This window comes from Muriventricola aceti, assembly GCF_025567565.1.
GTDB lineage: Bacteria > Bacillota > Clostridia > Oscillospirales > Oscillospiraceae > Lawsonibacter > Lawsonibacter aceti.
This window is the reverse complement of sequence record NZ_JAOQKF010000011.1, coordinates 1-55,694: the sequence shown is the minus strand read 5'-3', so window position 1 is coordinate 55,694 and position 55,694 is coordinate 1. Positions and strand designations below refer to the sequence as shown.

Below are 55,694 nucleotides of genomic sequence, written 5' to 3'. Positions count from 1 at the left end.
AAGAGGAAGGGGGCCAGAAAGGCGCCGGCCAGGGCGCCCCAGCTGACGCCCATGAGCTGGGCGATGAAGGTGACGTTGGATCTGTATTGAATGATGGCCAGCACCACGGAGATGGCGATAAACACCACGATGAGGCAGCGCATGACAAAGACCTGGCGCCTCTGGTCCATGTCCTTCCAGACGTGGTCTTTCAGCAGATCCAGAGTCAGCGTAGAGCTGGAGGTGAGCACTAGGGAGGACAGGGTAGACATGGAGGCGGACAGCACCAGGACCACCACCACCGCCAGCAGAACGTCTGGCAGGCCGGACAGCATAGTGGGGATGACGGAGTCATAGCCGTTGGCGGCGATATCGATCTGGCCGCTGAACAGCCGTCCGAAGCCCCCCAGGAAGTAGCAGCCCCCGGCAACGATGACGGCAAAGAGGGTGGAGATGACCGTGCCGGTGTCGATGGCCTTCTCGCTCTTGATGGCGTAGAATTTCTGGACCATCTGGGGCAGTCCCCAGGTGCCGAGGGAGGTGAGGACCACCACGCCCAGCAGGTTCAGGGGGTCGGGGCCGAAGAAGGAGGCAAAGATGCCGGGGGCGGCGGACACCTCCGGGTCGCTCACCTGGGCCAGCCCCTCCAGGGCAGCCAGAAAGCCCCCCTGGCTGTTCAGGACGGCGGCAATCACCGCCACGATGCCGAAGATCATGATGATGCCCTGGATAAAGTCGTTGATGGCGGTAGCCATATAGCCCCCGGCGATGACATACACTCCAGTGAGCACTGCCATGACTACCACACACACGGAGTAGTCGATGTCAAAGGCCATGCCGAACAGCCTGGACAGGCCGTTGTACAGACTGGCGGTGTAGGGGATAAGGAAGATGAAGATAATGACTGAGGCGGCGACCTTCAGGGACCTGGAGCCAAACCGCTTGCCAAAAAATTCGGGCATGGTGGCGGAGTCCAGGTGCTGGGTCATGATGCGAGTCCGGCGGCCCAGCACGACCCAGGCTAACAGAGAGCCCAGGATAGCGTTGCCGATGCCCGCCCAGGTGGCGGCAATACCGTACTTCCACCCAAACTGCCCGGCGTATCCCACAAAGACTACGGCGGAGAAGTAGGAGGTGCCGTAGGCGAAGGCGGTGAGCCATGGTCCGACAGACCGCCCACCCAGCACAAAGCCGCTGACATCGGTGGCGTGTTTCCGGCAATACAGACCGATGCCCACCATGACGGCGAAGAACACCAGCAGCATACCCAGCTTGATACCCATTTTGAACCAGTCCTCTCATCAAACACATTTGGTTTATCAGTTTGGTGCGTTAAAGTTTAACGCACAAAAGCGATAAAGTCAAGAGAGAATTTGATTGTTTGGGCAAAAAGTTTTTCCAAGCTGGGATGCTCCCGATCAGAAGGGGCCGGGAAACAGAGCGATGAAGGGGGCTGCGGGGACTGGGTGGGAAGGCGGCAGATTTGCAAGTGGATGATTGAAGGGACGCTCCCGATACTGGGAACGTCCCTTTGTCACAAGGCCAGGAGGAGATAGCCACTCAGCAGTATTGTCAGAAAAACCAAATTGGCCGCGGTGAACCACAACAGGTATTTTCCCTTTTTGTAGGGAGAGCGGCGGACCACCTGCTTATAGGAAATCAAACTGGCCATAGAGGCGATCAGCGTACCCAGTCCCCCCAGATTAGTGCCAACCAGTAGTGCGGTCCCGTTGTCTGTAAAACCAGACAGCAGCAGGGCGGCGGGCACATTACTGAGCGCCTGGCTAGCCAGGACGGCGCATACCGCCTCATGGTGAGCGAGGACGGCCTGGAAAAAGTCATGGCAGGCGGGCAGGCGGCTTAGGTTGCCCACAAAGAGAAAGAAGCCTACAAAGGTGGCCAGCAGGGACCAGTCCACCCGGACCAGCACACGGCGGTCTACCAGGGCAGTGAGCAGGGCCACCAGTACGCATAACAGCGCCACAGGCAGGGCTTTCGCCACCGCGGCCAGACAGAGGACAAAGAGGATGAGGTAAAAGCCCAGACGCCTGCCTTCGGAAATCGCGGGAGGTGTCAGCTTGGGTAGGGACAAGGGGGTGGAGCGGCGGCACAGAAGGAACAGTAGAATCAGCAGACCGGAGGCGGCGGTGAGGGGGAGCATGGACCGGAAAAACTCCCCAAGGCTCATCTGATAGTGGGAGTAGAGGTACAGGTTTTGGGGATTGCCGATGGGGGTAGCCATACTGCCTAGATTGGCGGCGATGGTCTGCATGGCCACCACAGGGATCAGGCGCTCCTCCTCTCCGGCTAGCTCTAGTACCTCCATTGCGAAGGGAACAAAGGTGATAAGGGCCACATCGTTGGTCACTGCCATGCTGAAAAAGAAGGGCAGGAAGATGAGCGCACCCTCCAACTGTCTGGTCGTGGCCGTCCGCTCCAGCAGATGCTCACCCAGACGGCGGAACAGACCCAGCCCCTGGAACCCTGCCATCACCGCCATCAAAGAAAAGAGCAGCCCCAGGGTGCCGCCGTCGATATAATCCAGATAGGCCCGGTCCGGGGGGACCAGAAAGGCTGTGGCAGCCGCCAGCAGCCAGGCGATGGACAGCACCGTTTCCCGCCGTAAAAATACTATGAGCTTTTGCAACACACATCTCTCCATTCGGGAGGATATGTTAGCACAGACAGGGGGAAAAATCAAAGAAAATATTTTTGTGGGGGAGAGGCTGGAGGATATCGAATTACCATATGTCAGCACTTTGGAGGATAGAGAAATAGGAAAGCCCCCAAGCCAAAATGGCTTGGAGGCTTGTTAAGCCGTCCGGGACAGAAGCTTTTCCTGCCGGAGGACACGGAGAAGAAAGAGAAGGGAGAGAATGGCGGTGAGTACTCCGGTAGAGGTGGAGATGAGCCACACCCCATCCAGCCCCAGGGCGCCGGGCAGTACAAGCAGGGACAGGAGGGGGAAGACAAGAGTCCGGCTGAACGCCAGGACCAGGGAAAGCCCCGGTCGATTCAGGGCGGTAAAGAAGGAGCTGAGGCAGGTGCTCACCCACCCAAGGAGATAGGACAAGGAGAAGAGCTCCATGGCCCGCAGGGTCATGTCCAGCAGAGCTGAGTCCTCCTCCTTGAGGAACAGGGGGATGACCTGTTCGCCTCCGAGCTGCATCCAGACCAGCACAGCCAGGGAGATAGCCGCCGCCGCCGTCAGGACTCGCTTCTCCAGGGCGAACATACGGGTACGGCTGCCGGCACCATAGTTATAGCTGATGGCGGGCTGCATGGAGTCGGCCATGCCGAAAAGGAGGGCGCCGACGATGCTGTCCACATACATCACGATGGAAAAGGCGCTTACCGCCGGGGTGCCGGCCAGATGGAGCAGTACACTGTTGAGGATGACCATGAGCACCGAGCCGGCGATGCTGGAGAAGAATTCTGAGCTGCCATTTGCCAGCAGGGCAGCCAGCTGATGGAGAGGTACCCGGCCCCGGACAAAGCGTAGGGGCAGTTTTTTTCGTAGGAAGGGGAGCAGGCCAAGGACTGTGCCCAGGGCCATCCCAATGCAGGAAGCCAGGGCCGCCCCGGCCACTCCCCAACGGAAGACAATAAGGAATAGAGCGTCCAGTACAATGTTCACAAGGGAGGTGAACACATTGATTCCCATGCTGTACCGGACCCGGCCGCAGATGCGCAGATAGTTGTCCAATGCGAAAAAGAGCATGATAAAGGGGGCCAGCAGAGCATAGACCCGCAGGTAATCCACTGCCATAGCGGTGACCTGACGCTCCGCGCCCATGAGTGCCACTGCGGGCCCGGCCAAGAAGAAACCCGCCGCTCCGATTAGAAGAGAGAGCAGAAGGATGAGCTTGGAGCAGAAGCTGAAAATACGGCTGGCCTCCTCGGACTTCTGCTCCCCCAGGCGGATCGCGATCTGGACCGAAGAGCCCACGGCTACCAGATCGATCAGGGCAAAGCTGATTAAAAGCAGGGGCATGACTAGGTTAACGGCGGCCAGGGCGTCGGCCCCAACATAGCGGCCCACAAAGATGCCGTCCACTACTGTATAGAGCGAGGTGACCGCCATGCTGACCATACTGGGCAGAGCACATCGGAAAAAGAGCCGGGTAGGGGAAAGGGTGATAAAAATACGTTCTTGCTGTGTCATATTAAAGATCCTTTTGATACTCCTTGCTGAATATGTCTAAAATCGCGCAGAACAGGTCAATTTCATCCTGGGAGTAGGCGGCCTCCACCTGACGAGCCGCACGCTCCAGCGGACGGTCATAGGCTTTTAGCGCCAAGGCGGCCGGCCCGGTAACTGACAAGTAGCTGACACGCCGATCCTCCTCGCTCCGGGTTTTGGTTACCAGGCCCAGTTTGACCAGTTCCCCGACTTTGATGGTGGCTGCCGCGCGAGAGATGTGCAGGGTGTCTGCCAAGGTGGTGACAGTGCACACGCCCAGGGCCTGCTGATAGGAGATGACATCCAAATACATGATGCTGTTATAGGACAACTCACCTCCTCCAGTCTTGTTTACTTGGCGCAGGTCACTGACGGTAGAGTCATAATAAAATCTGCACAGACTGTCACGCAGGTCCATAAAACAGGCACCTCCTAAATAGTTAACCAAATTTAATTAAATTTGCTTAATCAATATAACAGAAGATTATAATGTTGTCAAGTAGGAGAAAGAAGGATGCTAAGAAGTAAAAAATCCGTCCAAGCACAGCTTGGACGGATCAGATGTACGAAAGGGAAAGGAAAGATATGCTCAGAGATCCTCCCCGCTGATGACTTGGGCTTTAATCAGGTTGGTGGAGCCGCTCTTGCCCAGGGGGACCCCAGCGGTAATCACGACCGTGTCCCCAGCCTGGACCAGCCGTTCCTTCAGAGCCACCTCGGCGGACAGAGAGAAGATGCGGTCGGTGGAGTTGACCTCTCCGGTGAGGAAGGGGATGACACCCCAGCAGATGTTCAGCTGGCGGCGCACCTTCTCATGCATGGTCAGGGCGGCCACGGGGCAGGAGGGGCGGAACCGACAGATCATCCGGGCGGTACGGCCGGAGTTAGTGGCCGCCAGGATGGCCTTGGCGTCCAAGTCCTTGGCGGTCAAACAGCAGGTGTGAGTGATGGCGTCGTTAATGTTGCTGGCCGGGACCACCCTCTGCTTTTGGAAGTGGCGCCAGTAGTCAATGGAGGCCTCCGCCTCCTCCACAATGCCTGTCATAGCTGTGAGGGCCTCCACCGGATATTTGCCCCCAGCAGTCTCGCCGGACAGCATGACGCAGCTTGTGCCGTCAAATACGGCGTTGGCCACGTCGGACACCTCTGCCCGGGTGGGCCGGGGGTTGCGCATCATGGAATCCAGCATCTGGGTGGCGGTGATGACAGGCTTGCCTGCCTGAAGGCCCTTGCGGATGATTTTCTTCTGAAGGATGGGTACCTTGGCGGCGGGGATCTCTACGCCCAGATCGCCCCGGGCCACCATAATGCCGTCGGCGGCGGCCAGGATCTCGTCGATGTTGTCTACGCCCTCCTGGTTCTCGATCTTGGCGATGATCTTCACACTTTCCCCGCCACAGTCCTGAAGGACCTGGCGGACCGCCTCAACATCGCTGGCCTGACGGACAAAGGAGGCAGCGATAAAGTCAAAGTCATTCTCCACCCCGAATCGGATGTCTGCCACATCCTTCTCGGTCAGGGCGGGCAGATGGATATGGACGCCGGGGATATTGATGGACTTATTGGCGGATAAAGTACCACCGTTCTCCACTGTGCAGACGATGTCCTCACCCCGGATCTCATCCACCCGGATGGCCACTAGGCCGTCGTCAATGAGGATCTCCTGGCCGGGGGCCACCTCCTGGTGGAGCTTGGGATAGCTGACAGAAACATGCGTCTGGTCCCCCACCTCCTCCCGTGTGGTCAGAGTGAAGGTATCCCCCGCCTCCAGGGAAATGGACTTGGTGTCGAAGTTGCGGATGCGGATCTCCGGCCCTTTGGTGTCCAAAATTGTGGCCACCGGGCGGCCCATAGCGTCACGGACAGCCTTGAGCAGACTAAGCCGCTCCAGGTGCTCCGGGTGGCTGCCGTGGGAGAAGTTGAACCGGGCCGCGTCCATTCCGGAGCGGATCAGGGTGCGAATCATATCCTCGCTGTCCACCGCGGGGCCCAGGGTGCAGATGATCTTTGTTTTTCTCATATTGATTTCCTCCTGTGGGAATCAAACTGTTCAGACTTCGTACATCCCTATCATACAGGAAAAGAGGGGCTTTGAACAGGGGGCAATTCCATGAAATTATGTCCTCTCCAAGACCAAAAATCCGACAAATGGGAGGGGGCTATCCGAATGGTGAACGGACACAGAAGGTATGAAAAGACCCCCTCCCGCTTAGGCGGAAGGGGGCAGTCATTTTATAGGTAGGAGTCAGCCAGAGCCTTGAATTTCGGCAGGGCCCGCTGGATCATCTCGGTCTGGACACAGTAGGCGATGCGCACATGGCCGGGGGCGCCAAAGCCGGAGCCGGGGACCAGCAGCAGGTCGAACTTCTTGGCCCGCTCGCTGAAAGCCAGATCATCGGGCTCCAGGGACCGGGGGAAGAGGTAGAAAGCGCCGCCGGGCTGGGCTACATGGTACCCCATCTCCCGCAGGGAGGAGGTGAGCAGCCGGCAGTTCTCCTCGTACACCTTCAAATCAGAGGTCATATCGCAGCACAGAGAGGTCACCTGCTGGAACAGGCTGGGAGCGTTCACATAGCCTAGGGAGCGGCCCGCCCCTGCCACGGCGGCATAAACATCGGCAGAGTCGGTGATGTCACCGGGGACCAGCACATAGCCCAACCGTTCGCCGGGGAGGGACAGGGACTTGGAGAAGGAGTAGCACACGATGGTGTCCCGGTAGATGTGAGGGACCCAGGGGACCTCGAAGCCCTGGAATACAATTTCACGATAGGGCTCGTCAGAGATGAGGTAGATGGGGTGTCCGTACTCCTGACTCTTGGCGGTGAGGACGGAGGCCAGCCGCTCCAGGGTGTCCTTGGAGTAGACTACGCCGGAGGGATTGTTGGGGGTGTTGACCACCACGCCCTTGGTGTGGGGGCCGACAGCCTTTTCAAAGGCCTCAAAGTCAATCTGGAAGTGGTCGATCTCCGGGGGAATGAGTACCATTTTGGCCCCCGCGCCTTCAATGAATACCTTATATTCGGGGAAATAGGGGGCAAATACGATGAACTCGTCCTCGGGGCAGGTCAGTCCGCCGAAGACACAGCAGAGAGAGGCGGCCGCCCCTACGGTGATATAGAGCTGGTCGGCGGTGTAGCTGGCCCCAAAACGGCGGTTCAGGGAGTCGGCGAATCGCTGGCGGGCCTGTGCGTCGCCCTGGGCGCTGGTGTAGCAGTGGATCAGTTCGGGCTGTTCCCGCAGAATGCGGATGGCGGTCTCGTTGACCGCGTCGGGGGCGGGAACGCTGGGATTGCCCAGCGAGAAATCAAAGACGTTTTCAGGGCCGACAACAGCGGCCCGCTGCTTGCCGTACTCAAACAGCTCACGGATCACAGACCGGGCGGTGCCCAGTCCAAGCATACGTTCAGAAACCACGGGGATGACCTCCTTATGAAAAATCGGGAAAAAAGAACAGGAACGGACCTGCTTGTCCATTATACCACGGCAATTTATCAGCGTAAAGCGGCAATTTTGAGTCAGAGGGAAGAAAAAGGGGGGAAGTTCGATGACAAGAGGGGCAAAATCAGCCACGCCTCGCCTTTACAAACGGAGAATGGGGGGCTATAATCAAAGAAATACCAGTGGAGAACGGGGAGGTGAGGGTATGCTGGAGTTGGCTGGAAGATCCATCGCGGAGCAGATCGCTATTGGACAGCTGCACTTTTACCGGCGTGAGCCCCCTGTGTTAGCCCCCCGCTCTCAACGCGGCCCCCAAGAGGAGCTGGAGCGATTCCAACAAGGACAGAGGCAGGCCGTACTGCAGTTGGCTGCCCTCTACGACCGTGCCTTTGCCGAGGTGGGGGAGGAAACAGCCTCTATTTTTGCCATCCACGCTATGCTGCTGGAGGATGAGGACCTTGTCCGAACCATCACGGACATGATACAAAGGGAGGGGGCCACGGCAGAATATGCTGTCAAGGCGGCGGGGGATGCTCTGGCCGCCGCCTTTGGAGCGATGGACAGCCCCTATATGCGGGCCAGATCGGTGGATATGCGGGACATCTCCCGCAGAATGCTCCGGGCGCTGCTGGGTCGCCGGCCAAAGGCACCCTTGACCCGGCCGGGGACCATCCTGGTCTGTGAGGAGTTTTTCCCCAGCGAGGTGATGGAGTTGGACCGCCGCTGGCTGGTGGGACTGGCGGCTATGCGGGGCAATGTGGACAGCCATACCGCCCACCTGCTGCGGGCCTATCACATCCCAGGCATGATTGAGCTGGACCTGTCCCCGGACCTGGAGTGGGAGGGACAGATCGGCCTGATGGACGGATTTGACAACAAGCTGTATTTGGACCCGGACCGGGAATTGATGGAGAAACTCCGCCTGAGGTATCAGGAGCGGGGCTGCCCCGTGGGCTGCGGGACATAGAAAGAAAAGAAAGGGGAGCGTACACATGGAGCGGGAGAAGAAGCGGAGGTTGAGCTGTACGGACTGCGGCCTGTACAACTGTCGAAACCGGGGGGAACAGTACCCGGAATTCTGTTTGACCACCGGATGTGTGGAGGCGGGGGAAACCGCTGAGTTGGACCAGATTTATGGCGGCGACACCATAGACGGGAAAATGGCTCGGGCTGCCGCCCAAATCGAGGGGCGGTATTACTGTACCAAGACCCGTGTAGAAGAAACCGTCCTGTTTATCAAGGAGATCGGGGCCAAAAAGGTGGGGATCGCCACTTGTTTTGGACTGATTAACGAAGCTAAGATCTTTGCCAAAATCTTGCAGAAAAACGGAATTGAATATGTCAGTGTGGTGTGTAAGGTAGGGGGAGAGGACAAGGCGAATATGGGGCTAGCCCCTGAGGACACCATCTGCAAGGGGGCCCATCCGGAGACCATGTGCAACCCCATCCTCCAGGCACGGGTGCTCAACCGGGAAAAAACGGATCTGAATATCGCTATCGGCTTGTGTGTAGGCCATGACGCCCTGTTCAGCAAGTATTCTGACGCGCCGGTGACTACCCTCATCGCTAAGGACAGGGTGCTGGGCCATAACCCGGTGGCCGCTCTGTACAGCGGGTACTATAAAAAACTTTATGAGTGAATCGATCCAGGGATGCCGTGGGATGATTTGAGGAACCAGACTTGAAGGTGCTATTTGAAAGAATAAACGGTGGCGCGGACTGCCTGGATAGACGTTTGGAGCAAGTACAGTTCCTGACAGGAAATTCCTTGAAAATGATCGCTGTTATGGCGATGGTTATTGACCACACCTGCAAAATCGTCCTTCAGTGGCTCTTATCAAATTACTGGGGCGTAATGGTGGATACCGGGAAACTATCCTGGGAGCAGTTTGAGAAAATTGATTATTTCATTCGATTTGATCTGCAGAGCATAGGTACAATTGCGTTTCCGCTGTTTTGCTTTTTGCTGGCAGAGGGTTTCCAACATACTAGAAACAAGAAGCGATATATCGGGTTAATGCTTGTATTTGCGCTAATCTCCGAAATACCTTTTGATATAGGATTTTTTAGCAGATATTCGCTTATGGAGGGTACATTTCCGTTTTATTTAAAATATCAAAATGTATTTTTCACTTTGTTTTTAGGCTTATTGACATTGGCGTGTCTCGAAAGATGCTCGTGCAAATCACAGGTGCGCACTGATAAAATTAAGTCAGTGGTTTTGCAAGTTGTCAGTGTGGCGCTTTTTTCTGTAATTGCTGAACTGATACGCTGTGATTACGGGATACAGGGGATCCTGTTCATATCCGCGTTCTACGTCTGCCGCAGCCATCGGGTCTATCAAGTGCTGCTGTTCCTTCTGGCATATATGGGGGCGACTGGAAATCAGCCGACTATGTGCATCCTTTTTACCTGTCTGCTCATTTTACTCTATAACGGCAGGCGGGGGAAACTGAAATTGAAGCGCTTTTTTTACGTATTCTATCCGCTGCACATTACGATTTTGTACCTATTCCGATTGCTCTTGGAAAAGTCGATGATAACCTGATCGCGCGATTTTGATTTGTCGGGGCACTGGCCCCCTGAAAAAACCTGTGCTGCGCATAACAAAGTCCTCCGTATGAATTCGATCATGCGGGGGACTCAGTTTGTTAAGCGATAATTCTGTAAGAGCGCAGACTATTGTTATTGAATCGGCATAGGGCAGACGGGGCAGAAAGTATGCACCTGTTCCTGGCCGTTGAGGATACGCAGAGCGCCCAGGGCCAGGGCCTCCATCTCGTTTTCTCCGGGGATGACCACCACCCGACACAGGTTGTGGAGATAATCGATGACCATGCTGGTGAGCTTTTTGGAGTTGGCCAGCCCCCCGGTGAGGATGACCGCGTCGATCAGCTCATGGAAGCAGCCCAGCATGATTCCAACGCCCTTGGCGATCTGGAGGGCTTGGGCCTGGTAGACCAGGGCCGCCCACTCATCCCCGTCCTCGATACGGCGCTCCACCTCCCGGCAGTCATGGGTGCCCAGCAGGGCGGACATCCCACCCTCCCCCCGAAGCTTTTTCAGCATCTGGGCCTTGGTGTACTTGCCCGAGTAGCACAGATCCACCACATACAGCATATTCAAACTGCCCGCCCGGTCCGGGGAAAAGGGGCCGGCGTCGTCGGACACAGAGTCGATGATGCGCCCGTGGCTGTGTGCGGAAATGGAAATTCCACCCCCCAAATGGGCCACGACCAAATTCATATCCTCGTATTTCCGGCCCATGGCCTGGGCGTACTTGTGGCTGGTGGCTCTGGCGTTGAGGACGTGGCAGAAGCTGGTGCGGGTGACCTCCTTAAAGCCAGTGACACGGGCCTCCGGGGGCAGCTCATCACTGGTGACCGCGTCGTAGATATAGGCGGGGATGCGCAGCGGTTCAGCAAATTCCCGGGCCATCAATCCACCCAGGTTGGAGGCGTGGTCAAACACTGTGTGGTGGAGCAGGCAGTCGGTCAAGTTGTCATCCACCACATAGCCGCCGGCCACGATATTAGGAATGATGCCGCCCCGCCCTACCACAGCGGAAAGCTGCGTCAGGTCAAAGCCCTCCTGGGCCAGCCAGCTTCGGACCAGGGCCACCCGGTAGTCTAACTGGTCGTTGAGGGCAGGATAGGGGGACAGGTCCTGGTTGGTGTGCCCGATGCTTTTGAGCATCAACGGGTGCTCATCCTCGTAGACAGCGGCCTTGGTGCTGGTGGAGCCTGGGTTGAGGACTAAGATCTTGTGGGACATGTCAGCTTCCTCCTAATCCATGGCGGCGCAGAGCAGGATAGAGTAATATTTCTCCTCCGGCGTGGCCCCACGGGAATTGATGGTGATAGGGACCGCCGCTCCCAGCACGACTCCGGCCATCTGGCCGCCGGCCAAGCCATATAGGGCTTTGCCCAGTACGTTGCCCACGGCGATAGCGGGGACCAGCAGAATGTCCGCGTCCCCGGCCACCGGGCTGTGGTAGCCCTTCACCAGAGCCGCCTCGCGGTCAGTGGCCAGGTCCAGAGAGATGGGCCCTTCCACGATACAGGGACCGAATTCCCCCCGCTCTCCCGCTTCTTTTAGTGACAGGGCGTCCCCGGTTTCAGGCATAGCGGGATTCACCGTTTCCACAGCGCACAAGGCGGCGGCCTTGGGCCGTTCATAGCCCAGGAAGCGGCAGAAGTCCACCGCGTTTTTCAGGATATGGCCTTTCTGCTCCAGATTGGGGGCTACTACCATACCGCCGTCGGTGATGAATAGCAGCTTGTGGTAGCGGGGCACATCCAAAATAGCCACATGGGACATGACCTGGCTGGCCCGAATGCCTGTTTCCCGGTGGACCACCGCCTTGAGCAGAGTGCCGGTCTGAAGCATCCCCTTGATGAGGATATCCCCCTTTCCCTCCCGGATAAGAGCGACAGAGCGGGCAGCGCACTCCAGATCATCCTGGGCGTCTACGATCTGTTCTGGAGAGAGCTCCTCCCCCAGACTGCGGGCAATGGATCGGATCTCGTTCCGTCGGCCCACCAAGATGGGGCGGATCAGCCCGTCTCGGCGGGCGGCAAAGACTGCCTGTAAGGTGTGTTCGTCATGGGCCGCGGCTACCACCGCCTCCCTGGGGGAGAGATGTTGCAGCCGGCTCTTCAGAGCTGAAAAACTCGAGATGACCATGGGCGTCCTCTTTTCTGTCAGTTTGTCGCACCTATTCTAACATTCCAGAGAAAAAAAGTATAGGGCAAATTTGCTGTCCTTCCCCTTGACGGATGGGACCGGAATCGGTATAATATCATTTGTTATCCGCTAGTGTGGCTCAGGGGTAGAGCAGCTCACTCGTAATGAGCAGGCCGTGGGTTCGATTCCCACCACTAGCTCCACGTCGGAGCAAAGTCCGTTTTGCTCCGACGTCTTTTTATGCCTGGGGCAAAAAAGACGTCATCCGCCCGCTTCCCTGCTCCTCCTTTTCAACTGCGGCCCGCTCCGCTGGGCACACAGTTGGTGGGCCGCCCTGTGGGCGGCATTTTTCGCCATGAAGAAATATCGATTTTGACCGTCCCTGCCAGCTCGTCGCAAGCGATATGTCGCTTGCGACGAGCTTTTTCATTGTAAAGAAAGACACGACTTACGTCGTGCCTTTCTGAAAAAATAGGAAGTTTTCGATCATCAGCCCATGCACTCAGCACATCTTGGCGCCAGCGGGGATCTTGTCGTCCAGCATAAGCAGATTCAGGACCTCAGCGCCCTTCTCAGTGTGGACGGCGGAGATGAGCATACCGTTGGACTCCAGGCCCATCATTTTCCGGGGCGGCAGGTTGACGATAGCCATGAGGGTCTTGCCTACCAGGTCCTCCGGCTTGTACCATTTGGCGATGCCGGACAGGATCTGACGGTCGGTACCGGTGCCGTCGTCCAGGGTGAATTTCAGCAGCTTCTCGCTCTTCTTCACATTCTCACAGGCCTTGACCTTGACTGCTCGGAAGTCAGACTTACAGAAGGTGTCAAAGTCCACCTTGGCCTCCAGCTGGGGCTCTATTTCCAGGTCCGGGAGGGCGGACTTCCGGGCGGCTTCAGCCGCCGCCTCCAACTGGGCCAGGGCCTTCTCTGTGTCTACACGGGGGAACAGGTTTTCCCCCCGCTGGACGGTGACATCCCTCCGCAGGGAGCCGTAGACGGCGGCGCTGTCCCAGGTGCGGCACTCCTGGCAGGCGCCGATTTGGTCCAGTACCTTTCCGGCGGAGCCGGGGATAAAGGGGGTCAGCAGGATGCCGGATACCCGCAGTACCTCCAGCAGGTTATACATGACCCGTGCCAGACGGGGACCGTTGGCCTCCATGTCCTTGGCCAGCACCCAGGGGGCGTTCTCGTCGATATACTTGTTGGCCCGGCCGATGACCTTAAAGATTTCCGCCAGGGCGTTCTGGAAGGCGTAGTGCTCCATCTGCTCCTCATACCTGGCGCGCAGGGAGGAGATGAGCTCCACCATCTCCCTGTCCATCTCCCCGTTTTCCGACTGATCTTCGGGCAGGGTGCCACCGAAATACTTGCCTACCATGGACACGGTTCGGGAGAGGAGGTTGCCCAGGTCGTTGGCCAGGTCCACATTGATAGTCTGAATCAGCGCTTCGTTGGAGAAGTTGCCGTCAGAGCCGAAGGGGAAGGTGCGCAGCAGGAAGAACCGCAGGGCGTCCACCCCGAACATCTCAGCCAGGATATAGGGGTCCACCACGTTACCCTTGCTCTTGGACATCTTGCCGCCGTCCAGCAGCAGCCAGCCGTGGCCAAAGACTTTCTTGGGCAGAGGCATCTCCATACTCATAAGCATGGCAGGCCAAATGATGGAGTGGAAGCGGACGATCTCCTTACCAACAAAGTGAACGTCGGCGGGCCAGAACTTTTCATAGTCGTGGTACTTGTCGTTGAACAGGCCCAGAGCGGTGGTGTAGTTGAACAGGGCGTCCACCCACACATAGACCACGTGACCGGGGTCGAAGTCCACGGGCACGCCCCAGGTAAAGGAGGTCCGGGATACGCACAGGTCCTCCAGACCGGGCTTTATAAAGTTGTTCACCATCTCGTTGACCCGGCTGCGGGGCTCCAGAAAATCGGTGTCCTCCAGCAGATGCTGGATGCGGTCGGCGTACTTGGAGAGTTTGAAAAAGTAGGCTTCCTCCTCCGCGTCCTGGACGTCTCGCCCGCAGTCGGGGCACTTGCCATCTACCAGTTGGGATTCGGTCCAGAAGGACTCACAAGGCTTACAGTACTTGCCCACATACTTGCCCTTGTAGATGTCGCCCTTCTCATACATCTTTTTAAAGATCTTTTGAATGGCGGATACGTGATAATCGTCGGTGGTGCGGATGAAACGGTCGTTGCTGATGTTCATCAGCTTCCACAGATCCTTGACTCCCTTGGGACCCTCCACGATGCCGTCTACGAACTCCTTGGGAGTAACGCCGGCCTCCTTGGCCTTGTCCTCGATTTTCTGGCCGTGTTCATCTGTACCTGTGAGGAACAGGACCTCATAGCCGGTCAGCCGCTTATAGCGGGCCATGGCGTCGGTGGCTACGGTGCAGTAGGTGTGGCCGATGTGCAGCTTATCGCTGGGATAGTAGATGGGTGTGGTGATATAAAAACGCTTTTTATCCATAGTAAAGCAGCCTCCAATTTATCATGTTATTCCTCGTCCGGAATGGAGCTCTCCTCGCGTTCAGCCCCAGAGGGCATTCGCTCTCCGGCGGGGAAGGAATTGTTGGACAGTAGCGCATATCCATAGCCCAGCAGAGAGAGGAGAAAGGCAGCGGTTAGAGCTAGCTGGAACCAGCTGGGGCCGTCAGCCAGAGAGATTATCCCCAATGAGATGCCCAGCGAAGCGCAGAAGGTAAGCAGCTGAGGGTGGGAGCGGCCAAAGAAGAAACCAGCGGCGAAGTAGTGGCACAGCATCATCAGAATGGTAGCTGCCAGGGAGAAGCCGTACCGCATGGCGACGGGGTCAGTGCCGTGGAGCAGGTGGGTGGCAAACAGCCAGCACAGCCCGGTATAGCCTGGAAGGACAGAGAGCAGGGAGGTCAGCCGGTCCAGCTGGCCCCGATAGGCGGCCCGTCCGACCAGCAGCAGGGCGGCTCCGGAGCCAAAGGTGAGCAGGACCGTCAACAGCAGGACGGGCAGCAGGGCGGCGGGATAGGCGGACAGGTAGGCGTCCCGGCTGATGCGGAAGAGTTGGAACTGGTCCATCCACTCCAGCAGGCCCAGCAGGCCGGCCCCTAAAAAACAGAAGCCGGAGGCGGTCATCAGTCCCATAAAACCGGGAGAGGGACAGAAAAAGGCGTCCAGGAATCCCTCCGGCCTCCTTTTTCCACGGCAGAGGACAAGAAAGGCCAGGACCAAGAGAGCCGTCAGGGCGAGCAGGGCAAAGGTGGCCGGCGCCCCGTGGAGATAGAGTTGAGTCTGGGCGTCATAGGCGGACAGCCACTGCCAGCGGCGCAGTCCAAAGCCCGCCAGGCCGCCCCCCAGGGCCAGACCCGGCAGGATGATTTCTTTTCGCATTGTATTGTGTGCCTCCTTAAACGGAGAAAGAAGTCGTGCCCACTATCATATACCAGTTTCCTCCAAAAAGCAACAGATATACCAGAGGGCTGCGGGCCTGGAAAAAGAGGGCCTATTTGCCGCCATTCCAGCGGTCCTGGCCTTTCCCGCCGAACTGGAACCACAGGGCCAGAATCAGCAAGATGACACCGATGATTGTGCAGGCGCCGCTGAACAGGGGGGAGATGAGCCCGTTCCGCTCGAGCAGCACGGTAATGGACAGAAAAACCAGATTGCCAAAGAGCAGGGTGCGGGCAGTGGGGTCCATCCGCTTCCTGGCGCGGTCCTTCTCGTCGGCCAGCTTGGCCTGGTTGGCCTGGCGTTTGGCATTGATGGTGGACTGGGAGTGGCGCTTTTTATACTTCTTGTGGCTCATGGGTCAGGGAGCTCCTTTCGTATCTGTGAGGAATCAGGGGGTAATGGTGGCCCCACCTACCACCGTGTCACCGTCATACAGGACCACGGCTTGGCCGGGAGTGATGGCCCGTTGAGGCTGGTCAAAAGCGAGGTGGATGGTGTCCGGCCCGGTCTGCTCCACAGTGCAGGGCTGCTCCGCCATGCGGTAGCGGACCTTGGCCCGCAGGCGGACAGGAGCAGAAAGGTGGTCACAGGCGATGAGGTTCAGATTCGCCGCCGTGAGGGTGGAGCCATACAGGCTGTCATTGCAGGAGAGTACCACGGAGTTATCCTGGGGCCGGACCTCCTTGACATAGAGGCGCCCACGGGTGGAGGATACCCCCAGCCCCCGCCGCTGGCCCAGGGTGTAGTCGATGATGCCGGTGTGGGCCCCCAGGACCGCTCCGCCCTCATCTAAAAAGGGGCCGGAGGGATAGCTCTTTCCAGTATACTGGCGGATAAAGGAGCCGTAGTCCCCGTCGGGGATGAAGCAGATGTCCTGGCTGTCCCCCTTCTTGGCGTTGATGAGGTCAGCTTGGGCGGCAATGGAGCGGACCTCCTCCTTGGACAGAGCGCCCAGGGGAAACAGGGAGCGGGAGAGCTGCTCCTGGTTTAGACCAGCCAGTACATAGCTCTGGTCCTTCTCTGGATGGGCCGCCTTCTTCAGCAGCCAGCGGCCGCTCCCCCGGTCCAGCTCCAGCCGGGCGTAATGGCCGGTGGCCACCTTATCCCGGCCTGACTCCAAGGCCTGCTGGAGTAAAAAGCCGAATTTGACATACCGGTTGCAGACCACGCAGGGATTAGGGGTAAGCCCCCGCTCATAGGCGGAGGTAAAGGTGTCCAGAACATGGGAGCGGAAGGGGGCGCGGGCGTCAAGCACATAGAAGGGAATACCCAGCTTCCCAGCCACGGCCCGGGCGTCCTCCACGCCATCTGGAGGTCTGTCATCCTCCCGGCTCCCGTTGACCAGCGAGCCATCAAACATCTTCAGCATAACGCCCACTAGGTCGTGTCCCTCCTGCTGAAGCAGCCAGGCGGCGGTGGAGCTGTCCACACCACCGCTCATGGCCACAGCGATTCGATTTTGCATATGGGGACACCTCCTGCCGGGACAAATAAGGGTCAATCCGGCGATTTGCCGAAATTCGTTACAAAGTATATCACACTTTGGCCCTTGTATCAACCAAAAAGGCCAGAAAGAGGAAAGAAAGTTCCCGTTTTCTCTCGTTTCTTCAAAAAATATATGTTGTATCCGTTGGTAAAAAATAAGAGGCGACATACAAGATGTAGTGGACAAAACAAAAAGGACATGGTATACTTCTCCCCTGACAGTGTCTGGCGGCCATGCCGCCGGTTAGATAGTATACCATAAAGATACGGGAGAGGGAGACCAGCTATGAAAGTGATCAAGCGCGATGGGACCATCGTGGATTATGACCGAAGCAAGATCGTTACCGCCATCGAAAAGGCCAACGCCGAGGTGCCGCCGGAGGAACAGCTTGACCGGGCGCGCATCGACGCCATCATCGACCACATCGAGGGACTCAAGCGCCAGCGGATGCTGGTGGAGGACATCCAGGACCTGGTGGAGCAGGGGCTGGTGGAGGAAAACAAGTTCCACCTGGCCAAGACCTACATCATTTACCGCTATAACCGGGCCCTGGTACGCAAGGCTAACACCACCGACGAGTCTATCCTCTCTCTGCTGCGCAACGAGAACCAGGAGCTGGCAGAGGAGAACTCCAACAAGAACACCATGATCGCAGCCACCCAGCGGGACTATATCGCCGGGGAGGTGAGCCGGGATCTGACCCGGCGCATCCTGCTGCCCGAGCATATCTCCAAGGCCCACGACGAGGGGACCATCCACTTCCACGATGCAGACTACTTTGTCCAGCCCATTTTTAACTGCTGCCTCATCAACATTGGGGATATGCTGGACAACGGCACTGTGATGAACGGCAAGCTCATCGAGAGCCCCAAGAGCTTCCAGGTGGCCTGTACCGTCACCACCCAGATCATCGCCTGCGTGGCCTCCAACCAGTACGGAGGGCAGAGCGTGGATATGAGCCATCTGGGCAAGTATCTCCGCCGCAGCCGGGAGAAATTCAAAAAGCACATCGCCTATGAATGTGCCGGACAGGTGGACGAGGCTACCCTGGAGCGGCTGGTGGCCGACCGTCTGCGGGATGAGCTGAAATCCGGTGTCCAGACTATCCAGTATCAAATCAATACCCTGATGACGACCAACGGACAGTCCCCCTTTGTCACTCTGTTCCTCAACCTCCAGGAAGATGACCCCTATCTGGAAGAGAACGCTATGATCGTGGAGGAGGTGCTGCGCCAGCGGCTGGAGGGTATCAAGAACGAGAAGGGGGTTTACATCACCCCCGCCTTCCCCAAGCTGGTGTATGTGCTGGACGAGCACAACTGCCTCAAAGGGGGCAAATATGACTACATCACGGAACTGGCCGTCAAGTGCTCCGCCAAGCGGATGTACCCCGACTATATCTCCGCCAAGAAGATGCGGGAGAACTATGAGGGCAACGTGTTCTCGCCCATGGGCTGCCGCTCCTTCCTGGCCCCCTGGAAGGATGAGAATGGGAATTATAAGTTCGAGGGCCGCTTCAACCAGGGAGTGGTCTCCCTCAACCTGCCCCAGATCGGCATTCTGGCCAGGGGGGATGAGGAGAAGTTCTGGACGCTGCTGGAGGAGCGGCTGGACCTGTGCTTCGAGGCCATTATGTGCCGGCACAACGCGCTGAAAAACGTGAAGTCCGACTCCTCACCCATCCATTGGCAGTACGGGGCAATCGCCCGCCTGCCCAAGGGGGCTCCCATTGAGCCACTGCTGTACGGCGGGTACTCCTCCATCTCTCTGGGTTATATCGGGCTGTACGAGGTGACTAAGCTGATGAAGGGCTGCTCCCACACCCAGCCGGGCGGCACAGAGTTCGCCCTCAGGCTGATGAACCGGCTGCGCCGGGCCTGTGACGACTGGAAGAAGGAGACGAATATCGGCTTTGCCCTCTATGGCACACCCGCCGAATCTCTGTGTTACCGCTTCGCACGCATTGATAAGGAGCGGTTTGGCACGATACCTGACGTAACTGACAAGGGGTATTATACAAATAGTTATCATGTGGACGTGCGGGAACACATCGACGCCTTTGAAAAGTTCACCTTTGAGAGCCAGTTCCAGAAGATTTCCACCGGCGGGTGCATCTCCTATGTGGAGATCCCCAATATGCGCCACAATCTGGAGGCCATGAAGGAGGTTGTCCGCTTCATCTATGACAATATCCAATACGCCGAGTTCAATACCAAAAGCGACTACTGCCAGGTGTGCGGCTTCGACGGGGAGATCGTCATCAACGACGACAACCAGTGGGAGTGCCCCTGCTGCCACAACAAGGATCGGTCCAAGATGAACGTCACCCGCCGTACCTGCGGCTATCTGGGAGAGAACTACTGGAACGTGGGCAAAACCAAGGAGATCAAGTCCAGAGTGTTGCACCTTTAAGTGAATTAGAAATTGAGGAGGTCGGCTGTGATGGGTCCGTTGCCCCTGTGTTCCCATTTCTAACTCCTTATTCCTCATTCCGGAAAGTTTGGAGGTTTTGCCATGAACTATGCCGACATTCGCCCCATCGACGTGGCCAATGGGCCGGGAGTACGGACTTCCATCTTTGTGTCTGGCTGTACCCACCACTGCAAAGAGTGCTTTAACCCGGAGACTTGGGACTTCGCATACGGTCAGCCCTTCGGCGGGGAGCAGATACAGGAGATACTGGATTGCCTGTCCAAACCCTACATTCGTGGTTTGTCCCTGCTGGGGGGCGAGCCCTTCGAGCCTCAGAACCAGCGGGCGGTGCTGGAACTGGTCCGGGCGGTCCGAGCCCGGTTTCCAGAAAAGGACATCTGGTGCTACTCCGGCTATCTGTTTGAAAGCCTTCGGGACAGCCAGGTGGGAGAATACAGCCAGGAGCTGTTAAAGGAACTGGATGTACTGGTGGACGGGCCCTTTGTCCTGGAAAAGAAGGATTTGTCCCTCCGGTTCCGGGGATCGTCCAACCAGCGGTTGATTGATGTGCCCGCTTCACTGAGAGCGGGGGCGGCAGTGCTGTGGGACGGTGCGGAATAAAATAGAGAACGGGAGCCCCGGCGGTACCGCCGGGGCTCCCGTTTCATTTAGAGGACGCACAGGGGAGGGCCATCCAGAGGGATAACCCGGTCCGCCATGGACAGGATATCCTCCTCGTGACTGGACAGCAGGATAGGCAGGCCCAGTGCCCTCATCCTGTCCATGATACGCCCGGCCCGCTCCCGGTCCACCCCGGCAAAGGGCTCATCCAGCAGATAGAGCCGGGCGGGGAGGGACAGGCACCGGGCCAGAGCCAGCCGTCTGCCCATGCCGCCGGACAGGGCGGGGGGATAGACGGATGCTTCGCCGCCCAGCTCCACCAACTCCAGCAGTTGGGACACGTCCTTCCAGCGATCCTTGGGCAGTACGTCAGTGAGGTGCTGTCCCACCGACCGCCAGGGGAGAAGGCGGTTTTCTTGAAACAGGATAGCGATCTCCCTGGGACTGATGCCGGAGACCGTGCCGCTCTGGGGCCGCTCCAGACCGGCCAACACCCGCAGCAGGGTGGTCTTGCCGCAGCCGGAGGGACCCCGCAGGGCGGTGATGCCGGCGTCGGGGAGGGAGAGGGAAAAGCGGTCCAGCACCTTTTTCTCTCCAAAGGAGACGCTGAGTAATCGACAGGAGATCACAACTGAGTCCCCCCCTTCTGCTCCAGCATCAGCCGGAGTCCACGCTCCAGCGCCAGGCTGAGGGCCACCACCACAGCGGTCCAGGCAAAGAGATCCGGGATTTCCAGAGAGAGCTTAGAACTGTAAATCTGAGTGCCCATGGCCAAAGAGGGGGTACATAGCACCTCGGCGGCCACACCGGATTTCCAGGCCAGACCCACAGAGGTGATGAGGGCGGAGAGAAAGTATGGCCGGAGAGAGGGGAGATAGATCAGCCGTATGGCCTTGCTCCGCGAGAAGCGGTAGGCGCGGGCCAGCTCCAGAAGCTGGGCGTCAGTGGCCTCGATGCCGTGGACCAGGTTCTCCCACGTAACCGGCAGAACCATAAGGGCGGAGATGATGGCAGGTACCTGGTCCCGCTGCGTCCATAGCAGGACCAGCAGGATAAAGGAGACCACTGGGGTAGCCCGGATGATTCGGATGGGCGGGCACAGGAGCCGGGCGGACCAGGAGCTGGCGCAGGTAAGACCGGCCAGCAGTCCGCCCAGCACCACTCCGGCGAACAGGCCCGCTGCCACCCGGAGAAAGGTGGCCCCCACGGAGGCCCAGAAGGAAACCTGTCCTACCAGAGCGGCCAGGGCGGCCAACACGGTGAGGGGGTAGGGAAGGAGCAGCTCGTTCCCCCGGCCCTCCACATGAAGCTCTACCAACCAGGCGGCAAGCTGCCAAGCCCCCAGCCAGAAGGCCGGGGGCAGCAAGGCGCGGATGAAATTGGGCCGCCCTTTACTCCCCGCCATAGTAGAAGGCGTCGTAGGGCATCCCGCCGCCGATGGAAGCGGGGTCAGTACGGAATAGAACGGCGTAGTAGCCCTCCAGAGCGGCGCGCATCTCCTGGCCCGTGAGGAAGGTCAGATTGCACTGGGGAATGGACGCCTGGGCCACCTGCTCATTGGGAGCGATGCCGTATTTCGCCACCAGGGCGGCTCCGTCAGCAGCGTTGCCCTCCTCCGTCATGAAGGTGATGGAGTCGCCGTACAGGTCTAGCAGAGCGTCGATCAGCATGGGATTTTCCTGGATGAATTCGGTTCGGGCTACCACGCAGCCCATGGGCAGGACCCCTTGATCCAGTTTCTCCCACTCGTCAGACAGGGACAGGGCCTGACGCACGCCGGTGTCCTGTACCATCAGGGCGGTGGCGGCGGGGACAGGGAGCATACAGATGGCCTGTTCCGAGGAGACCATTTTAGCCGAAACCTCCTGGGCGGTCATCCACTGGATGTCTAAGGTAGAGGGGTCCACCCCGTTTGCCGTGAGGAGATGGTCCAATACATACTCCGGGTTTGCTCCCTGGCCAGTGGCGTAAATTGTCTTGCCCCGCAGGTCAGCCATAGAGTGGACGCTGTCCCCTTTCTCCAGAATATAGAGCACCCCCAGAGTGTTGACCGCCAACACCTGAATGGCCCCATCGCTTTTGGTGTACAGATTGGCAGCCACGTTGGTAGCGATGGCGGCCACATCGGCGGAGCCATTGACCAGGGCATCGGTGACCTGATTGTTGTCCGCCACAACAGTAGTGTTCAAAGTAAATGGGGCGTCTGTGGGGGCGCTGCCGGCAGCGTAGCTGTCCACCAAATAAGCGGCCCCGACGCCGGTAGGACCGCTGAGGACCATAAAGTTGATCTCCGGAATATCAGACGGGCCGGGAATCTCCTGGGACGAGTCGCCTGACGAGGAACCGCCGGAGGAGATGTCCCCGGAGGCAGAGCTGGAGGAGTCGTTCTCACTGGCGCTTGGTTTACAGCCGGCTAGGCTGGCCAGCACCAGGGCGGCGCACAGCAAGAGAGAGAGTTTTCGTTTCATGTGGATCATCCTTTCTGATAGAGCGGTGGGGACAGAAGCTCACAGGAACCCTTCCAGACCGGCTGGGTCGGAGATGGAGATGGTCTTTCCGTGGCGGGAGATGAGGCCGCTCTCCTCCAGGGACTGGAAAGCCCGATAGAGGGAGGCACGGCTCAAGCCCAGCCGCCGGGCCAGGTCGGTGGCGGCACAGGTGAGCTGCCCCTCCCGGACATTGGCCAGCAGGTACCGAGCCAGTTTTCCCTCGGCTCCGGACTGGACCAGGGATTGCAGCCTGCCGGACAGAAAGCGGATTCGGCCGGTGAGGTAGCACAGGTAGTTTTCCCGGAGCGGCCCGTCCTGAGCCAGTAAGCGGTCCATGCTGTTCTGAGGCAGCATCAGGCAGCGGCTGCTCCGCCGAGCGGTAATGGTGGTAACAAATTCCGGAGCCTCGGTGTACAGGGCGGCGGCTCCAAACAGATCCCCAGGCTCCAGATAGCTGACGGTCAAAGTCCCCTTGGTGACCTGAAGCCTGCCGGCTAGCAGAATGCCCAGGCAGCGGCAAAAATGGCTTGGACTATACACCATGGCCCCGGTGGGAAAGAACTCCAGCCGGCCCTCCTGTGTGATTTGGTCCAACAGGGCGGGGGAGCAGTGCCGAAGGAGCGGGCAGCCCTCCAGAATCTCCCAATCTTCTTGGTTCAGCGGCAGAACAGGCACCTCCAAACTGTCTTATTTGATACAGAATGATTGTATGACAGGGGAGAGGAAAAGTCAACCCCGGCTCTGGGTTCCAGAACCGGGGCCAGGGAGTCGATCCTTCCCTGGAGCGTACAGCTCCGGACGGAAGATCCCATCCACCCTCCGACTCAGCTTCTGGAGGTGGGCAGGCTGCTCTGTGATAGCGGCAGGGCCGCCTTCCGCTGCGCTGTCGTCCTTTATCGGCTGGCCAGATAGGCCGCCGGGCCGCTCTCATACAGATCCCCGCCGTGGGCGTCCAGGATAACGGTAAGGGGGAAGTCCTCCACCTCCAGGCGGCGCACGGCCTCACAGCCCAGATCTTCCCAGCAGAGGACCTCCAGCGCCTTCACGCTGGACGCCATCAAGGCCCCCGCGCCCCCCAGGGCGGCCAGGTAGACGGCCCCATTCCGGACCACGGCGTCCTTGACTGTTTGGCTGCGTTTGCCCTTGCCGATCATGACGGCTTGGCCCAGGTCCAGCAGGCGGGGGGAGTAGGCGTCCATCCGGCCGCTGGTGGTAGGGCCGGCGGAGCCGATGACCTGTCCGGGGCGCTCTGGGGTGGGGCCCACATAGTACAGGGCGGAGCCCTCCACAGGGAAGGGCAGGGGCTCCCCCCGGTCAAGCAGCTCCATCATGCGCTGATGGGCGGCGTCCCGGGCGGTGTAGACCGGCCCGGACAGCAGAACGGTGTCTCCCGCCCGGAGGGGGGCTAAGTCATCCTTTGACACCGGGGTGGTCAGACGATACTGCATGAAAACAGCCTCCTTAACTGATTGGATGGGTATACAGGGTTACAGGTGGTCCGACAGAAAGCGGTGGATCGTATCCGCGAGCTCTTGTGGGCGGCAGCGGTACAGATCGTGGGGAAGGTCTAACAGATGGAGAGAGGAGACGGAAAAAGCGGAGAGATACGTTCTTGCGCACATCCGCCATTCCTCCTGGGGGAGAGGGGTGCCCTTGCCGTTGGAAACCAGGAACAGCGCGGGGACAGAGGCTGGCGGCCCCTCCTGCTGTACCTGACGGATGGAGCGGGGCAGGTCCCTTGCCTCATTGACCCATACGACACTGACGAAGTTCCGGCGGGCGGCAGGGGCCAGTTCCCTCCGTTCCGAGGCGGGGAAGCGCCTCAGCAGGGCGCGGGAGGTAAGGCGGAAGAGCAGCCCGCGCTTCCAACTGGAGCGATGGAGGTCCTCCAGCCGGCGATGGACAGTCTCCAGCTCCATGTGCTGATAGACCTGCGGTACAGCGGGGTCCAGCCCAACCAGAGCGGAGACCTCCTCCGGATATTTGCGGGCCCAGTGAAGGGCCTCCAGAAAGCCCATGCTGTGGGCGGCCAGCACCACTGGAAGAGGGCGCTCCAAGGCGGCCAGCACGCCGCGGTATTCCTCTACCACAGTGTCTACATCTCTGGGGGCATCTGTCAGGCCGCTGTGTCCATAGCCGAATTTGGAGGGGATGAGGACCGAGTACCATGGGCTCAGAGCGTCCGCCAGAGGGGCATACTCTAGTCCGGGGAACAGAATGTTGGAACCGGACAGAATGAGAAGGGTGACCGGTCCGACGCCCGTGCAGGATACCTGGAGGCTCCGGCCGTCTATGGCAATCATTTTTTCGTCCATGGCGGGCACCTCCCGATGAGCGCTCACAGTTCAGTCGAGGCCCGGCGGGTGACGTGACAGCTGACATTCACCGCCACGGGCAGCCCCGCCACATGGGTGGGGGCGGTCTCTACGGCCAGCCCCAGGCAGGTGGTCCGGCCGCCGAAGCCCTGGGGCCCAATGCCCAGGCCGTTGATTTCTTCCAGCAGCTCCGCCTCCAGGGCGGCGTAGAAGGGGTCCGGATTGGGCTGGTCAATGGGACGGAGGAGAGCGTGCTTGGCCATGGCGGCCACTTTGTCAAAGGAGCCGCCGATGCCCACACCCAACACCACAGGGGGACAGGGGTTGGAGCCGGCCTGCTTTACGGTGTCCACCACAAAGCGCCGGACGCCCTCCACCCCGTCGGCGGGCTTGAGCATGGCTAGCCGGCTCATGTTCTCCGAGCCGAAGCCCTTGGGAGCCACGGTGATGGTGCATCTGTTCCCCGGCACCAGCCGCAGGGTGATGGCGGCGGGGGTGTTGTCCCCGGTGTTTACCCGCCGCAGGGGGTCGGCCACAATGGATTTGCGGAGATAGCCCTCCCCGTAGCCCCGCTGGACTCCTGTGTGGATGGCCTGCTCAAAGTCCCCCTGAATATGGACCTCTTGGCCCAGCTCCACAAACACACAGACCATTCCTGTGTCCTGACAGATGGGGAGCTCCTTCTCCCCGGCCAGCTCCAGATTGTCCCACAGCAGGCCCAATGTCTCCTGAGCCAGGGGCCAAGGTTCCTCACGGCGGCTCCGGGCCAAGGCGGCCACGACGTCGGGGGGGAGCTGGGTGTTGGCCCGGACACACAACCGGGCCACTGCGTCGGTGACGGCGGCGGAAGAAATGGTCCTCATATTGGTTACCTCCCGGAATGGATAATCGTTTGATTGGGATGATTGTAACATAGCCCAGTGTGAAATTCAATTTTCTGCTGTTAGTTCCAGGAAAACAGCCGGACCGGGCAAAAGCCGGTCCGGCTGTTCATACCAGGGCGGTGTATAGCGCCCCCACCACCAGCGCGGGGAGCAGGTTGGCGACCTTAAACTTGTTGCCGAAGGCAAGATTGACGCCTACACAGAAGATGAGGATAGAGCCCAGAAAGGACAGATTGTCCACCACAGCGGGGCTGAACACCGGAGCCAGAAGTCCGGCGCACAGAGTGACTGTGCCCTGGAGCGCACCTACGGGCAGAGCTGAAAAGACAGCCCCCTTGCCGTAGGTGGAGGAGAAGATCATGACGATGATCAGGTCGAGGACGGATTTGGTGAACAGGGTGGAGGGGTCTCCGGTCATGCCGTCCTGGATGGAGCCTACGATGGCCATAGCCCCGACACAGACCGTGAGAGAAGCGGTGACGAAGCCCTGGATGAACTGACTATCCTCCCCACGGGAGGCCTTCTCCTTCAGCCAGCCCCCCAGCCGCTCCATCCGGCCATCCAGATCCAGCCACTCACCCAGCAGAGAGCCGGCGGCGAGGGCCAGTATCATGCCCAGAGTGCCCCTGGTGTCCAGCCCAGTGAGTACCCCGTCCCGGACCGACAGCATCCCGTTCAGGGCGCCAGCTCCACCGATGAAAATGATGCACAGGCCCATGGCCTGGATCACAGCCTGCTGATAGCGGGCCTTGAGTCCTCCCTTCAGGACCAGGCCGGCACAGCCTCCCGCCAGAATGGCCAGAACATTGACCACAGTACCGATCCCCGCCAAAGACGATCCCTCCCAGCCGGGGCCGATGTGGCCCCGCGCGACTGGATTTATTATAGTGCTTCGACGGAAAATGTCAAAGGAAAAGAATTTGCATTAGGTAGGATGATATGATACAATTAATAAAAATTCGGCCCAGGGCCAAGAGGAGGAATATTTTATGAAAATCGTAGTATTGGACGGCTATACGGAAAACCCCGGCGATCTGAGCTGGGACGAGCTGGGAAAGCTGGGCGAGCTCACTGTCTATGACCGTAGCAGCCTCACTGATGAGGACGAGGCTATCGCCCGCATCGGCGACGCCGAGGTGGTCTTTACCAATAAGACTCCCATTACCAAAAAGGTTATCGACGCCTGCCCCAACATGAAGATGATCAGTATGCTGGCCACCGGCTACAATGTGGTGGACTATGTTTATGCCAGGGAAAAGGGCATTCCCGTCACCAACGTGCCCACCTACGGTACCGCCTCCGTCAGCCAGTTCTCCATCGCCCTGCTGCTGGAGATCTGCCACCACATCGGCCACCATGACGCCTCCGTCCATGCCGGCAACTGGGCCAACTGTGTAGACTGGTGCTACTGGGACTATCCCCTGATCGAACTGGAGGGCAAGACCATCGGTATCATCGGCTTTGGCCGCATCGGCCAGGCTGAGGGCCGGATCGCCAAGGCCCTTGGTATGAACGTGGTGGCTTATGACCTGTATCCCAACGACTCCGGCCGGGCCATCGCCGAGTATGTGGACCTGGATACCCTGTATGCCAGGGCCGATGTCATTTCCCTGCACTGCAACCTGACGTCCGAGAACACCGGCATGATCAACAAGGACTCCATCGCCAAGATGAAGGACGGCGTCATTCTGATTAACAATGCCCGTGGCCAGCTCATCCACGAGCAGGATGTGGCCGACGCCCTGAACTCCGGCAAGATGGGAGCCGCCGGCCTGGACGTGGTGTACACCGAGCCCATCCGTGCCGACAACCCTCTCCTGAAGGCCAAGAACTGCATCATCACCCCCCACATCTCCTGGGCCCCCAAGGAGAGCCGCCAGCGCATCATGGATACCGCGGTGGAGAACGTCAAGGCCTATCTGGCCGGCGCCCCCATCAACGTGGTCAACCGCTGAAAAACTGGAAAACAGCAGCAGAGCCGCCCATGGAAACATGGGCGGCTCTTTTGCGTTCAGGGCACGTTTTCCCTCCATACTGAAGCGGCCGACCGGGCCAGCTGAATCAACCCCTCGGCCAGCGTCCGGCGGGTCCCGTCCCGGTCGTCCGCCAGAGAGCGCAGGGCGGCCTGGAGGTTCCTGGGCTGAAGCAGGTCGGCGGTGGTGCTGGCCTCTCCGGCGGACAGCAGCTGAAAGAGGGAGTCCACGAACTGACTCCGCTCCTGGGGGGACAGACCGGCCAGCCAGCCCTTAATAGCCTGGTCGGCCATCCGGCTGCCGGGAGTGATCTCTTCCGCCTGGACGAAGGAGCCCCCCTCCACCTCCCAGGAGTAAGGGTCGTGCTGGAGCAGGCCGATTTGGCGGCTCCGCACCACGGTATGGGGCTCGTCGTGTTCCAACAGCAGTCCCACCACTGAGGACTGGGGAATGAAGGTGTGCAGCCGGGTCAGCAGCTCCTGGTAGCCCGGACTGTCCAGCACCAACCGGGTGAAGCCGGGGCCGTCGTTGTTGTAGATGGCCAGGATCCGGTCCCGTACTTTGATCCGGGCCAGGGCGCCGGCAAAGACAGCCAGATTGCCTCCCTTGGAGTGGCCGCCCAGCCGGAGGGAGCCAGGAAAGAGAGAGGCAAACCGCTCCACATAGTCCAGGGCCGCCTGTTGGGCGGGGACAGCGTCCAGGAAGCTCATGCTGAAGTCCTCCTTCCAGCCCACTAGGGTGGCGTCGGTGCCCCGGAAGGAAAGAAAGGCGGAGCCATCATCCAACAGAACGGCGATGGCGGCGAACTGCATCTCCTCCTCCGGAACAAAGCGGTCCTGAGCGAAGGCCAATCCCAGGGGAGAAAAGCGGCGGCATCGGGCCAGAGCGGCCAGCAGCTTTCGGTCCAAAGGGCATCGGACACGGCCTCGCCGCCCCTCTGGCAGGGCCAGATAGGTTTCCGCCGCCTTTCCAAGAGAGATAGGACCGCGCAGGTCTGGAGGGACCAGGTTGTCGAAGTGGACATAGGACAGGATGGACAGAATCAGGCCGTCCACCGGGTTGAAGGGGGCCTGGCTCATGGGGATATCTCCCCGCCAGGCCAGGTAGTCGAACAGATCGGACAAAGGTTTCAGGCTCCTTTCCGGGGAAAACGGCGTCCTCCAGCCCCCTTTCCCGCATATCCCCGCCCACCACCGCATAGGATGGACCAACAAGAGGCGGGGAGTGTTGTTTTTGAAAGGAAACATGGAGGAGCGGGCCCAGCGCCTAGCTCTTTACATCATAGAGAACCGGGCCACGGTCCGTACCGCCGCACAGAAGTTTGGAATCAGCAAGAGCACCGTACATAAGGACCTGGCCGAGCGGCTGCCTGTATTCAACAGGACACTCTACCTCCAGGTCAAGGGAGTCCTGGAGGAGAACAAGGCCGAGCGGCACATTCGGGGAGGGATCGCCACCCGGAAGAAATACAAAGGGGCCTGAGAACGGACAGTGGATCGGGGACGCCACCGGGCGGCCCCGATTGCTTTTTGCTTCCTCCTATGATATCATATGCCTGAATGTGAATCTTGAAGGGGGACAAGGCCCATGAGCTACGCAGACCAGATATTCATCCAGAATTGCAGGGAGATCCTATCCCATGGGGTGTGGGATACGGACCGGGAGGTGCGCCCCCGATGGCAGGACGGCACGCCCGCCCACACCGTCAAGCTGTTCGGCGTGGTCAACCGTTACGACTTACGGAAGGAATTTCCCATTCTGACGGTCCGGAAGCAGTTCCTGAAGTCAGCGGTGGATGAGCTGCTGTGGATCTGGCAGAAGAAATCAAACAACATCCATGAGCTGAACAGCCATGTGTGGGACGCATGGGCAGACGAAAATGGCTCAATCGGCAAGGCATACGGCTATCAGCTGGGGGTGAAGCACCACTACCCCCAGGGGGATATGGACCAGGTGGACAAGGTGCTGTGGGACCTAAAGCACGATCCCGCCTCCCGCCGCATCATGACCAACCTGTATAACCACCACGACCTTTCCGAGATGGCCCTCTACCCCTGCGCTTACTCTATGACCTTCAATGTGTCGGGCCGCACCCTCAATGGGATCTTGAATCAGCGCAGCCAGGATATGCTCACCGCCAACGGCTGGAACGTGATGCAGTATGCCGTTCTCCTGCACATGCTGGCCCAGGTATCCGGACTGGAGGCGGGGGAACTGATCCACGTCATCGCGGACGCCCACATCTATGACCGTCATGTGTCCGTAGTGGAGGAGCTGCTGGAGCGGGAGCCCTATGAGGCCCCCCGGTTTATCCTGGAGCCCTCCGTCACAGACTTTTACAGCTTTACCCCCTCCAGTGTGAGGCTGGAGGGATATCAGGCCCATGCCCTGGATCAAAAGATCCCGGTAGCCGTATAGAGGTGGATCTGCTATGGAACTGATCGTGGCGGTGGACCAGAACTGGGCCATTGGGCGGGGAGGGGATCAGCTGATCTACATCTCCCAGGACCTCAAGCGATTCAAAACGTTGACCACTGGGCACCCGGTAATCTTGGGCCGAAAGACCCTGGACACCTTTCCCGGCGGCCGCCCCCTAAAGGGACGCAGGAACCTGATTCTGTCCCGCAGCCCCGGCTTCGCCCCGGAGGGGGCGGAGGTGTATCCCGACATGGACGCCCTGCTGGCCGCGGCGCCGGAGGATAGCTTTGTAATCGGCGGCGCTTCGGTGTACCGGGCCCTCCTGGACCAATGTTCCACCGCCTATGTGACGAAAATAGAAGCTGCCTTCCCGGCGGCTGACTGCTGGTTCCCCGACCTGGATAGCCGTCCGGAGTGGAGGATATCAGAGGAGAGCGAATCCCAGGAGGAAGATGGAGTCAAGTTCCGGTATGTGACTTATCGAAAGGAGGAATGACGACCATGAAAAAACTGATTGCGGCCGGGCTGGCCTGTGCTCTGACACTGACTGTGGGGGGCACTGTGTTTGCGCACCATCAAGGCCGGACGGAAATATCCGTCCCCTGGATCCACTGTGATGGGGACGGCGACGGCCTATACGGTCGCTGTGCTGGCCGGCGGGATATGAACTTCACAGATGAGGATGGGGATGGTGTCTGTGACAACTGGATAGGCTGTCAGACGCCCGGCCGGGGCGAACACCACGTCAGCGGCCGTCATCACCATGGGTAAGTAAAAAGATTCCGGTACCAGCGGTACCGGAATCTTTTTACAGTCCTAGTGTCATACCCTCCTGGCCGGACAGTCCGTCTTTGGCCAGCATCCGCTCCAGCACCTCTACATCGGCGGTGATGTCCATGGCGTCCCCCTGGAAGAGGAGATCCAGCTGCTTTTCAAAGCCATCCACCACCTTATCCATCATACCCTCTATGCGTTCCATGGCGGCAGCGATGTTCTCTCCGGATACCTCCTGGTCCTCCAGCTGTCCATAGGCCCGGAGGATCTTCAGGGTGGTGGGCAGGTAATAGCTCAAAAAGCTATGGAGTTGGGGAGAACTCTCCGGATGGGATTTCTGATAGTCCAGGATTTTGGCGGTGATGACCCCGATCCGGTCGATCTGGGCAGACAGCTTCTCGTTGTCCACGGCCTCGTTGACTGCCCGTATCTCTGTCAGAATGGCGTTCTCCTCCTGGTGGAGGGGCTGGGAGGGAGCCTCCTCCTTGGGCTGGGAATCGGACAGCCCATCAGCACTGAGGACCAGCCGGTCCCCACCATAATCCAAAAAGCCTTGGGGCAGGATCCCCTCCCCCAGCATATCGGCCAGATCGTCCCGGACCCGGCGGGGAGGCAGCCCGGAAGCGGAAGCCAGGGTGGATATGGCGATGGACTGCCGGGTCCCAATGACAGCCAAGTAATTGCGGTAGCGTCGAGCCTCCCTGCTCTTTCGCAGACCGACCCACAGAAGACCCAGACCCACCGAGGTGAAGCACAGCAGGGGGACGATCTCTTGCAGATACCATAGCAAGTCGGGCAACATCCATAGGTTTTCTACCGCCGAGATGATGGTGACGCAGCCAAAGGCGGCGGACAGAGCGCCGCCTACCTGTGTCAATCCCTTGCCGTCCTTGACCAGTTTAGACAGCGGGTCCTGCTGGGCCTTGGATTTTTTTCTTCCCTTTCCCTTGGATGTGGACGGCTCCTCTTGGAACGTGGTCGTTCTAGCCCCCACAGGGGCGGCCTGGTCTCGCTGGGTGTAATAGGGGTGCCGGCCGCGCTTTCCCCTGCCCATCAGCTTGAGTACGATCATTAGAATTGCCACGGGAGCGGCGACTCCAGTGAACAGCAGTACGGCGGCAATCGCCCAATAGGCCATATCCCCCGATCTCTCATTTCCCTTGTTGGTGTTTGCCACAGTCAGTCCCCCCAGCGGATGCTTATATCTTTATCATAGCAGGTCTTTCCCAAAATGGAATTTAAATTTTCTTAAAAATCAATGAATGGGTCCAGCGCTACTATCATACAGCAGCGGCGCATAAAAGTAAATGGCAGACGCTTTTTTTCCTAACAAGGGAAAAAGGTGCAGAAAAAGGCATCAGGTTGTAACTGTTCTGTAATTGTATCAGGCAAGTTTGGGTGATATAATAAGCGCAGTTGGCTTTTTGCCCAGATAGAAAATAGAGGGAGGCCCTGTCACAATAAGGGCTTCCTTGGAGGGATAGCATGGAAGGCGAGCGCGTGATGAAGGCGCCGGAGAATGGAAAAAAGAAAACGTGGCTTATCGTGACAGGCGTAGTTCTGGGTGCGTTGCTGATGGCATATCTGGGGCTGTGCGCCTGGGTGGGAACGATGGACCGGATCTTTCCCAACACGACCATCGCCGGTCTGGATGTGTCCGGCATGACCGTGGAGCAGGCTCGGAAGGCGCTGGATCAGGCCATGGCGGAGCATGGAGATGAGATTGCCGGGACTATCACCTACGGGGAGTGGCGGGGCACCATCACCGCCTCCCAGATGAACTATGACTGGTCCGCCTCGGCGCAGGCGGCCTATACAGACGGCAGAGATCACTTTCTGACCCAGGGAGGGCAGTACGCCGCCAGACTTTTGGGCAAACAGTGGTCGGTGGAAACCAGAAGTATGGAAACAACAGAACTGGAGCGCCTGCTGGACCAGATGGAACAGGATCTGGACGGTGATGTGACCAGAGCCGCCTGGCGTCTGGAGGGGGACCGTTTGGTGATGACCAAGGGCCGCACCGGGGTGAGCTTGGACCGGGAGTCTGCCCGGGAGGGAGCTTTTTCCGCGCTGGAGGAGGCGATGGAGCAGAAGCTGGGTGGCGGCCAAGAGGGGAACGCGGAGGTGGAGCGGCAGCTTTACCCCGAGGAGATACCTCCCCAAGAACCCGACTTTGATGAGATTTATACTCAGTTCCATACCGAGCCGGTCAGTGCCCAGATGGACCCGGATACCTTTCAGATCACCGACCATGTGGTGGGGGTGGACTTTGACGTGGATGCCCTGAAGGCCGCCTATGAGGGGGCTGCGGAGGGGGAGACCTTCTCTATCCCCGTTACCTTGACCCAACCCAAGGAGACTAAGGCGAGCCTGGAAGAAAAGCTGTTTCAGGACCTGCTGGGGGAGGGAACCACCAGGGTGACTGGCTCGGCCAACCGCAAGTTCAACGTCAAGCTGTCCGCCGAAGCCTGCAATAACGTGATCCTCCTACCTGGACAGGAGTTCTCCTACAACAATACCACCGGCAGCCGCACGCCGGAAAAGGGCTATAAAAACGCCCCCACCTACCAGGCCGGAAAGTCGGTGGACGACATCGGCGGAGGCATCTGCCAGACCTCCTCCACCATTTACTATGCCGTTCTTCATACCCCGCTGGAGGTCGTGGAGCGGCACGACCATCAGTTCAATACTGGTTATGTGGATCTGGGCATGGACGCCACGGTATATTTTGGTTCTCTGGACTTCCGGTTCAAAAACAATACCGAGTACCCCGTCAAGATCGTGACCAGCAGCTATGACTCCAACGGGAGCCGGTATTTGAATGTGAAGATCTATGGTACCAACCCCGATGGCATCTACGCCATCCCCAAGAGCAGCGTCTTTGACAAAGTGGCGCCCACCACCAAGTATGAGCCAGACCCCAGTGTTCCCCAGGGTACCCTGGTGCTGGATAAGGAGCAGTACGCTTACACCGGCTGGAGCGCCCACACTTATCGGTATATTTACGACAAGGACGGCAATCTGTTGGAGAAGCAGGATATGGGGAGCAGCAAATACAGTATGCGCCCCAACCTGTATCACTATAACCCGGCCGACGGCGACCCCAGCACCTGGCCAGACGGCAAGCCGCCGCAGCCCGGCACTGACCCTGGGACAGAGGTTCCTGTGGATCCCAGTACGGAGACCGGAGGGACAGCAGGCCCCGGCACAGAGGGCGGAGCCGTCCCCGGTACCGGAGAAGGGGAGGCTGGGACGGACCAGCCCGCACAGGACCAGCCGGCATCTGAGCAGACGGACGCCGGCGAGAGCGACCAAACCCAGACGGAGGGAGTGAGTGGTGGAGAGCGGCCCTCCGACCAGTCCGGCCAGGAGCAGGAAGAACCCTCCGGCCAGGGTGAGGAGGCATCCTCTGGCCAGAATACGGAGGCGGCGACCTGACAGACAGAGAGGAAGAGGACGATGTTCCAAGGATTTTCCCAGGGTGCCATCGATTTTCTGTGGGGCATCCGTTTCAACAACGAGCGAGGTTGGTTTTTAGCCCACAAGGAGGAATTCCTGACTCTGGTGGACGCCCCCATGCGGGAGCTGGCCGCTCAGGTGAGTCAGGCCATGACGGAAGAATTCCCCAAGCTTGGACTGGAGCTGAAGGTGAGCCGTATCTACCGGGATGCCCGGCGGCTCTTTGGCCGCGGGCCCTATAAGGACCACCTTTGGTTTTCCCTCCGCCGCCGGAACGAGAACGAGGGGGCGGAGCCCAGCTTCTACTTTGAGATCGCCCCGGAGTATTACAGCTATGGCATGGGAGCCTGGGATTTGCCTCCGGTAACCATGGCCAAGCTCCGGGCCCGCATCGACCGGGACCCAAAACCTCTGGAGAAGCTGGCCCGAAGGCTGGAGAGGCAGGGGGAATTTGCGCTGGAGGGCCGGCAGTATAAGCGGCCCAAGGGGGACCCGGGAAAGCTTCTGTTTCCTTGGTATAACAGTCGTCAGCTGGTCATCTCCAGCGACCACAACTGTGAGGGCCCCCTGTTCGGCCCTGAACTGGCGGACCAGGTGCTGGAGGGGTTTCGATTTCTGGTGCCCTATTACCAGTATCTCCAGACATTGGCCGGGGACGCGCCTCCGCCTGAGATCTGAATACAGAGAAAAAGCGCTCCGGCCTCGGCTTGGGGCGCTTTTTGCAGGATGGGGGTTTAAGACTTGTGCTGTAGAGCTGACGGCACAGAAAATTTTGAAAATTTCTCACAAATACTATTGACAATAGAGTGGAGATGTGGTACATTATAGCCAGAAAGGATGAGTCCAATGTATTAAGAAAGTCCCCGCACCTGATGCTGTGATGCAAGGCCGAGAAGCATAAAAATCAGAAAGAGGAGAACAAGAAGAACATTTGAGGAAAGTCCCATATGCCAATGACATCGGACAGAAAGAATCTTCTCGGAGCGGAAACACCAGCACAGGGACATACCACAGAGCAAGGTCAGGTATATGTTCCGCCGCAAGATGCCTCACATATGAGGAAGAGCCGCAGAAGCGGCCACAATGATTTGGGAGAGATACAAGGACCGGGACCGGCGAGATGTGGTATGGCGATTCTGTAGAAAGAGAGGTAAACAATTGATGTTAGATAACAAGAACCACCAGAAATGACCCTTGGCTGCAACGGATTACGAAACGGGCAGTCAAGGGTCATTTCTTTTTCAAAGAGCACCGTGGACAGGCGGGGAGCTGGAGGTGTGGAGCCAAAGGGCTCTTTTTTTATGCCCATTTTGAAAAAGAGAAAGCCCGCCGTTTTCAGGCGGGCTTTCTTTCTGGAGAGATCAGCGGTTTTTGAAGGAGGTGAGCTTCTCCTTATTGACGAAGGCGCGCATGGCGTCCTTCTGGTCCTCGGTGGCAAAGCAGAGGCCGAAAGCCTCGCTCTCATAGGCGGCGCCGGTGTAAATATCGGTCTGGAGCCCCCGGCGGATGGCGGCCTTGGACTGGCGGACGGCTACCTGGGCGTTGGATGCAATGGCGTTGGCCAGCTCCAGAGCCTTGTCCATCAGCTCATCGGGGGGATAGACATGGCTCACCAGGCCCAACTCCTTGGCCTCGGCGGCGCCGATGGTCCTGGCGGTGAGGATCAGCTCCATAGCGTTGGAGATGCCCACGATTCGGGCCAGACGCTGGGTTCCCCCAAAGCCAGGGGTGATCCCAAGACCTACCTCCGGCTGGCCAAACTTGGCCTTTTCACTGGCGAGGCGGATGTCGCAGGCCATGGACAGCTCACACCCGCCTCCAAGAGCAAAGCCGTTGACGGCCGCAATGGTGGGCTTGGTCAGAGTTTCCAGCTTTAGAAAGACCCCATTGCCGTAAGCGCCGAATTTCTTGGCCTCCACGGAAGTGAGGGTGGACATCTGGCCGATGTCCGCGCCGGCTACGAAGGAGCGGCCGGCTCCGGTGACGATGGCCACCAGAATATCCTCACGCTCCTCTACCTGGTCCAGGACGGCGTCCAGATCCCGAAGTACCTGCTCATTCAGCGCATTGAGGGCATCGGGCCGGTTCATGGTGATGATGCCCACGGGGCCCTTCTGCTCAAGGGTGACAAAAGACATAGCTTGTTTCCTCCTTGTTTTTGTTCCGTGTTAAGGATCATTTTGCCTGTTTTCTTGTATTATAGCCTATCCTGAACAGAACAGCAAGGGAAAAGTGGCGTCATGACCGGACTGCCGCGTGAAGCAGGGACCAGAAGGACCAGATCACACCTACTACAGTCAGCGCCACCCAGAAAACTACCATAATCTGGCTCATATCGCCGATGAAATAGGCGTTTCTACCCACCAGCTGGGGGCCAAAACAGGCCGCCATCCAGATACCCCAGATGATCCAGCCACCCTTGGCGCCGTAGCGTTGCATGATTGCGCCGATAATGAGGCCGCAGGATAGAGCAAAGACCAGAATGGCGGGCCACCACCACCAGTTCAGGGTGAAGTCCTCGATAAATAGAGTGCTCTCCCAGGCGGGGTCCACGGGAGCGCCTAGACTGGGCTCGGGCATAGGGGGGATGCCCTCCAGGGACAGCCCCGGCAGGCCGGTCAGTTTCAGCCACAGTACCGGGGACACCATATGCTCCAGTGCGGTGAGCAGAGCGGCCATGCCCATGGAGCAGACACCCATGAATAGGCTCCTCCCCAGCTCCATCCCCAGGGCTCGGCGGCGGGTCTGGCCAAAGCGGATGGCCTGTTCAAAGCTCACCCCCATAGCCGCTACCGTTACAACCAGAGCCATAATACCCGCCACGATGGGAAGTACGGTCCCGGAGATCATGATGCCGCTGTTCTCAGCGGAGAGGAGCAGGACCGCGGCTATCACGCCCTGGATCAACACAAATAGTCCGGTTACCACGCCCAGACACAGAAACAGGTCGTCCAGGTTGAGCCGTATCACTTTTTTCAGCATCCCGATCACCTCACTGCAAAACGGAAAATCTGCCGCCATATAACGACTTCACCAATGGCCAGCGTCGCTAACATTCCGATGGTCAGAATGGCGGGCAGGCTGCCCCACATACCACTCCAGGCGCTGCCCATCAGAAAGGACCAGGCGTCCAGATCGGCCATGAGGGCCAGGAGGAGGGAGCCTATGAGCAGGGCGATGACGGACACGGAGAGGATGACGGCGCCCCAGACCTTGGACTTGGCGGACACCAGCCCGCCCAGACAGCCCAGCACCAATATGGTCAAACATACTAGAGGGAACACCCACAGCGTTCCTCCGTAAAAGGCCCGAATCAAAGTCCAACGGCCCTCCTCAATCCAGCCACCCAACTGGGGCAGAGCAGCCAGCAGGACTTGCGCGGCCCAGCAGAACCCAGTGTACACGACCAGCACTCCCTGCACGGCCCAGAAGAAGTCCCGCCGCCGGGCCCCAAAGGACAGCCCCAGATTCAGGTTGCTGGTGCACAGGGAAAAGGCGAAAAGGAATAGGACGAACAGGGTGACCAGGGGAAAGGCACCATAGTAGGTAGCGAACAGATTGCTCGCCCCACCGGGCACCCCGGTGGCGTAGCAGCCCACTACTACAAGGACGGCGAAGCCCAGCAGGCAGGCCAGATTGATCCAGGCGAACTGGAAGAGAAAGCGAAAGGATTTCAACATTGGTGTCCCTCCTCACTGGGTGTCCCCATGTCCGCACAGGGCCACAAACACGTTCTGAAGGTTCATGGGGGACACATCTACATCGGCCTTGAGGGCGTCCTGGAGCTTAACTCCGCTCCCCCGGACGGCTGCGGTCTTGTGCCGGCCCATCTGATGGGTGGACAGCACCTCCAACCCGGCGCATACCTGATCTACCACATCCTCATGGCCGGAGATGTAGCGGAACTGGCCCACCAGCTCCTCGGTGGGGCAGTTTTCCAGGATACGGCCCTCATCCAGGATGATGACCCGCTCAAAGACGGAGGCGGCCTCCTCGATGATGTGAGTGGACACCAGGAAGGTCCGTCCGGTCTGGGCGAAATCGTCCAGCAGAAGCTGGTAAAACCGCTCCCGCATCACCACATCCAGTCCCGCCGCCGGCTCATCCAGGATGGTGATGGGAGACCGGCTGGCCAGGGCGATGAGGATGGTCACCATGGACATCTGTCCCTTGGAGAGCTGACAGATCTTCTTTTTCTCGTCCAGTTTAAATTCCTCTAATAGCCGCTGGGCGTATTCCCTATCCCAACCGGGGTAGTAGATGGCCGCAGAGCGGAGATAGTGGCGGATTTTCAGATTGTTCTGCCCGGAGAACAGGGTGGGCTGCAGCTCGCGGGAGAAGCAGATGTTGTCCAGTGCCGCCTGGTTTTCCCAGACGGGCTGTCCGTCGTAGGTCACCTCGCCCCGGTCCTTGGTGTTTTGGGCGGTGAGGATGCCCAGCAGAGTGGTCTTGCCCGCCCCGTTCCGGCCGATCAGGCCATAGATCTTGCCTGGTTCTATTGTCAGGTCCAGATTATGGAGTACCTCTTTGTCCTTATAGGATTTATACAGACCCTGAGCCTTTAAAATTCCGGTCAGCATGATTGCTCTCCCTCCTTGATTGCACGGTCCACCATAGACAGCAGCTCCTCTCCGGTCAGAGAGATAGCGGTTCCCTCTTTGACCAGCGGTTTCACAAATCCGTCGTAAAAGGCGGCCTTCCTTTTTTGTTTCACAGTATCACCTGCTCCTGGGGATACGAACATACCGATCCCTCTTTTTTTGTATAAGATCCCATCGGCCACCAGCATATTGATACCCTTGGCCGCCGTGGCTGGATTGATGTTATAGCCCCGTGCCAGCTCATTGGTGGAGGGCACCTGCTCCTCCTCCTGGTAGATCCCCCGTAAGATGTCGTCCTCCAGCATCCGGGCGATCTGTAGATAGATCAGGGACTGATCGTTCAGGATTCCATGCACATGATCACCTCCATAATTGTTTCCTCCGCGCGGCGGAGAGCATCCAGGAGCCGTTACAGCAAAATGCTATAGACCGCAACGATGAAATAGCGCAACAGGCGATACCGCCCCTCTACTTTTTGTGCTCTTTTATCCAGACGTTGATTTTTCCATGAGATAGTGCCCCTCTTCTGGAGCTTAGGCTCCCATACGCTTTCTGTTCGTTGGTTAATTACTTGTGTAATTAACCATATCACCGATGAGGAGAAAAGTCAAGACCTTTTTGTACCGGAAAAAGAGACAGGGGAGGGGGGCAGCTTCCTCACCCTTTGGGCCGCCGCGGCATAGTCTGGGGTACAGATTCGTTGATACGGAGGGTCGGTCATGACTTCTTTGCCTAAAATCCAATATTTTTTGGGGGCCAATTCCCCCACTGGTTTTTACTCTCTTTACCCTGAACTCATCCAGCCTGAACGGGCTCGGACTATCTATATCCTAAAGGGCGGTCCGGGCTGTGGAAAATCCACCCTGATGCGCCGGGTAGGGGCCCGGATGGAGGAGGAAGGTCTGGATACCGAGTACATCCTATGCTCCGGAGATCCGGATTCGCTGGACGCGCTGCTGCTCCCCCAGCTAGGGGTAGCCCTGGTGGACGGGACCGCTCCCCATGTGGTGGAGCCCAAGTATCCCGGCGTAGTGGACCGGTATGTAAACATGGGGGACTGCTATGACAAGGAGGGGTTGGCGGTCCGACGCCAGGAGATCATGTCCTGTATGACGGGCTATAAGGGCTGCTACCAGCGGGCCTATCGATGCCTGGGGGCGTCGGCGGAGATCTTCGAGGATGTGCGGTCCACTCTACTTACTGACGTTCTGGGGGAGAAGCTGGCCAAACGAGCCCATGGTATCCTGTCCCGGGAGTTCAAAAAGCGTAAAGGCGTCCAGAGCGGACAGGTAAAGCAGAGATTCCTGGGCGCGGTGACACACAAGGGAGCGATGACGCTGTTTGATACAGCGACCGCCCAGTGTGACCGGATCTATGAGCTGGTGGACAGCTACGGCTTGGCCCATGAGCTGCTGGTCCATATCCTGGCCGGAGGGGCCGCCGGGGGCTATGACATAGTGGCCTGCCCCGATCCCATGGCCCCTGACCGGCTGGCCCACCTGCTGGTGCCGGAGCTGGGGCTTGCCTTCCTGACCTCTACCTCCGTCCTGCCCTTCCCAGGGAGCCCATACCGCCGGATCCGGCTGGACGCGGCCGCGGATCGGGAGATCCTCCGGCACAGCCGGCCCAGACTTCGCTTCGCCAAAAAGGTGTCCGCCGCTCTGGCGGAGGAGGCGGTGGAGTCTCTGGCCCAGGCCAAGGCCATGCACGACGACCTGGAGGCCCTCTACAACCCCTTTGTGGATTTCCAACTGGTAGACCAGATGGCACAGTCTGTAGGGGACGAGATCCTGAAAATATAAAGAGAGTCCCCGGTATCCTGTCTGGACACCGGGGACTTCTGTATATCAAGGTATTTGTGCCATTACCGGCGGATCAGGGCTATGGCCACGTCGTTGACATTAGTGCCCGTAGCCCCGGTGACGATCAGCCCGTCACAGGCGGCCAGGGCGTTGTAAGCGTCGTTGTCCTGGAGGACCTGGAAGATGGACACACCCTTCTCCTCCAACTGGCCACGGGTCTCCCCAGTGACAAAGCCGCCGGCGGCATCCGTGGGGCCGTCCGTCCCGTCAGAGCCCACGGAGAAGACAGCGGTGTCCCTCAGGCCGGCGATCCCCTCGGCCGCGGCAAGGGCAATCTCCTGGTTCCGGCCGCCCTTGCCGGCCCCAGTGAGCTTCACTACCGTTTCCCCACCGGCCAGGAAGGCCAGGGACCGCCCGCTGTCCTGGTGATACCGGGCGATAGAGGCCAGGAAGGAGCCCGCCTCCCTGGCTTGGCAGGTCAGGCTGTCGGTAAGGACTACGGGCTCATATCCCAGCTGACGGCACACGTCGGCAGCGGCCCGGCACAGCTCCCGGACACTGCCGGTAATCTGAGTCTCCACGTTGTCCAGGGCCTTGGGCGTCTCCTGAGCCAGGGCGGCGGCGGCCTCCGCGGAGAGCCTGATGCCGTATTGGGACACAATGGCCTCCGCCTGGGCGCTGGTGGAGCTGTCGGGGTAGGCGGGACCAGATGCGATCATATCCAGCGGGTCGCCGATGATGTCGGACAGCACCACCGCGAAGACCTGGGCCGGGGCACAGTGGAGGGCAAAACGGCCCCCCTTGACAGTGGAGAGATGCTTGCGGATGGTATTCATTTCGGTGATATCCGCTCCACAGGCCAGGAGCTGCCTGGTGATGTCCTGCAGCTCCTCCGTGGAGATGATGGGTTTTTCAAACAGGGCAGAGCCGCCGCCGGACAGCAGGAACAGAACACGGTCCTCCGGCTTGAGATCCTGGGTCAGTTCCAGGGCCCGACTGGTGGCGGCAAAGGTGCCGTCGTCGGGGACCGGATGGCCCGCTTCCCAGACCTCCAGGTTTCCGATGGGACCCTCGCTGTGGCCGTGCTTGGTGATGACGATGCCCCCATCCGGTTTGCGGTCCAGACTTTCCCAGGCCGCGTGGGCCATGGACCAGGCCGCCTTACCCACCGCTACAAGGATGAGCTTTCCCGCTCCGAACTCTTTTCCGGCCAGAGCCCGAGCCACTGCCGCGTCCGGCCGGACCTGGGCGATGGCCTCCCGGACAATGGTGTTACAGTCATTTCTCAGCCGCATTGTCGCCGCCTCCCAAAATAAATTTATTCTTCCGGTTCCTCCGGCAGGGCAGTCGGGCGCAGGTCCAGGTTCCAGTCCACCTCTCCCTGGATGCCAGCTACCGTGCCGGTGTGGGTGTACTGCCAAAAATCAAAGTGATAATAAAAGCCTGGGATCTGGTCGTATTCCGCCAGCCAGAAGGGCCACTGGTCCAACTGGGTCAGGTCGTAGGTGAGATAGCCCTGGTCCTGGTTGAAGTAGACCATGGGCTGATACCCACCCTCCTGGATGGTCCGGCAGAAGGAGACGGCGCACTGGGTCAGAGTCTGACCGTCCAGCCCGTCGGTGCGGGCACCATTGCCGGGAGTGATGGGCTCCCAGTCAAAGACCACGGGGTAGGTGATGTCGTAGTCAGCCAGGGCGTCCAGCACGAACTGGGCCTCCTCCATCCCCTCCTGGGGGGTGATGGCCTGGGAGAAGAAGTAGACGCCCACCTCCAGTCCGGCCTCCAGGGCCCCCTGGATGTTGGCCTCGTAGGAGGAATCCAGGAACAGCCCTCCCTCGGTGTAGCCGCGGTAGCCTAGACGAATGAGGGCGAAGTCCACGCCGTCCGCCGCTACGGCCTGCCAATCGATCTCCCCCTGGTAAAAGGACACATCAATACCCGCCTTGGCCAAAAGGCCATCCCGCTCATAGGACACCCGGCCCAGTGGATCGGTGGAGAAGCCTTCGGTCCCGTAGCGGTTCACAGCCAGACCATCTATCGCGGTCAATATCTGGTCCCGGTAGGAAAAGGTGACAGGAGGCGGGGGCTGCTTGCCGCCCAGGAACAGGGTGAGCAGCATGGCGCCGCCTCCCAGAGCAAGGGCGGTCAGGCCGCAGACCAGCGCCAGACGCTTTCCCCATCCGGAGGAGCGGGGCGCCGCCCTTCGTCCTGGGGGACGAGGCGCCTCTGGTATTTTGTTCTGGTCCATGATCTCACCTCATTGTCTGGCCCTGTGTGGGGAAGCAGGTCGCATTTTGCACTATTATAGCAGACCACGGACCAAAGCACAATGAGAAAGAGAAGGGGTCAGCCGATTACCCGCTTGGCCACGTCCACGCTTTCTTTGGCGTCCCTGGCGTAGAAGTCGGCGCCGATCTGCACGGCATACTCCGGGGTCAGGACGGCGCCGCCGACCACGATCTTACAGGACAATTCCTGGCTATGGAGAAGGGCAATGGTGTCCTCCATGCTTTTCAGCGTGGTGGTCATCAGGGCCGAGAGCCCCACCAGAGGGGCCTGATGCTTTCGTACCGCCTGCGCCACGTCGCCGGGGTCTACATCCTTGCCCAGATCGATGACCGTGTAGCCGTAATTTTCCAATAGGACCTTGACGATGTTTTTCCCGATATCATGGATGTCTCCCTTGACGGTGGCCAGCACGATGGGGCCTTTGCCTGACGTCTGGTCAGATGGGCCGGACATCTCCTGCCGGATGACCTCAAAAGCGGCTTGGGCAGCCCCGGCGGACTGGATGAGCTGGGGCAGGAAGACCTTGCCCGCCTCAAAATTAGCTCCCACCCGGTCCAGAGCGGGGATGAGGATGTGGTCCACGATATCCATGGAGGAGGTGGTCTCCAACAGGCGGCGGGTGGCCTCACCCGCCTCACCCTTTAGTCCGGCCTCCACGATCTGGGCCAGAGAGCGGCCCTCCGTTGGTACAGGAGTCTGGCCTCCAGCCCCGCCGGAGGTAATGGAGGTCTTGATCTCGGCGTTTCCGTAGGCGGCAATAAACGCACGGGCCTCCCGATCCACATTCATCAGCAGGTGGTAGCCCCGGACAGCGGCCATCATAGCGTCCGTGTTGGGGTTGAGGATGGGCAGGTCCAGGCCGCAGGTCATGGCCATGGTGAGAAACGTCTGGTTGACCAGGGGTCGGGCGGGCAGACCGAAGGAGATGTTGGATACGCCCAGCACCGTCTTCAGCCCAAGCTCGTCCTTGACACGGCGGAGGGCGTCCAGCGTCTGGGAGGCACCCTCCTGTTCCGCCGAGGCGGTGAGGGTCAGGCAGTCGATATATACGTCCTCCCGGCGGATGCCGTAGGACAGGGCCGCCTCCAGGATGCGGCGGGCGATGTCCACCCGCTGCTGGGCGGTCTTGGGGATGCCGTCCTTGTCAAGCGTCAGTCCCACCACGGCGGCCCCGTACTTCTTGACCAGGGGGAGAATGGCCTCCATGGTTTCCCGGTCCCCATTCACCGAATTAACGATGGCCTTGCCGCAGTAGACCCGGAGGGCCCGCTCCAGCACCTTGGGGTCAGTGGAGTCCAGTTGAAGGGGGGCATCGCATACCCCCTGGATGGCCTTCACCGCCCGGACCATCATCTCCTCCTCGTCCACCTCAGGCAGACCTACGTTTACATCTAAAATATCAGCCCCCGCCTCCACCTGGGTCAGAGCCTGGTTCAGGATATAGTCCACATCCCCCCGGCGCAGGGCTTCCTTCATCAGCTTCTTTCCCGTGGGGTTGATACGCTCGCCGATGACACGGACCCGGTCGATGGGTACGGCTAGTGTGGGGCCGCACACGGCGGCGGGCACCTGGCGGGAGGGCTCCCGGATGGCCTGCCCCATCAGGGCCCGCTTCAGCAGGGCGATGTACTCCGGGGTGGTACCGCAGCAGCCCCCGAACAGCTTGACCCCCATGGGGGCCAGGTCGGCCATAGCGGCGGCGAACTCCTCCGCGGTGATATCATAGCCGGCTCCGCCAGGGTCGGGGAGGCCGGCGTTGGGTTTGATGGCGATGGGCAGAGTGGACCACCGGGTCAGCTCCTCCACCAGAGGGGGCATCTCGCGAGGACCGAGAGAGCAGTTGACTCCGATAGCGTCTGCCCCCATCCCCTCCAGTACCAGAGCGGCGCAGGCGGGGGAGTGGCCCAGAAAGGTCCTGCCCCGGTCCTCGTAGGTCATGGTGACCATCACCGGCAGGGAGCAGCACTCCTTGACAGCCAGCAGGGCGGCCCGGCACTCCTGGAGGTCGGTCATGGTTTCGATCAGGACCAGGTCCGCCCCGGCCTGAACCCCGGCGAGGACCACCTCCTTGAAGATGTTTACCGCCTCCTCAAACCGCAGGGAGCCCGTGGGCTCCAGAAGCTGGCCGATGGGGCCGATATCTAGGGCCACCAGGGCATTCCCCGCGGCGCCCTCACGGGCGGCGTCAATGGAGGGGGGGACCACCTCGGTCACAGTTTTTCCGGTGCGCCGCAGCTTTTCCCGGTTGGCGCCAAAGGTATTGGCGCACAGGATCTGACTGCCGGCCTGGGCGTACTGGCGGTGAATATCCACCACCCAGTCCCGATGCTCAAGAGCGGCCAGCTCCGGATGCTCCCCAAGGCCCAGCCCCCTGGCCTGGAGCATGGTGCCCATGCCGCCATCCAGGATCACAGGGCCGGGGCCCTTCAACAGCTCATAAAAGTCCACAGTGTCCACCTGCCTTTCGGTATTGGCAGCCGCCCTGGGCGGGACAGCCCAGGCAGCTTCGTTTGTTTCTAGCGATCTCTCGGTCGGATACCCCCAGGATGGCAGTCACCGATTTCCGGGGGATGAGGATGTGGCTGGCGCTGGCCGTCAGCCCCACCCTGCGGGGAGCGTCCAGCAGGGAGAGAAGCTCCCCTTGGACGGTCAGGGGCAGATCCCCATAGCCAGGGCTGTACCGGAAGGGGAAGGAGCAGCCGGGAAACATGGCCTGGAGCTCCAACTCGATCTGGTCGCACCCCTGTTCCACCGCCGTGTCCGCGGCGCAGTCCAGGGCCAGCCCCTGGAGCATATCTCCGCTCTGGGTCTTCCGGATAAGCACGTCCACCGCTGCCCCCAGAGTCATACAGAACACTACCGCCCTTACACAGCCCTCCAGATGGGCCTTCAGGTCCCGGCCGGGGAGGAGCAGGCCGCAGGACAGACGCACGCCGTTCTCCTCCTGAAGTATATCGTAACAGCGCCAGGCCCAGCGGAGCCGGGCCGTCTGGCATATGTGCCGGCCACAGAGCTGGGCCTGGTTTCGCAGGTCCGCTCCGGCCTGGTCCGGGGGACAGCCCATGTAACGTAAGATCTCGTCTGTATCTAGCTGCTTCAATTCAATGGACATGGGCCGGGGGCCTCCTCTCTGTATGGGGCCTGGCATATCGGGTGGTATGCATCTTGTCCCCTTTACAATACGATCAGGTCCTTGGGGGAGCGGGTGATGTCCTCACATCCGCCGTCCTTCAGGACCAGCACGTCCTCAATGCGGACGCCGAATCTACCGGGAATGTACACGCCGGGCTCGGCAGAGATGACCGCCCCCACTGGGAGAACGCGGTCCTCGCTTGGGCTGGCATTAGGGGACTCATGGATATCCACTCCAAGGGAGTGGCCGAAGCTGTGGGTAAAATAATCCCCATAGCCCGCCTCCCTCAGTACCCGCCGGGCCGCGCCGTCCACCTCCCGACCAGATACCCCAGCCCGGGCGGCCTGGATGCCCGCCCGCTGGGCGGCCAAAACGGCGGCATACACCTTCTCCATCTCCGGGCTGGGCTGTCCCAGGGCCACCGTGCGGGTCATGTCAGAGCAGTAGCCCTCCACCTTGCAGCCGAAGTCCATGGTAATGAACATCCCCACATCCACCACCTGATCTCCGGGCACGGCGTGGGGGCGGGAGCCGTTGGGCCCGGCGGCCACGATGGGGTCAAAGGACACCTGCTCCCCGCCCCGACGCAGCAGTTCGTATACCAGTCGGGCAGCAATCTCTCGCTCGGTCAGTCCGGGCCGGATAAAATTCAGAATGGCCTTGAACGCCTCGTCGGTGATTTCCTGGGCCCGGCGCATATGGGCCAGCTCCCCCTCGTCCTTGCTGGCTCGCAGATCATCCAGGAGTCCCTGGGCGGGGGTGAGGATGCAGGGCAGCTCCTGGCTGTATCGGCGGTGGGCGTCTACGGTCATTTCACCGCTCTCAAAGCCTACGTTGCGCAGCCCATGGACCTGGATAAATTCCTTGGCCTGAGACAGGTGGCCGCTGCCGGCGGTGACTAGAGATACCTCCGCTCCCACGATCTGCTCCCGAGCGGCCTCGATATACCGACCGTCGGTGGTGTAGCGGGCCCCGTCCCGGGTGACCAGGAGCAGACCCTCACCATGGAAGCCCAGAGCGTACCGCTCCCCGGAGGGGCTGGTGATCAGCATGGCGTCCAGGCCGTATTCAGGGAGTTTTTTTGCGATATTAGCAATATGGTTCATATAGTTTCTCCTCAAAACCAGATGTTGGGCGCTTCCCGGAATTTTGGAGCTGGGCCATCGGCATAGGGGTCATACCGGTGAAGATTGCATCCAAACTCCTGAAGGCGGCAGATTCTATCGTCCCCATCCCAGTCTATCAGAGAGAGGCCATCAAATATTTCTGCCGTTCCGTCGTGCATTTTATTTTCGAAGTACCACTCTACCACCGTCCGGTCCTCTCTGTGAAAAAAGCCCCGGATGTCCCAGGCCAGTACCTTTCCGCGGGTATTCCACTCCTCAAACCAGTGCTTGATCTGCTGGGCACCGCGATATTCCGGCCCCCAGCTCTCGATATACAGGGCATCTGGAGCAAAAAGCTGCAGAATACCGGTGTCCCGGCCCTCCAGCCACATAGAAAACCAGCGGCGGACAGCCTGCTCCCGTCCTGCCATATCCATACCGTTTCTCCTTTCGGCGCAGCTCCATGAGAGCCTCTCATGGGTTTGCGGCATACTGCTCGTAGATTCGTTTCATAGTCAGAGCATCCTCCGCCTGAGTCCCCGCGCTCTCGCAGATAAAGGTGGGGCTCCAGCCCCGGCGGGCCACCTCGGCAGCCAGCGGCGCCCAGCCGGGGCCGTATCCGTCGTTGTCGGAAAAGGTTCGGTGGCACTTCTCGCCTCCACCGGGAGTGAACTGGATATGGGAGAAATGGCTGTGGAACCGGGCAGCCCGCTCTGTCCCCAGTACCTCCTCTACCCGGTCCAGCATCCGGGAAAATGCCTCCTGCCCGTCGTCTGCCCCCAGGGAGCGGGCGTACAGATGCCCCCAGTCGATGCAGGGGATCAGCCGCTCATCCAGGGTACACAGCTCCAGCACCTCGTCCAGATCTCCCAACTGGTTGATCTTGCCCATGGTTTCTGGGCATAGGGCGATGTGGCCAAAGCCCTGGTCGTCACAGGCGGCGATGACATCCCGCAGGGAGCGGCGCGCGATGTCCAGGGCTTCCCTCCGGCTGCGCTTCATCAGCGCCCCGGAGTGGATGACCACCCGGCCGGCCCCCATTTGGCTGGCCACCAGACAGGCGGCAGAGATATAGCCGATGGTCTTTTCTAGGGCCGACCGGTCGGGATTGGCCAGGTTGATGAAGTAGGGCGCATGGAGGGACAGGGAGATGCCAGCCTGACGGGCCCGCTCCCCCACCCTGCGGGCGGTTTCTTCTCCCACATGGACCCCTTTGCCGCACTGGTATTCATAGCAGTCCAGCCCCAGGCCGGCGATCCATTCCGGGGCCTCCACCGAGGAGCGGTGTGCCTTGGAAAAGCTGTCGGAATTGCCCGCCGGGCCAAATTTGGCGCTCATAGGAAGGGCCTCCTTCTGCCCAGCATCCGGAAAGGGGTTTCAGCGGCGTAGCGGAGGTATCGGCCCGGATTGCCCGCCAGCCGAATAGGCTCCACCAGCAGGGGGATGACCCCGGCGTTGTTGGCCCCAAGGGTATCGGTAAAGATCTGGTCCCCCACCATCACCGTTTCCTCCGGCCGGCAGCCCATCCGCTCCATAGCCCGGAGATAGCCCCCTTTTTTCGGTTTGCCTGAGTGCCCCTGATAGGGGATGCCCAGCTGTTCGGCAAACTTCTGCGCCCGGCCGGGCTTCCGGCTGTTGGACAGCAGGAACAGTTGGATCCCCTGCTCCGCCAGCTCTGCGGCCCAGGCGGCCACCTCGGGGGAAGGCTCTGTCACATGGTAGGGGACAAGGGTGTTGTCCAGGTCTGCCAGTACCAGCCGGACCCCTTTGGCGGCCAGCTCGCTGGGGCTGATGTGGGTGACCGAGGGATATACCCCCCGGGGAATGGGTGAAAAGGGCACGGGTAGGTCCTCCTTATGTCTCGTTCTATGCTTTGGCCCGCTGGCATAGAGTGGAGGGAGCGGGCCTCCATTTGGTCTGACCACAATCATCGGTTAAGTATATCACGATACAATATTCTGGGCAAGGGGGAGCCGTCATGACGAGGGACACCATTATCATTACCACGCCGCCTCAGACTCTGCGGTCAGTACAGGGGTGGGATGTGACCCCAGGTCACCTGGCCTATCGGGTGGGGAGGGGGCCGCATTTGTTCCGGGCGGGCGGCGGCACAGTCCAGCCCAGGGGCGGGATCATGGTGGTGGACGATCAGGGCTTCGACGGTCTGGGCGACCCCGGCCCGCTGTGCCAGGAGGTGGTCCGGGAGTGTTCCGCCCGTGGCTTCACGGGGGCGGTACTGGACTTTGATGCCAAGCTGCCCCCGCTGGAGCGGATGGCCGCCACACTGGAGGAGGGATTTGCCCGCCGGGGCTGGACCCTCTATGTGCCGGAAAGTTACGGAGCCAGGCTTCAACGGGCCAGAGTCATGATATCCTCCGCCCTATCTGGAGGCTCTCTGGCCCTTCGGCTGGAGGAGGCGTCCGGCTGCTTTGGGGCGGACCGGGTGGCTCTGGCGCTCCAGAGGGTGGCGGAGGACTTTGCCCTGCCTTCATCCACAGGCAACGGGCAGCCCCTGACCAGGGAAGAACTGGCCCAGAAAAGGCGGCAGATGAACCCCTCGGTGTTCTTTTCCGGAGAGCTTTGCGCTCGGTATTTTACCTATATGAACCGGGAGGGTGGAGCCCACTTTGTCCTCTTTGATGATGGCGACACCCTGCGTCGAAAAATGGAGGTAGCCCGCAGAGCGGGGATACACACCTTCCTGGCCGCCTGGCCGGAGGTGGCGGACTGTGTGGAGCAGCTGGGGCTCCAACGGGCGCAATCCAGAGCCAGATAGGTCCAGCCTTCCCAGGGGTATATGACAGAAAACAGACGTTTCAAGAGAGAAAAATTTGTATGCGGCCGCAAGCGATTAGGCCGTTGAAAAGATTTCGATAAAAAGAGCCGATAACCGCAATGAGATCTGCGTGTTATCGGCTGTGTGGTTTTCCAGCCTAGGTCCTTATCAGACTAAAAGGCTCTAAAGGAGACCGACAAAGGGATTCAGCGCCCATCGGCTTCTACTGAACACTCTGGTGGTACGGGCTGGCCCCGCTTTGTATAGTAGTCAGCTAAAGCCGCTTTTACTGCTTCTTCTGCAAGGACGGAACAGTGCATCTTATGAGGGGGAAGACCGTCCAATGCCTCCGCAACAGCGGCGTTGGTCATAGTCAATGCCTCTTCGATGGTCTTGCCCTTTATTATCTCAGTTGCCATAGAAGAGGTAGCGATGGCAGAACCGCAGCCAAAGGTCTTGAACCTGACATCTGTGATAACGCCATGGTCAATTTTGAGATACATTTTCATGATGTCGCCGCACACTGGATTGCCTACGGTACCAACTCCGTCCGCATCCTCAATGATCCCCACATTCCGAGGATGATTAAAATGGTCCATAACTTTATCAGAATAAATCATGGTATTCTTCTCCTTTACCAAGTCGCCTTTTGGGCCGTGGTATCCCAAACGGGGGACATGGCCCGCAGATGATCAACAACTTCCTTGAGTGCCAGAATGATGGTATCCACGTCATCTTCCGTTACATCACTTCCCAGACTGATCCGTACAGAGCCATGGGCGATCTCGTGGGGGAGGCCAATGGCCAGAAGCACATGGGAGGGCTCCAAAGAAGCGGAGGAACAGGCGGAGCCACTGGAAACGCAGATGCCTCTCGCATCAAGCTTCAGTAAAATGGATTCTCCCTCAATGGCCTCAAAAGTAAATGAGGCGATGGATGGCAGGCGGTTTACCGGGTCGCCGGTGAGGCGGGTTCGGGGAAACTTTAAGACCTCTTGGATCAGTTTGTCCCGCAGCGTGGAGATACGGGGAATTTCTTCCTCTAAAACGGCACACCGCTCTTTTAAGGCGGCGGCAAGCCCCACCGCGCCAGCCACGTTCTCTGTCCCAGAACGGCGGTTTCGCTCCTGACCACCGCCGTGGATCAGCGGTAGAATAGGAGTTCTGGATTTGATATACAGGACACCCACCCCCCTCGGACCATGAAATTTATGCCCAGATAGACTGAGTAAGTCTACCCCCAGATCGTTTACGTCCACCGGGATATGGCCTGCCGCCTGTACGGCATCTGTGTGAAATAGCGTACCATTCTCGTGGGCAATGGCAGCAAGTTCCTTAACTGGTTCAATCGTCCCAATTTCATTGTTGGCCATCATAATGGAAACAAGAATCGTGTCAGGCCGCAAAGCGTCTTTCAGGACTTCCGGTTGTACAGTACCAAATTCGTCTACCGAAAGCTCCTCCACATCAAACCCCTGCTTTCTCATCCATTGGGCTGTGTGAAGAATAGCGTGGTGTTCCACGGCGGAGATCAGGATATGCTTCCCCTTTTTGTTAAGAGCTTCTGCCACTCCGCGTAGTGCCCAGTTGTCGCTCTCAGTGCCTCCGGAAGTAAAGAATATTTCCTCTGGTTGAGCGTTCAGACACAGCGCCACGTCAGCTCTGGCCCTGTCCAAAGCCGCCTTCGAGTGAGTAGCGAGATTATATAAAGAGGATGGATTTCCATAGTCCTCCGTGAAATAAGGCGTCATCGCCGCAAGCGCCACAGGAGAAAGTTTTGTTGTTGCGGCGTTATCCGCGTAGATCATGGGGCATCTAGCTCCTTTCTTAATCATAGTAGGAATATAGGTTTTATAAACCTATTATATCACTATGTTTTCTGAGTTTCAAGTAGTAGCCATGACTTTTTGATGAAGCCATTGATATATGATTAACCCTGTTGTATAATAGGATTATCGAAAGGGGGATATGATAATGATCGTTTCGACAAAAGGCCGCTATGCGCTTCGGGTGATGATTGATTTGGCCGAACATCCTTCGGACGGCTATATTCCCCTGCGGGAAATTGCCCAGCGGCAGGAGATATCGGAAAAGTATCTGGAAATCATCCTGAAATTGTTGGTACGTGGGAATCTGCTGACGGGGCTTCGAGGCAAAGGCGGAGGGTACCGTCTGAATCGTGGTCCAGAGCAGTATACGGTGGGAGAAATTTTGCGCTGTACAGAGGACAGCCTAGTTCCCGTGGCCTGTCTGGGCTCCGGCAGCAATGAATGCCGTCGTGCGGCGGAGTGTCGTACCCTGCCGATGTGGAAGAAATTGAACCAGATGGTCAATGACTATTTCGATAGTATTACCATTGCTGATTTGATAAGAGCTGATGGACAGGTAGCCTGCCCGATCTGACCATGCATACTATGTGCGCTTGAAAAAGCCGCCGCATATGCGGCGGCTTTTTCAATGCGATGATATGATTTTGGTTATTCTGAAAAGAGGGGGGTGGAGAGATACCGGTCTCCGGTGTCAGGGAACAGCACCACGATTGTTTTGCCCCTGGCCTCCGACCTCTTGGCGATTTCCAAGGCGGCCCACAGGGCAGCTCCGGAAGAGATTCCAACCAAGACGCCTTCTTTTCTGCCTGTCAGCCGGCCCAAAGCAAAGGCATCCTCATTCCTCACCGGGATGATTTCGTCATAGATGGAAGTATCCAGCGTATCAGGAACAAAGCCAGCGCCGATGCCCTGAATCTTATGGGATCCGGCGCACCCCCCACTGAGTACCGGAGAGTCTTTCGGCTCCACGGCAATGACTTTGAGATCGGGATTTTTCTCCTTTAGAAATTTTCCCACGCCGGAAACAGTGCCGCCGGTGCCCACTCCGGCAACAAAGTAGTCCACGACGCCTTCGGTATCTATCCAAATCTCCGGCCCAGTGGTGGCATAGTGGGCGGCGGGATTGGCGGGGTTCACAAATTGTCCCGGCACAAAGCTGTCAGAGATGCCTGCGGCCAGCTCATTTGCCCTGGCGATGGCGCCCTTCATGCCTTTGGCCCCCTCTGTCAGTACCAACTCCGCGCCGTAGGCCTTCATAATCTGCCGCCGCTCTACACTCATAGTTTCCGGCATGACAATAATGATGCGATAGCCGCGGGCGGCAGCAACGCTGGCAAGGCCGATTCCGGTATTACCGGAGGTAGGCTCGATTATGACGCTGCCGGGTTTTAGCAGGCCTTTTGCCTCCGCATCGTCGATCATGGCCTTGGCGATGCGGTCTTTTACGCTTCCAGCTGGGTTAAGATACTCCAGTTTGGCAATGATCTTCGCTTCCAGACCCAGCGCCTTTTCAATGTGTGTCAGTTCCAAGAGCGGAGTATGCCCGATTAGCTGGTCAGCCGCGGCGTAAATCCTGTTCATCTTCTCTCCTCCCCCTATTTTACCTGTGCGAAGCCTTTTTCAAGGTCTGCGATGATGTCGTCAATATGTTCTGTGCCAATAGAAAGCCGAATGGTGTTAGGTTTGATTCCTACATCTAACAGTTCCTCCTCAGTAAGCTGGGAGTGAGTTGTGGTAGCCGGGTGGATAACCAGAGATTTCACATCGGCCACATTCGCCAATAGGGAAAACAGATCCAATCCATCAATAAACTGCCACGCCTGCTCTTTGCCTCCTCTGATCTCAAAGGTGAAAATGGATGCGCCTCCATTAGGAAAGTATTTCAGATATAGAGCGTGGTCAGGGTGGTCGGGCAGGGAGGGGTGGTTGACCTTCTCCACCAGCGGATGGCTTACCAGGTACTCAACCACCTTCTGAGTATTCTCTGCGTGGCGATCCAGCCGCAGGGACAGCGTTTCAGTCCCTTGGAGCAGCAAGAAAGCGGCAAAGGGAGAGATAGCGGCCCCGGTATCCCGCAAGAGGATTGCGCGGATATAGGTGACGAAGGCAGCCTTTCCGGCGGCCTTGGTGAATTTAACGCCATGATAGCTGGGATTTGGCTCGGACAGCCATGGATACCGGCCCGACGTTGCCCAATCAAAGGTGCCGCCGTCCACAATGACGCCGCCCAAAGCAGCGCCGTGTCCGCCAATGAACTTGGTAGCGGAGTGGACGACGATATCCGCGCCATGTTCGATTGGCCGGATCAGATAGGGTGTCCCGAAGGTGTTATCAATCACCAGGGGCAGACCATGGGAATGGGCAATTTGTGCGATGGCGTCGATATCTGGAATGTCACTGTTGGGGTTGCCCAGTGTTTCGATGTAGATGGCCTTGGTATTGGGTTGAATAGCCCCAGCTACCTCACTCAAATCATGAATGTTAACGAAGGTAGTCTCCACCCCATATAAGGGTAGCGTATGAGCCAACAGATTGGATGTGCCGCCGTAGATGGTTTTTTGCGCTACAATATGTTCACCTTTTTTAGCAAGAGCCTGGATAGTATAGGTGATGGCCGCCGCACCAGAGGCCAGAGCCAATCCAGCCGCGCCGCCCTCTAGTGCGGCGATACGGTCCTCAAACACTCCTTGGGTAGGGTTGGTCAAACGACCGTAGATGTTTCCCGCGTCAGCCAGCCCAAATCGGGCGGCGGCATGGGCAGAATCGTGGAACACATACGATGTGGTGGCGTAAATAGGGACAGCGCGGGCATCGGTAGCAGGGTCTGGCTTTTCTTGCCCAACATGAATTTGCAGCGTTTCAAATTTGTAGTTGTTCATAACAGATACCTCTTTCATTATTCCCTGATATGGAAAATTGGGGTTAGCACACAACTCCCGGACAGGTATCTGGACCTATTGATATCGTATTTACCAAAGACACAAACAAGAAAATGTTATGCGCCTAGCCAGATCACACGTCCGGAAGCACAACATTCGTCCACATCGGAAATTGCTACGCAAGAGTGATTGAAATATACTTTGCATAAAGCAAACTCCTTTCCATAAATGATAGGCAGATAATAACATAATTTACCTACTATGTCAATAGGTATTATGTTTTATTCAAAAGAGAGTGGCCGCTAGTATGTCCCGGTCCGAGGAAAGTAAAACGAAAATTGAAGAATCCTGGACCAAAAATCGGGAGGAGCCGGTGTGGTAGAATCCACACCGGCTCCTTCAAAGCAGATCTAAATTGTCGTGAGGGTTCTCCATGGGAAGACTTCCTTATGGGAATTTCCTCATTTCGCTGTGCCCCCAAAATCTTACTTTGCAATATCCTTGCAGAAGTTCATGAAGATTTGTGCTACCTCGGCGCGGGTGGCCCCGGCGGTAGGCGCCAGGGTGTTGTTCCCCTTGCCGGACAGCAGACCAGCGTTTACCGCCCAGTCCATGGCCTTCACGGCATAGCTGGAGATGGAGGAGGCGTCCAGATAGCCCTCTGTACCCTTGCCGCTCTGGCTGGTCTTGTACCCCTCGTTCTGGGCGTAGCGGTACAGGATGGCCGCCAGCTG

The 55,694-nt window shown here is 58.9% G+C and carries 57 protein-coding genes and 1 tRNA gene (1 of these 58 running past the window's edge); 18 read left to right on the top strand and 40 right to left on the bottom strand.

From position 1 onward, the window contains the following. Both OCV64_RS12165 and OCV64_RS12160 read right to left on the bottom strand, forming a co-directional pair. Positions 1 to 1,262, bottom strand: partial view of a sodium:solute symporter family protein gene (locus OCV64_RS12165; RefSeq protein WP_262670184.1) — the 5' portion only. Its footprint begins 283 nt before the window's first position; only the first 1,262 of its 1,545 coding nucleotides appear in the window; it begins with the start codon at positions 1,260 to 1,262; the stop codon falls past the left edge of the window. Positions 1,263 to 1,513: 251 nt separating this feature from the next. Next, entirely contained in the window at positions 1,514 to 2,629 is a 1,116-nt protein-coding gene (locus tag OCV64_RS12160; protein ID WP_394803837.1) for an SLC13 family permease, read from the bottom strand. 22 nt (positions 2,630 to 2,651) lie between these two features. Here OCV64_RS12160 and OCV64_RS12155 point away from each other — a divergent pair, with 22 nt between their 5' ends. After that, the gene (locus OCV64_RS12155) at positions 2,652 to 2,795 is read left to right on the top strand and encodes a hypothetical protein (RefSeq protein ID WP_240288427.1); all 144 of its coding nucleotides are present in this window, start codon (positions 2,652 to 2,654) and stop codon (positions 2,793 to 2,795) included. Here the strand turns inward: OCV64_RS12155 and OCV64_RS12150 are convergent. From OCV64_RS12150 to OCV64_RS12135, 4 genes are all read right to left on the bottom strand, one after another. Next, positions 2,792 to 4,144: an MATE family efflux transporter gene (locus OCV64_RS12150; protein ID WP_186851828.1), complete on the bottom strand. Its 1,353-nt coding sequence runs from the start codon at positions 4,142 to 4,144 to the stop codon at positions 2,792 to 2,794. The two genes, OCV64_RS12155 and OCV64_RS12150, sit on opposite strands and share 4 nt — an antisense overlap. Before the next feature lies 1 nt (position 4,145). Beyond that, a complete protein-coding gene (locus OCV64_RS12145) occupies positions 4,146 to 4,580 on the bottom strand; it encodes a MarR family winged helix-turn-helix transcriptional regulator (protein WP_147573206.1) in 435 nt (144 codons plus the stop codon). Positions 4,581 to 4,751: 171 nt separating this feature from the next. After that, positions 4,752 to 6,182, bottom strand: coding sequence for a pyruvate kinase (pyk, locus tag OCV64_RS12140; RefSeq protein WP_186851829.1), 1,431 nt, complete (start codon positions 6,180 to 6,182; stop codon positions 4,752 to 4,754). A gap of 212 nt (positions 6,183 to 6,394) precedes the next feature. Beyond that, positions 6,395 to 7,576, bottom strand: coding sequence for a pyridoxal phosphate-dependent aminotransferase (locus tag OCV64_RS12135; protein WP_262670179.1), 1,182 nt, complete (start codon positions 7,574 to 7,576; stop codon positions 6,395 to 6,397). 15 nt (positions 7,577 to 7,591) lie between these two features. Between OCV64_RS12135 and OCV64_RS12130 the strand changes: the two genes are divergently transcribed. From OCV64_RS12130 to OCV64_RS12115, 4 genes are read left to right on the top strand one after another with little or no spacing between them, the layout of a single operon-like run. Next, positions 7,592 to 7,768 (top strand): hypothetical protein, encoded by a 177-nt coding sequence (locus tag OCV64_RS12130; RefSeq protein WP_186851830.1) that lies wholly within the window; start codon positions 7,592 to 7,594, stop codon positions 7,766 to 7,768. Between the two features lie 37 nt (positions 7,769 to 7,805). Beyond that, positions 7,806 to 8,567, top strand: coding sequence for a phosphoenolpyruvate-utilizing N-terminal domain-containing protein (locus OCV64_RS12125; RefSeq protein WP_186851831.1), 762 nt, complete (start codon positions 7,806 to 7,808; stop codon positions 8,565 to 8,567). 25 nt (positions 8,568 to 8,592) lie between these two features. Then, positions 8,593 to 9,240, top strand: a complete 648-nt coding sequence (locus tag OCV64_RS12120) for a DUF1847 domain-containing protein (protein WP_147573214.1) — start codon at positions 8,593 to 8,595, stop codon at positions 9,238 to 9,240. Positions 9,241 to 9,287: 47 nt separating this feature from the next. Beyond that, positions 9,288 to 10,148, top strand: coding sequence for a conjugal transfer protein TraX (locus OCV64_RS12115; protein ID WP_262670222.1), 861 nt, complete (start codon positions 9,288 to 9,290; stop codon positions 10,146 to 10,148). 137 nt (positions 10,149 to 10,285) lie between these two features. Here OCV64_RS12115 and buk read toward each other — a convergent pair whose 3' ends face one another. Then, positions 10,286 to 11,374, bottom strand: coding sequence for a butyrate kinase (gene buk / locus OCV64_RS12110; RefSeq protein ID WP_262670177.1), 1,089 nt, complete (start codon positions 11,372 to 11,374; stop codon positions 10,286 to 10,288). 12 nt (positions 11,375 to 11,386) lie between these two features. Then, entirely contained in the window at positions 11,387 to 12,286 is a 900-nt protein-coding gene (locus OCV64_RS12105) for a bifunctional enoyl-CoA hydratase/phosphate acetyltransferase (protein WP_147573221.1), read from the bottom strand. A 128-nt stretch (positions 12,287 to 12,414) separates the two neighbouring features. Here OCV64_RS12105 and OCV64_RS12100 point away from each other — a divergent pair. Then, a tRNA-Thr gene (locus OCV64_RS12100) sits at positions 12,415 to 12,489 on the top strand. Between the two features lie 299 nt (positions 12,490 to 12,788). Here OCV64_RS12100 and metG read toward each other — a convergent pair. From metG to mnmA, 4 genes are all read right to left on the bottom strand, one after another. Further along, positions 12,789 to 14,759 (bottom strand): methionine--tRNA ligase, encoded by a 1,971-nt coding sequence (metG, locus tag OCV64_RS12095; protein ID WP_262670176.1) that lies wholly within the window; start codon positions 14,757 to 14,759, stop codon positions 12,789 to 12,791. Between the two features lie 26 nt (positions 14,760 to 14,785). Next, positions 14,786 to 15,655 carry a hypothetical protein gene (locus tag OCV64_RS12090; RefSeq protein WP_262670175.1) on the bottom strand — a complete coding sequence of 290 codons (870 nt, stop codon included), beginning with the start codon at positions 15,653 to 15,655 and terminating at the stop codon, positions 14,786 to 14,788. 112 nt (positions 15,656 to 15,767) lie between these two features. Continuing rightward, a complete protein-coding gene (locus tag OCV64_RS12085; protein ID WP_147573227.1) occupies positions 15,768 to 16,070 on the bottom strand; it encodes a hypothetical protein in 303 nt (100 codons plus the stop codon). Positions 16,071 to 16,103: 33 nt separating this feature from the next. Then, positions 16,104 to 17,180 (bottom strand): tRNA 2-thiouridine(34) synthase MnmA, encoded by a 1,077-nt coding sequence (gene mnmA / locus OCV64_RS12080; RefSeq protein WP_262670174.1) that lies wholly within the window; start codon positions 17,178 to 17,180, stop codon positions 16,104 to 16,106. A gap of 306 nt (positions 17,181 to 17,486) precedes the next feature. On the opposite strand from mnmA, the gene nrdD reads away from it, so the two are divergent. Both nrdD and nrdG read left to right on the top strand, forming a co-directional pair. Next, positions 17,487 to 19,613 (top strand): anaerobic ribonucleoside-triphosphate reductase, encoded by a 2,127-nt coding sequence (gene nrdD, locus OCV64_RS12075; RefSeq protein WP_186851839.1) that lies wholly within the window; start codon positions 17,487 to 17,489, stop codon positions 19,611 to 19,613. A gap of 102 nt (positions 19,614 to 19,715) precedes the next feature. Then, positions 19,716 to 20,234 (top strand): anaerobic ribonucleoside-triphosphate reductase activating protein, encoded by a 519-nt coding sequence (nrdG, locus tag OCV64_RS12070; protein ID WP_262670173.1) that lies wholly within the window; start codon positions 19,716 to 19,718, stop codon positions 20,232 to 20,234. 47 nt (positions 20,235 to 20,281) lie between these two features. On the opposite strand, the gene OCV64_RS12065 is transcribed toward nrdG, so the two are convergent. The 8 genes from OCV64_RS12065 to OCV64_RS12030 form a co-directional block, all read right to left on the bottom strand. Beyond that, positions 20,282 to 20,863 (bottom strand): ATP-binding cassette domain-containing protein, encoded by a 582-nt coding sequence (locus OCV64_RS12065; protein ID WP_262670172.1) that lies wholly within the window; start codon positions 20,861 to 20,863, stop codon positions 20,282 to 20,284. Further along, positions 20,860 to 21,639 (bottom strand): ABC transporter permease, encoded by a 780-nt coding sequence (locus OCV64_RS12060; protein WP_262670171.1) that lies wholly within the window; start codon positions 21,637 to 21,639, stop codon positions 20,860 to 20,862. Before OCV64_RS12060 ends, OCV64_RS12065 begins: the two co-directional genes overlap by 4 nt. Continuing rightward, complete coding sequence (locus OCV64_RS12055) at positions 21,626 to 22,702, bottom strand: ABC transporter substrate-binding protein (protein ID WP_262670169.1); 1,077 nt, start codon at positions 22,700 to 22,702, stop codon at positions 21,626 to 21,628. The genes OCV64_RS12060 and OCV64_RS12055 overlap by 14 nt, the downstream gene beginning before the upstream one ends. Positions 22,703 to 22,741: 39 nt before the next feature. Further along, the gene (locus OCV64_RS12050) at positions 22,742 to 23,398 is read right to left on the bottom strand and encodes a Crp/Fnr family transcriptional regulator (protein ID WP_262670168.1); all 657 of its coding nucleotides are present in this window, start codon (positions 23,396 to 23,398) and stop codon (positions 22,742 to 22,744) included. A 218-nt stretch (positions 23,399 to 23,616) separates the two neighbouring features. Further along, positions 23,617 to 24,171 carry a Fe-S-containing hydro-lyase gene (locus OCV64_RS12045; protein ID WP_147573238.1) on the bottom strand — a complete coding sequence of 185 codons (555 nt, stop codon included), beginning with the start codon at positions 24,169 to 24,171 and terminating at the stop codon, positions 23,617 to 23,619. A gap of 39 nt (positions 24,172 to 24,210) precedes the next feature. After that, a complete protein-coding gene (locus tag OCV64_RS12040; protein ID WP_262670167.1) occupies positions 24,211 to 25,038 on the bottom strand; it encodes an alpha/beta fold hydrolase in 828 nt (275 codons plus the stop codon). Positions 25,039 to 25,061: 23 nt separating this feature from the next. Beyond that, positions 25,062 to 25,901, bottom strand: a complete 840-nt coding sequence (locus tag OCV64_RS12035; RefSeq protein WP_262670166.1) for a fumarate hydratase — start codon at positions 25,899 to 25,901, stop codon at positions 25,062 to 25,064. A gap of 127 nt (positions 25,902 to 26,028) precedes the next feature. After that, complete coding sequence (locus OCV64_RS12030; RefSeq protein WP_262670164.1) at positions 26,029 to 26,754, bottom strand: DUF554 domain-containing protein; 726 nt, start codon at positions 26,752 to 26,754, stop codon at positions 26,029 to 26,031. Between the two features lie 157 nt (positions 26,755 to 26,911). Here OCV64_RS12030 and OCV64_RS12025 point away from each other — a divergent pair, with 157 nt between their 5' ends. After that, the gene (locus OCV64_RS12025; RefSeq protein ID WP_262670163.1) at positions 26,912 to 27,877 is read left to right on the top strand and encodes a D-2-hydroxyacid dehydrogenase; all 966 of its coding nucleotides are present in this window, start codon (positions 26,912 to 26,914) and stop codon (positions 27,875 to 27,877) included. Between the two features lie 56 nt (positions 27,878 to 27,933). Here the strand turns inward: OCV64_RS12025 and OCV64_RS12020 are convergent, their stop codons facing one another. Beyond that, positions 27,934 to 29,019, bottom strand: coding sequence for a DUF2974 domain-containing protein (locus tag OCV64_RS12020; RefSeq protein WP_262670162.1), 1,086 nt, complete (start codon positions 29,017 to 29,019; stop codon positions 27,934 to 27,936). A 109-nt stretch (positions 29,020 to 29,128) separates the two neighbouring features. On the opposite strand from OCV64_RS12020, the gene OCV64_RS12015 reads away from it, so the two are divergent. The 4 genes from OCV64_RS12015 (at position 29,129) to OCV64_RS12000 (ending at position 31,084) form a co-directional block, all read left to right on the top strand. Then, positions 29,129 to 29,377 (top strand): sporulation transcriptional regulator SpoIIID, encoded by a 249-nt coding sequence (locus tag OCV64_RS12015; RefSeq protein ID WP_147573246.1) that lies wholly within the window; start codon positions 29,129 to 29,131, stop codon positions 29,375 to 29,377. Between the two features lie 105 nt (positions 29,378 to 29,482). After that, on the top strand, positions 29,483 to 30,313 hold the full coding sequence (gene thyA, locus OCV64_RS12010) for a thymidylate synthase (protein ID WP_147573248.1): 831 nt from the start codon (positions 29,483 to 29,485) through the stop codon (positions 30,311 to 30,313). A 13-nt stretch (positions 30,314 to 30,326) separates the two neighbouring features. Next, positions 30,327 to 30,809 carry a dihydrofolate reductase gene (locus tag OCV64_RS12005; protein ID WP_147573249.1) on the top strand — a complete coding sequence of 161 codons (483 nt, stop codon included), beginning with the start codon at positions 30,327 to 30,329 and terminating at the stop codon, positions 30,807 to 30,809. A gap of 5 nt (positions 30,810 to 30,814) precedes the next feature. After that, the gene (locus OCV64_RS12000) at positions 30,815 to 31,084 is read left to right on the top strand and encodes a hypothetical protein (RefSeq protein ID WP_262670161.1); all 270 of its coding nucleotides are present in this window, start codon (positions 30,815 to 30,817) and stop codon (positions 31,082 to 31,084) included. Positions 31,085 to 31,121: 37 nt separating this feature from the next. On the opposite strand, the gene OCV64_RS11995 is transcribed toward OCV64_RS12000, so the two are convergent. Further along, positions 31,122 to 32,264 carry a 5-bromo-4-chloroindolyl phosphate hydrolysis family protein gene (locus tag OCV64_RS11995; RefSeq protein ID WP_262670160.1) on the bottom strand — a complete coding sequence of 381 codons (1,143 nt, stop codon included), beginning with the start codon at positions 32,262 to 32,264 and terminating at the stop codon, positions 31,122 to 31,124. A gap of 308 nt (positions 32,265 to 32,572) precedes the next feature. Here OCV64_RS11995 and OCV64_RS11990 point away from each other — a divergent pair, with 308 nt between their 5' ends. Together OCV64_RS11990 and OCV64_RS11985 are read left to right on the top strand one after the other, a co-directional pair. Beyond that, positions 32,573 to 34,525: a VanW family protein gene (locus OCV64_RS11990; RefSeq protein WP_262670159.1), complete on the top strand. Its 1,953-nt coding sequence runs from the start codon at positions 32,573 to 32,575 to the stop codon at positions 34,523 to 34,525. Between the two features lie 21 nt (positions 34,526 to 34,546). Continuing rightward, positions 34,547 to 35,224, top strand: a complete 678-nt coding sequence (locus OCV64_RS11985) for a DUF2461 domain-containing protein (protein ID WP_147573257.1) — start codon at positions 34,547 to 34,549, stop codon at positions 35,222 to 35,224. Between the two features lie 683 nt (positions 35,225 to 35,907). Here OCV64_RS11985 and OCV64_RS11980 read toward each other — a convergent pair. From OCV64_RS11980 to OCV64_RS11960, 5 genes are all read right to left on the bottom strand, one after another. Beyond that, positions 35,908 to 36,684: an enoyl-CoA hydratase-related protein gene (locus OCV64_RS11980; protein ID WP_147573259.1), complete on the bottom strand. Its 777-nt coding sequence runs from the start codon at positions 36,682 to 36,684 to the stop codon at positions 35,908 to 35,910. Between the two features lie 100 nt (positions 36,685 to 36,784). Further along, the gene (locus OCV64_RS11975) at positions 36,785 to 37,528 is read right to left on the bottom strand and encodes a hypothetical protein (protein WP_186851854.1); all 744 of its coding nucleotides are present in this window, start codon (positions 37,526 to 37,528) and stop codon (positions 36,785 to 36,787) included. 5 nt (positions 37,529 to 37,533) lie between these two features. Beyond that, positions 37,534 to 38,226 carry a hypothetical protein gene (locus tag OCV64_RS11970; protein ID WP_262670158.1) on the bottom strand — a complete coding sequence of 231 codons (693 nt, stop codon included), beginning with the start codon at positions 38,224 to 38,226 and terminating at the stop codon, positions 37,534 to 37,536. Positions 38,227 to 38,238: 12 nt separating this feature from the next. Further along, positions 38,239 to 39,126: an ABC transporter ATP-binding protein gene (locus OCV64_RS11965; RefSeq protein WP_147573265.1), complete on the bottom strand. Its 888-nt coding sequence runs from the start codon at positions 39,124 to 39,126 to the stop codon at positions 38,239 to 38,241. Then, complete coding sequence (locus OCV64_RS11960; protein WP_147573267.1) at positions 39,120 to 39,503, bottom strand: GntR family transcriptional regulator; 384 nt, start codon at positions 39,501 to 39,503, stop codon at positions 39,120 to 39,122. Before OCV64_RS11960 ends, OCV64_RS11965 begins: the two co-directional genes overlap by 7 nt. 363 nt (positions 39,504 to 39,866) lie before the next feature. Between OCV64_RS11960 and OCV64_RS11955 the strand changes: the two genes are divergently transcribed. Continuing rightward, positions 39,867 to 40,949 carry a hypothetical protein gene (locus OCV64_RS11955; RefSeq protein WP_240288397.1) on the top strand — a complete coding sequence of 361 codons (1,083 nt, stop codon included), beginning with the start codon at positions 39,867 to 39,869 and terminating at the stop codon, positions 40,947 to 40,949. Between the two features lie 62 nt (positions 40,950 to 41,011). On the opposite strand, the gene OCV64_RS11950 is transcribed toward OCV64_RS11955, so the two are convergent. The 8 genes from OCV64_RS11950 to OCV64_RS11915 all read right to left on the bottom strand — a co-directional run bounded on the left by OCV64_RS11950 (position 41,012) and on the right by OCV64_RS11915 (position 49,318). Continuing rightward, positions 41,012 to 42,244: a glycerate kinase type-2 family protein gene (locus tag OCV64_RS11950; RefSeq protein ID WP_262670157.1), complete on the bottom strand. Its 1,233-nt coding sequence runs from the start codon at positions 42,242 to 42,244 to the stop codon at positions 41,012 to 41,014. 23 nt (positions 42,245 to 42,267) lie between these two features. After that, positions 42,268 to 43,197, bottom strand: coding sequence for a glycoside hydrolase family 25 protein (locus OCV64_RS11945; protein ID WP_262670156.1), 930 nt, complete (start codon positions 43,195 to 43,197; stop codon positions 42,268 to 42,270). A 98-nt stretch (positions 43,198 to 43,295) separates the two neighbouring features. Continuing rightward, positions 43,296 to 45,686, bottom strand: coding sequence for a homocysteine S-methyltransferase family protein (locus OCV64_RS11940; protein ID WP_186851858.1), 2,391 nt, complete (start codon positions 45,684 to 45,686; stop codon positions 43,296 to 43,298). Continuing rightward, positions 45,673 to 46,350, bottom strand: a complete 678-nt coding sequence (locus OCV64_RS11935) for a methionine synthase (protein ID WP_147573287.1) — start codon at positions 46,348 to 46,350, stop codon at positions 45,673 to 45,675. The genes OCV64_RS11940 and OCV64_RS11935 overlap by 14 nt, the downstream gene beginning before the upstream one ends. A 62-nt stretch (positions 46,351 to 46,412) precedes the next feature. Next, the gene (locus OCV64_RS11930; protein WP_262670155.1) at positions 46,413 to 47,477 is read right to left on the bottom strand and encodes a M24 family metallopeptidase; all 1,065 of its coding nucleotides are present in this window, start codon (positions 47,475 to 47,477) and stop codon (positions 46,413 to 46,415) included. Between the two features lie 11 nt (positions 47,478 to 47,488). After that, positions 47,489 to 47,908, bottom strand: a complete 420-nt coding sequence (locus OCV64_RS11925; RefSeq protein ID WP_147573314.1) for a nuclear transport factor 2 family protein — start codon at positions 47,906 to 47,908, stop codon at positions 47,489 to 47,491. Between the two features lie 43 nt (positions 47,909 to 47,951). Then, positions 47,952 to 48,815, bottom strand: a complete 864-nt coding sequence (locus OCV64_RS11920; protein ID WP_186851860.1) for a TIM barrel protein — start codon at positions 48,813 to 48,815, stop codon at positions 47,952 to 47,954. Beyond that, positions 48,812 to 49,318: a YqeG family HAD IIIA-type phosphatase gene (locus OCV64_RS11915; protein WP_240288391.1), complete on the bottom strand. Its 507-nt coding sequence runs from the start codon at positions 49,316 to 49,318 to the stop codon at positions 48,812 to 48,814. The genes OCV64_RS11920 and OCV64_RS11915 overlap by 4 nt, the downstream gene beginning before the upstream one ends. A 137-nt stretch (positions 49,319 to 49,455) precedes the next feature. Between OCV64_RS11915 and OCV64_RS11910 the strand changes: the two genes are divergently transcribed. Then, complete coding sequence (locus OCV64_RS11910; RefSeq protein ID WP_147573295.1) at positions 49,456 to 50,253, top strand: glycoside hydrolase family 18 protein; 798 nt, start codon at positions 49,456 to 49,458, stop codon at positions 50,251 to 50,253. A gap of 206 nt (positions 50,254 to 50,459) precedes the next feature. Here OCV64_RS11910 and nifU read toward each other — a convergent pair whose 3' ends face one another. Continuing rightward, positions 50,460 to 50,873, bottom strand: coding sequence for a Fe-S cluster assembly scaffold protein NifU (nifU, locus tag OCV64_RS11905; protein ID WP_147573297.1), 414 nt, complete (start codon positions 50,871 to 50,873; stop codon positions 50,460 to 50,462). A gap of 14 nt (positions 50,874 to 50,887) precedes the next feature. Then, positions 50,888 to 52,060 (bottom strand): cysteine desulfurase NifS, encoded by a 1,173-nt coding sequence (gene nifS, locus OCV64_RS11900; protein WP_186851862.1) that lies wholly within the window; start codon positions 52,058 to 52,060, stop codon positions 50,888 to 50,890. 166 nt (positions 52,061 to 52,226) lie between these two features. On the opposite strand from nifS, the gene OCV64_RS11895 reads away from it, so the two are divergent. After that, positions 52,227 to 52,655 carry an RrF2 family transcriptional regulator gene (locus OCV64_RS11895; protein ID WP_147573301.1) on the top strand — a complete coding sequence of 143 codons (429 nt, stop codon included), beginning with the start codon at positions 52,227 to 52,229 and terminating at the stop codon, positions 52,653 to 52,655. 74 nt (positions 52,656 to 52,729) lie between these two features. Here OCV64_RS11895 and cysK read toward each other — a convergent pair whose 3' ends face one another. The 3 genes from cysK to OCV64_RS11880 all read right to left on the bottom strand — a co-directional run. After that, positions 52,730 to 53,662 (bottom strand): cysteine synthase A, encoded by a 933-nt coding sequence (gene cysK, locus OCV64_RS11890; protein ID WP_262670154.1) that lies wholly within the window; start codon positions 53,660 to 53,662, stop codon positions 52,730 to 52,732. Between the two features lie 14 nt (positions 53,663 to 53,676). Next, a complete protein-coding gene (locus tag OCV64_RS11885) occupies positions 53,677 to 54,960 on the bottom strand; it encodes an O-acetylhomoserine aminocarboxypropyltransferase/cysteine synthase family protein (protein WP_147573305.1) in 1,284 nt (427 codons plus the stop codon). Positions 54,961 to 55,445: 485 nt separating this feature from the next. Further along, the coding region (locus OCV64_RS11880) for an S-layer homology domain-containing protein (protein WP_262670153.1) at positions 55,446 to 55,694 on the bottom strand (249 nt) is incomplete at its 5' end.

What these genes read in the sequence shown, in the direction of transcription:
- OCV64_RS12155 (WP_240288427.1), top strand. Translation starts at nt 2,652, where the DNA reads ATGTTAGCACAGACAGGGGGAAAAATCAAAGAAAATATTTTTGTGGGG.
- OCV64_RS12150 (WP_186851828.1), bottom strand. Translation starts at nt 4,144, where the DNA reads ATGACACAGCAAGAACGTATTTTTATCACCCTTTCCCCTACCCGGCTC.
- OCV64_RS12145 (WP_147573206.1), bottom strand. Translation starts at nt 4,580, where the DNA reads ATGGACCTGCGTGACAGTCTGTGCAGATTTTATTATGACTCTACCGTC.
- pyk (WP_186851829.1), bottom strand. Translation starts at nt 6,182, where the DNA reads ATGAGAAAAACAAAGATCATCTGCACCCTGGGCCCCGCGGTGGACAGC.
- OCV64_RS12130 (WP_186851830.1), top strand. Translation starts at nt 7,592, where the DNA reads ATGAAAAATCGGGAAAAAAGAACAGGAACGGACCTGCTTGTCCATTAT.
- OCV64_RS12125 (WP_186851831.1), top strand. Translation starts at nt 7,806, where the DNA reads ATGCTGGAGTTGGCTGGAAGATCCATCGCGGAGCAGATCGCTATTGGA.
- OCV64_RS12120 (WP_147573214.1), top strand. Translation starts at nt 8,593, where the DNA reads ATGGAGCGGGAGAAGAAGCGGAGGTTGAGCTGTACGGACTGCGGCCTG.
- buk (WP_262670177.1), bottom strand. Translation starts at nt 11,374, where the DNA reads ATGTCCCACAAGATCTTAGTCCTCAACCCAGGCTCCACCAGCACCAAG.
- OCV64_RS12105 (WP_147573221.1), bottom strand. Translation starts at nt 12,286, where the DNA reads ATGGTCATCTCGAGTTTTTCAGCTCTGAAGAGCCGGCTGCAACATCTC.
- metG (WP_262670176.1), bottom strand. Translation starts at nt 14,759, where the DNA reads ATGGATAAAAAGCGTTTTTATATCACCACACCCATCTACTATCCCAGC.
- OCV64_RS12090 (WP_262670175.1), bottom strand. Translation starts at nt 15,655, where the DNA reads ATGCGAAAAGAAATCATCCTGCCGGGTCTGGCCCTGGGGGGCGGCCTG.
- OCV64_RS12085 (WP_147573227.1), bottom strand. Translation starts at nt 16,070, where the DNA reads ATGAGCCACAAGAAGTATAAAAAGCGCCACTCCCAGTCCACCATCAAT.
- mnmA (WP_262670174.1), bottom strand. Translation starts at nt 17,180, where the DNA reads ATGCAAAATCGAATCGCTGTGGCCATGAGCGGTGGTGTGGACAGCTCC.
- nrdD (WP_186851839.1), top strand. Translation starts at nt 17,487, where the DNA reads ATGAAAGTGATCAAGCGCGATGGGACCATCGTGGATTATGACCGAAGC.
- nrdG (WP_262670173.1), top strand. Translation starts at nt 19,716, where the DNA reads ATGAACTATGCCGACATTCGCCCCATCGACGTGGCCAATGGGCCGGGA.
- OCV64_RS12060 (WP_262670171.1), bottom strand. Translation starts at nt 21,639, where the DNA reads ATGGCGGGGAGTAAAGGGCGGCCCAATTTCATCCGCGCCTTGCTGCCC.
- OCV64_RS12055 (WP_262670169.1), bottom strand. Translation starts at nt 22,702, where the DNA reads ATGAAACGAAAACTCTCTCTCTTGCTGTGCGCCGCCCTGGTGCTGGCC.
- OCV64_RS12045 (WP_147573238.1), bottom strand. Translation starts at nt 24,171, where the DNA reads ATGCAGTATCGTCTGACCACCCCGGTGTCAAAGGATGACTTAGCCCCC.
- OCV64_RS12040 (WP_262670167.1), bottom strand. Translation starts at nt 25,038, where the DNA reads ATGGACGAAAAAATGATTGCCATAGACGGCCGGAGCCTCCAGGTATCC.
- OCV64_RS12035 (WP_262670166.1), bottom strand. Translation starts at nt 25,901, where the DNA reads ATGAGGACCATTTCTTCCGCCGCCGTCACCGACGCAGTGGCCCGGTTG.
- OCV64_RS12025 (WP_262670163.1), top strand. Translation starts at nt 26,912, where the DNA reads ATGAAAATCGTAGTATTGGACGGCTATACGGAAAACCCCGGCGATCTG.
- thyA (WP_147573248.1), top strand. Translation starts at nt 29,483, where the DNA reads ATGAGCTACGCAGACCAGATATTCATCCAGAATTGCAGGGAGATCCTA.
- OCV64_RS12005 (WP_147573249.1), top strand. Translation starts at nt 30,327, where the DNA reads ATGGAACTGATCGTGGCGGTGGACCAGAACTGGGCCATTGGGCGGGGA.
- OCV64_RS12000 (WP_262670161.1), top strand. Translation starts at nt 30,815, where the DNA reads ATGAAAAAACTGATTGCGGCCGGGCTGGCCTGTGCTCTGACACTGACT.
- OCV64_RS11990 (WP_262670159.1), top strand. Translation starts at nt 32,573, where the DNA reads ATGGAAGGCGAGCGCGTGATGAAGGCGCCGGAGAATGGAAAAAAGAAA.
- OCV64_RS11985 (WP_147573257.1), top strand. Translation starts at nt 34,547, where the DNA reads ATGTTCCAAGGATTTTCCCAGGGTGCCATCGATTTTCTGTGGGGCATC.
- OCV64_RS11980 (WP_147573259.1), bottom strand. Translation starts at nt 36,684, where the DNA reads ATGTCTTTTGTCACCCTTGAGCAGAAGGGCCCCGTGGGCATCATCACC.
- OCV64_RS11975 (WP_186851854.1), bottom strand. Translation starts at nt 37,528, where the DNA reads ATGCTGAAAAAAGTGATACGGCTCAACCTGGACGACCTGTTTCTGTGT.
- OCV64_RS11970 (WP_262670158.1), bottom strand. Translation starts at nt 38,226, where the DNA reads ATGTTGAAATCCTTTCGCTTTCTCTTCCAGTTCGCCTGGATCAATCTG.
- OCV64_RS11965 (WP_147573265.1), bottom strand. Translation starts at nt 39,126, where the DNA reads ATGCTGACCGGAATTTTAAAGGCTCAGGGTCTGTATAAATCCTATAAG.
- OCV64_RS11955 (WP_240288397.1), top strand. Translation starts at nt 39,867, where the DNA reads ATGACTTCTTTGCCTAAAATCCAATATTTTTTGGGGGCCAATTCCCCC.
- OCV64_RS11950 (WP_262670157.1), bottom strand. Translation starts at nt 42,244, where the DNA reads ATGCGGCTGAGAAATGACTGTAACACCATTGTCCGGGAGGCCATCGCC.
- OCV64_RS11945 (WP_262670156.1), bottom strand. Translation starts at nt 43,197, where the DNA reads ATGGACCAGAACAAAATACCAGAGGCGCCTCGTCCCCCAGGACGAAGG.
- OCV64_RS11935 (WP_147573287.1), bottom strand. Translation starts at nt 46,350, where the DNA reads ATGTCCATTGAATTGAAGCAGCTAGATACAGACGAGATCTTACGTTAC.
- OCV64_RS11930 (WP_262670155.1), bottom strand. Translation starts at nt 47,477, where the DNA reads ATGAACCATATTGCTAATATCGCAAAAAAACTCCCTGAATACGGCCTG.
- OCV64_RS11925 (WP_147573314.1), bottom strand. Translation starts at nt 47,908, where the DNA reads ATGGCAGGACGGGAGCAGGCTGTCCGCCGCTGGTTTTCTATGTGGCTG.
- OCV64_RS11920 (WP_186851860.1), bottom strand. Translation starts at nt 48,815, where the DNA reads ATGAGCGCCAAATTTGGCCCGGCGGGCAATTCCGACAGCTTTTCCAAG.
- OCV64_RS11910 (WP_147573295.1), top strand. Translation starts at nt 49,456, where the DNA reads ATGACGAGGGACACCATTATCATTACCACGCCGCCTCAGACTCTGCGG.
- nifU (WP_147573297.1), bottom strand. Translation starts at nt 50,873, where the DNA reads ATGATTTATTCTGATAAAGTTATGGACCATTTTAATCATCCTCGGAAT.
- nifS (WP_186851862.1), bottom strand. Translation starts at nt 52,060, where the DNA reads ATGATCTACGCGGATAACGCCGCAACAACAAAACTTTCTCCTGTGGCG.
- OCV64_RS11895 (WP_147573301.1), top strand. Translation starts at nt 52,227, where the DNA reads ATGATCGTTTCGACAAAAGGCCGCTATGCGCTTCGGGTGATGATTGAT.
- cysK (WP_262670154.1), bottom strand. Translation starts at nt 53,662, where the DNA reads ATGAACAGGATTTACGCCGCGGCTGACCAGCTAATCGGGCATACTCCG.
- OCV64_RS11885 (WP_147573305.1), bottom strand. Translation starts at nt 54,960, where the DNA reads ATGAACAACTACAAATTTGAAACGCTGCAAATTCATGTTGGGCAAGAA.